The sequence below is a fragment of the Turicibacter sp. genome (genome assembly GCF_017941855.1).
Lineage (GTDB): Bacteria > Bacillota_I > Bacilli_A > MOL361 > Turicibacteraceae > Turicibacter > Turicibacter sanguinis.
Genome location: NZ_JAGAVR010000030.1, coordinates 1 through 57671 on the forward strand (window position 1 = coordinate 1; position 57671 = coordinate 57671).

The following is a 57671-nucleotide window of genomic DNA, read 5'->3' on the forward strand; positions in this document are numbered from 1 at the left end:
AAGAATTCTTATGATTCAAAATCTAACTAAACCCAAAAGAAAAATCCTAGCAGCATAGCTACTAGGATTTCAATTCGGTCGTTCATTATAATAGGTTACAAATTAATCAGCAACACTATTTGACAAAGAACCAAAATAAAAAAGACTTGAGAATAACTCTCAAGTCTTTTTTATTTTTGTGCGACAAAGATAATTCGTTCTGACTCGTCTGTTGGCGCCTGATCTAAGAAATCAGCTGAAATTTCTAAAATTTTAAATCCAACATCTTCAAGCATTTGAATATACTCTTCAATCGCAAACGTACGTTGGTAATGTGTTTCTTCAAAACGCTCATAAGTCTCACCTTGACGTTTAAAGAACGTTAATTCATGTTCAATCGAATACGGATATTTTCCCTCACACACGTGCCAAATATACGTTAAATCAGGATTCGTGTCTGCAAATAAGTAATCATTGAAAATCTCAGTCATTTTGTATAATGAATGCACATCAAAAATTAACACGCCACCTTCTTTTAAACTCTCGTATAGATGTCTAAATGTTTGGAAAACTTCTGTATCTTTTTTCAAGTAGTTTAATGAATCCACATAAATCACAGCTCCATCAAAACCACTAAATCCTTCTAGACGACACATGTCTTGTTGAACGTAATGAATGCCAAGACCTTCTGCTAACGTTTTTTCATAGGCAATCGCCAACATATCTTCTGATAAATCAATACCTGTGACATCATATCCTTCTTTTGCTAAAAGAATTGAAATGGTTCCCGTTCCACACCCAACATCTAAAATACTTGAGCCTTGTGGAAGGTACTGCTTCGTTTTGGCCATCCATTTACTATACGGAACATCTTGCATTAAGATATCATAATAATAAGAAAAAGCCTCGTAAGCCATTATGCTAACATCCCTTCAACGTCAAGGCGAGGAACATCTCTCCATAATTTTTCTAAGTTATATTCAAGACGCGTTTCAGGTGTAAACACATGAACAATAACACGTCCAAAATCGGCTAAAATCCATTGTGCAGCATGGGCACCTTCAATACGTTTTAATTCAAGTCCAGTTTCTGCTTCTAAATCTTTTAATTCGCGTAAAATTCCCGCTGCTAAACGATCATTTTTAGCTGTTGTAATCACCATGTAATCATAAATGGGTGAAAATTGTTGCATATCTAATACAACGATATCTTCTGCGTGTTTTGCGTCTAAAGCTTTAACGATTGTTGTTAAGTTTTCCAAATAAATCAACTCCATTATAAAAAATTACGATAATAATCATAAGCAGCCAAAGTATCAGGATGAATCGCTCCTTGATTTTTTGAACTTAAGTAGGCGACTGTATCCGATAAAGTCTTAGCGACTGCCTGATCTAAATTTTTAGTGGCAAGGTCTCGAATGACCTCAACCCCCGGTTGCGTACGCCCCGGTTCAATATAATCTGCTAAAAAGACAATTTTCTCAAGATCCGTCATTGCTGCTTTTCCTGTTGTATGATACTTGATTGCATTTAAAATCTCTTCATCTTCAATTTGACACGCTTCTTTAGCGACAATAGCTCCTACCGGTGCATGCCACACGAGCGGAGAATAGGCTAAATAATCTGTTTCATGTGCCTGAATTAACTTTTGCTCCAAGATTTCATTTGATAAATACTTTGCAATATCATGCAATAAAGCGGCCGTTTGTGCCTTTTGCACATCCGCATTAAAACGCTTTGCCAACTCGACACTACTCTCACATACACCAAGTGTATGTTGATAACGTTTAGCTGGCATTTGCTGTTTAACGAAAGACTTCAATTGTTCCATAGCATCTCCTTATTTAGGTAATACGATTTGTTTTTTCTTGCGAGATTGTTTGTATAAAATAATCGTGCGTCCAATCACTTGAACGACTTCTGCCTCTAAAACATCGGCAATATCGATTGCCATTGTCTTAGGTTCTTCTAAACAGTTTTGTAACACTGAAATCTTAATTAATTCACGCGCCTCTAGTGCATCTTCAATCGTTTTAACTAACATTTCATTGACACCATTTTTTCCGATTTGAATAATCGGCTGCATGTTGTGTGATAATCCTTTTAAATAACTTTTTTGTTTACCTGTTAACATATAGTTCCACCTCTAATTGCTGCTTCATCATCGTGCGATTGGCTTCTTGATTAAACCAAATCTCAAAGGCTTTTGCGCCTTGAATCAATAACATGTCTAACCCAAATTCATAGCGACAATTTAATTCTTTTGCACGCTTTAGTAAGGTTGTCAACTTTGGTTTATATATTAAATCCATCACGACATGATTCGAATTTAAATTCTTTAAATCAATCGGGCATTCACCTTCGATTAATCCAACAGATGTCGTATTGATGATACATTGGTACGATTCTAACTGCTCACCTGCTTGTACTAAAGAAATTGAATTGTCACATATATCCTTTGCTTTGTCAAGTGTTCGATTCGCAATGGTAATATTTTGATAACCATTTTTGATTAATGCAAAATACACGGCGCGGGCCGCCCCACCTGCTCCAAGAATTAAAATAGACGCGTCAAGTTTAACGTTTAAACCTTGAAAAGATTCAAAAAATCCATCCACGTCCGTATTATATCCCATTAACTTCCCATTCACATTTTTAACCGTATTAACGGCTCCAATCGCTTTGGCAATGGGATCAACATCATCTAAAAATGGAATAATCATCTGTTTATATGGAAGGGTCACATTAAAGCCGTCTAACTGCTTTAAATCCTTCATTTCTTTTTCTAAATTAAGCACTTGCTTCAACTCATAGCTTGCCTCAATGCCCAATGCTAAAAAATTAGCTCGGTGCATACAAGGTGACAAACTATGCACAATGGGATTTCCAATCACAGCGAATCTTTTCAACGAACGTCCACCTCCTTTAAATTAAAGAAGGGCGAATCATCACTCCAACACCTTTTGGCGCATAAATATTAATATCTTGCCCTGTTCCTGATAGTGTGAACCATCCCAGTCCTGAAATCACTAAATCCGTTTTTTCATGACCGATATGGAACGTATGTTTTTCCATCTCCATTAGTTGATCATTATCCATCGCGACAGGCTTTAACACGGCCCCTGCCTGAGTTGCCCAAAGGTGATCTGCTTTTTCAAGTTTGGTGCGGTGAATGTGTAATTGATTAGCAAAGTGAGTCACAAATGATGTGCGTTCTCCTTTCACAAAATCCATACGAGCCAATCCACCTACGAATAACGTTTGCTCTGCATTTAACTGATAAACACCGGCTTTAATTTCTTTTTTAGGTGTGATTTCTTTTAAAACTTTCGGTGTCACATAATGGGCTAACTGATGTTCATTAATAATCCCTGGTGTATCGACAATAGCTGAACAATCATCTAATGGAATTTCGATAATATCAAGCGTTGTTCCTGGGAAGTGAGACGTTGTAATAATATCTTCACGCTCCTCTGTGAAACGTTTGATGATACGATTGACTAACGTTGATTTTCCAACATTCGTACATCCTACAATATACACGTCACGTCCTTTACGATACTTTTCAATCATTTCCATTAATTCATCAATTCCAAACCCTTTACCGGCACTGACTAATGCCACATCTAAAGGTTTTAATCCATATTCTTTTAATGAACGACGCATCCAATGGTTTAATTTCGTTTTATTTACTGATTTAGGAAGTAAATCAACTTTATTACCAACTAATAAAATATCATTTCCATTAATATGACGGCTTAACCCTGCTACCATACTTCCTGAAAAATCAAAAATATCCACGATATTGATTACTAAAGCATCTGTCTCTCCAACACGTTGTAGGATTTTTAGGAAATCATCACTTGTTAAGGCGACATCTTGCACTTCATTATAGTGTTTTAATTTAAAACAACGTTGACAATAAATAATTTCATTTTCCATTTTTGAAATACTTGAGGCTGGCGTATATCCAATTTCTTTTGGATTTTCAGTTTGAATCGTTGCCCCACATCCAATACATTTTAATTCTTCCATGATGTTCCTCCTACTGCTTATCTAAATACGTTGGAATTGGTAAGTTACGCTTTTTTAATTGGCTCACAACATAGCGCTCTAGTTTTCGATTGAACTTTGTGCTGCTCTCATCGGCTGATAAGACAATGGGTTCTACTAATATCGTATAAAGACCTAATCGTTTAGAGACTAAGACATCCGTCATGAGTTGATCACCCATCATCACCACCTCAGATTTTTGATGATTTTTTAAAACACGACGTAATTTAATCGTTAAAGGTTTTAGTGATTTGTGATGTGCGACAATCGATAAATCTTTTGCAAATGTGGACACACGTTCTTGATTATTATTAGACACAATAATCACTTCAAACCCTAATTCCTTAGCCTGGTTTAAAAAGGTAATAATTTCTGGTGTCGGTAACGCCACATTGGTTCCGACTAATGTATTATCTAAATCTGTTAAAATGACTTTTTTTCCTTGTTGTTTTAATTTATGTAAATCAACTTCAAAAACACTTTTAACATATTCATCCGCTACGAAATGTTTTAACATCGATTACTCCCCTTTCTCATGATGATTAATTGAATCAGACATTCAAAATTTGACGTATTCATTTAATTTTATCATAAATTCACGATTGTTTTAAGTCTATCGACACGAACTTGTGCATATAATCTACTAAGATTACCTGATTAGGAGGATTATGCCTATGTTTTTACTTCAATTTATTGTCTCATTATTTTCCAACTTGATTCCACTTATGGGGTCAATTAGCAATCAAGCGTTTCCTAATCCTCTATCTCCTGAAGAAGAAGAACACTACTTAACCTTAATGGCTAACGGAGACAAGAATGCACGAGAAAAATTAATTGAACACAACTTAAGACTCGTGGCTCATATCGTAAAAAAATATCAAAACCAAACGGATGACAAAGAAGATTTAATTTCTATTGGAACCATCGGTCTAATCAAAGCAATTGACTCTTTTTCACCTGATAAAGGAACTAAACTGGCCACCTATGCTGCAAGATGTATCGATAATGAAATCTTAATGCTCTTTCGTTCTACCAAAAAGATGCGCAATGATGTCTCATTATACGATCCCATTGGATATGATAAAGAAGGAAATGAAATTTGTCTGATTGATGTCGTCAAAGATGAAAATAAAGACTTAAACGATATCATCATTCAGCAATTAGCGTTCGAAAAAATTGAAAAAAACTTAAAATCATTAACCCAACGTGAACGAGACATTATCGTGAGACGTTTCGGACTTGAAAATCATGAGGAAGAAACTCAACAAGAAATCGCGAAATCCTATGGAATTTCAAGAAGTTACGTCTCTCGAATTGAAAAACGAGCGTTAATGAAGCTCTATCGGGAATTTATCAAAAATTAATAAAAAGGAGGGATGATCCCCCCTTTTTTTATGATAAACGACGGCGATACTCCGCATCTGATGGCATACGCCAATCAGTACGTGGCGATAATGAAATATCTAAAACTTTTGGTCCATCTGGTAAGGCTGAACGTTTAAATTGTTGAGAGTAGAAACGACGATAGAAAATTTGTAGATATTCTAATAATTTTTCCTCATCAAAATCATCTTTAAACGCGATTTTCATTAAATCAAAAATACGATCCTCTGTATCTCCATTGTTTAACATATGGTATAAAATAAAATCGTGAATTTCATATTTTCCAATAATTTCTTCGGTATTTTGCTCCGTATTTAATAACTCTGGTGAAATGGGTGTATCTAAAATATCTGCTAATGTATATTGTAATAACTCTGCATCTTCAGCATTGTTTGTTAACGTAGCACTTTCAAGTAACATAAACTGTTTCACCATGAACTTGACTAATGTTTTTGGAACACCCGCATTAATAGCATACATCGACATGTGATCGCCATTATACGTGCACCAACCAAGTGCTAATTCAGACATATTACCCGTTCCTAATACTAATCCGTTCATTTTATTTGCTAAATTCATTAAAATATTCGTACGTTCCCTTGCTTGAGCATTTTCATACGTAATATCGACTTGATTTGGATCATGCCCAATCGTTTTAAAATGAGATAAGACAGATTCTCTTAAATCAATATCATGATGCGTCACTCCGAGCGTTTTCATCAAATTATTTGCATTTGTATTCGTACGATTTGAGGTTCCAAAACCACGAATTGTGTATGCAATAATATTTTTTCGAGGTAAGTTAATTAAATCAAACGTTTTAGCCGCTAATAGTAGCGCTAAGGTTGAATCAAGACCACCTGAAACCCCAATCAATAACGTTTGGGCTTTTGTATGAATCATACGTTTAGCGAGTCCTGCCACTTGAATATTCATAATTTCTTCAAACGATTCTTTTTCTTCCACTTTAGGAACAAATGGGGTCTCATCTAATGGCTTTTCAAACGTATATTCATCATTTACCACTAATGTAAAAGGAACACGTTGAACATAGGCCATATTATCTTCTCCACTTTGTCTAAATGGGGTTGAACGACGACGGTTAAATTGAATTCTTGAAACATCAATGTCTGCAATCGTCATATTAAGTTCATCACGTGAGAATAATTCAGATTCTGTCAAAATTTCTCCAATTTGAGAAATAATGCTATGTCCTGAAAACACGCCATCGGTTGTTGATTCATAAACACCTGATGAACAATACACATAACCAGACACAAGTTTAGAACTTTGGACTCTCACTAAGTCTCGACGATAACGACTTTTTTGGAATAATTCATTACTTGTTGAAAGATTTAAAATGATATCTGCTCCATTTAAAGCTAATCGAGAACTTGGAGAAGAAGCAACCCATAAATCCAAACAAATCTCAACGGCAAACGAAACATTGTGCAATTCATTTTCAAAAATTAAATCCCCAAATGGTACCGTACGATTTAGGTAGTTAATTTCATCAAAATGACGAACGATTTCATGGCCACGTGTAAACCAACGACCTTCATAAAATTCACTATCATTTGGTAAATAATACTTTGGAATAATTCCTAAAATTTCATTCTTCTGAATCACGACAGCACAGTTATATAAATTACGATGAATTGAAATTGGAGCTCCTACCACGACAATCCCATCAAATGGATTTTTTTCAAGCAAGAGTTCAATCGCACGATTAACATCTTGTAATAAGTAAGTCTGTAATAATAAGTCTCCACACGTATAACCAGAAACAGATAATTCCGGGAAAACTAAAATTCCTAATTGTTTTTGTTTTGCGACTTCTAAAGCTTTTAGCATCACTTCAACATTGGCTATTGGATTTCCAACTGATACACGTGGAGAAGAAGTTCCAACTTTTATAAATCCATTTTTAATCATTTTGATTCACCTCGTCCATATAAATGATGCGCATGTACATATGCATCAACCTCTTGTAAAACTAGTTTATCGTTCTTGACATCTTGACGATATTGTGTGGAAGAAACATCCATCTCACCAAATGAATCTAAAACAATAAAACGTTCGATTTGCTCCTTAAATAAGGTTTGAATCAAATCATCCACGTCAATATCGTCCCGACGAAAGACAATGATTTTAAAATAACGAATTAATTCGTCTGCTTGCACCCAATTGGGCAAATCTTTTAGGTTATCTGCTCCAATGACAAATCCAATGTCATCATTCGGATATTGTTGTCGAAAAAGGCTTAACGTTTCAAAACTTGTTAAGACATGATCCGCCTCTACTTCTAGTGTGCTAACAGAAGTTCGTTCTAACTTCGCACAAAGAAGCTTTAACATGTCGACACGAAACTTCGCCTCAATCAATTCTTTTTTAGGATATTGATCCCCTACGGGTAAAAAGAAAAAGTGTCGACAATCAAGATTTTTCAAAATATGTTTAGCAATATTATAATGAGCAATCGTAGGGGGATTAAATGAACCTCCAAAAACAACTAACATCATTCATCACTCCGTTTCCTAAACATTTGTATTATGAACCCAAATAAGTTTTCTAATCGAATTTTTATAAAATAAAACAATCGAACAGTCAAAGTGCGACGCTCGATTGTTTCCATACCTAATTAGATTAAAGAAACTAATTCAGTAACCATTTCTGATGACTCTTTTGCTGCAACTTCAATAAATTCATTAAATGAAATATGTGATTCTTTTCCTGCAATATCTGAAAGAGCACGTAAAATAATAAATGGTTTTTGGTATTGATGACAAACTTGAGCAACCGCAGTTGCCTCCATTTCAATTGCTACAACATTTGGACAATTTTTCTTAATTAATTCCATTTGATCTGGTCGATTAATGAATGAATCTCCTGTTCCAATTTGCCCCATCCAGTAAGTTTTATTCGACTTTTCTAACACTGTTTTCGCTTTTTCGACCAATGTCGCATCTGGCGTAAAAATGGCTGGCATCCCCGGAACTTGTCCATACGCATAATTAAATCCTGTCACATCAACATCATGATAAATAGCTCCATCAGAAATCACGACATCTCCAATATTAGCCTCAGGATGTAATCCTCCAGCTGATCCTGTATTAATAACAGCCCCAATATCAAAATGTTCAAATAATAAAGTAGTGGCAATCGCAACATTAACTTTCCCAATTCCACTTCTTAATAACACAACTGGTGTTCCATTTAATAAACCTTTTGTAAACTCAACATGTGCAATGGTTTTAACTTCTTCTACCTCCATTGCCTCACGTAAAATCGTTACTTCTTCTTCCATTGCGCCGATAATTGCAATTGTCATATTAATCCACCTTTTTTCAAAAAATATAAAAAAGAGCTGCTTAAAAGCAGCTTCAAATTACTGAACGTCAAGAATAACGACTGTGACGATTCCTTTTGGAGTTGAAACCATTGCAACGTCTCCAACACGTTTCCCCATTAATGCCTGTGCAATTGGTGATTCATTAGAAATTTTAGCTTCAAATGGGTTTGCCTCTGCACTACCAACGATTTTATATGTCATTTGCTCATCAGTTTCTTCTTCTTGATATGAAACTGTTGAACCAATCGTAATGACTTCACTATTTTCATCTGATTCAATGACAACCGCATTTTTTAAAATGTATTGTAATTCTTGAATACGCTCATAAACCATGGCTTGTTCTTCACGAGCTGCATCGTACTCAGCATTTTCCGAAAGGTCACCTTGTGCGCGTGCTTCTTGTAACTTAACTTTAATTTCTTCCATGCGCACTTGTTGTAAGTGATCTAATTCATCTTGAAACTTTTTAATCCCCTCAAGGGTTAAATGTTGTTGTTTTTCTTTCATGAAAAATTCCTCCGTATCAATAAGAACCTTGTTGATTGATAATATCAACTATTATTATACATGAACTTAGGCATTTAATATACTATTTATTTTAGTGATTAGTAAATCAATGGCAACGGTATTTGTTTTCCCATCTGGAACAATGATATCCGCATATTTTTTAGTCGGCTCAATGAATTGTTGATGCATTGGCTTTACTGACTCTGTATATTGTGAAATCACGGATTCAATGGTACGTCCACGTTCTGTTGTATCACGTAATAAACGACGAATAAAGCGAATATCATCATCTGCTTCAACAAACACTTTAATGTCTAATAAATCACGAATTTGAACATCTTCTAAAACAAATAAACCTTCCACAATAATAATTTTAGTTGGTTCAATTTTTTCAGTTAACTCACTACGTGTATGTTGAGTGTAATCATAAATTGGCTTTTCAATTGAATAACCTAACATTAATTTTTTTAAGTGTTTAACTAATAACTCATTGTCCATTGATAATGGATGATCATAGTTTGTTTTCACACGCTCTTCTAATGTCATATGACTTTGATCATTATAGTAATCGTCTTGTCTTAGTAAAGTAATGGTACGGTCTGCAAATGCATCATATAAAATCGTTGAAACACTTGTTTTTCCTGATGCCGTTCCACCAGCTACACCGATAATTAATGGTTTATTCATGATAGTCTCTTCCTCTTCTTGTCTTTATTATTAGCAATATTTTTATTTCTCATTCACCACATGCTTGCGCATCATATCATTTGGATATAGTTTAAATGGTACTTTAAATTTTAAAATTTGCTTTGGATGTCTAGCAACGTCTAAAGCCTCGCCTTTTTCATCAAATAATTCTGTAATCGTCATGATTTGAGTGTCAATTTTAGGACCAAAGAATTCGACGCGCTCTCCCACACGGAAATGATTTCGTTGTTGTAATGTCACTTCATTGGTTTCTTCATTATAATCTAAAACAAGTCCGATAAACTCTTGAGTTGGATGCTCATCACGATTATTAAACATTTGTTCTTCATGAGATGGAATCCCTTCAAAGAATGCTGGCGCTGTTTCACGGTTAGCACATTTTGATAATTCGACTAATAAGGCTTCATTGAAGACAAAGTTATCTGGATCTTCACAATATAAGTCAATTAATTTGCGATAGGTGCTCACAACGGTTGCAATGTAATGAATGGATTTCATGCGTCCTTCAATTTTCAAACTATCAATTCCTAATTCAATCATTTCAGGAATTGATTTCAATAAATTTAAATCCTTTGGACTCATCGCAAATTTAATGGCATCTTCTTTGAATAAGCGTGTGGTTTCGTTTTCTTGTTCTTTGACTAAATCATATTCCCAACGGCAAGATTGACAACATCCTCCACGATTTGAATCGCGTGCTGTCATATGATTTGATAAGGTACAACGTCCAGAATAAGCGATACACATCGCACCATGAACAAAAGCTTCAATCTCAACATCTGTTTTATCCATGATTTCTTTAATTTCTTCTTTTGTTGTTTCACGGGCTAATACAACACGATGTAAGCCCTCTTGTTCCCAAAACTTAATGGCCATGTAATTCATCGTGGATTGTTGTGTACTTAAATGAACCTCAACATTTGGTGCGACACGTTTACATGTCTCAATAATTAATGGATCCGCCACAATGATTCCCGCTACACCGATTTCACCTAAAGCAGTTAAATAGTCTTCAAGTCCCACCATATTCTCGTTATGAGCAATAATATTCGTGGTAATATAGATTTTTGAACCATATTGATTGGCAAATTCAACTCCCTCTTTGATTTCTTCAAGAGAGAAGTTTTGAGCATTTGAACGTAGTCCAAATTCGCGTCCACCAATAAAAACTGCATCTGCACCATACATCACAGCAATTTTTAATTTTTCAAGTGATCCGGCTGGAGCTAATAATTCTGGTTTTTTAACGATGACACGTTTTCCATCAACAATTGCTGATACTGGAGTTCTCGCCATAGTGTCCACCCCTTTTTAATATTATTTATGTTTATAAATTGAAGGTTTATAGAAGAAACCTCGATCTAACTGTCGATTATTCGGTTGAATTTCTTCTAATTTTTTGTATAAGGCACGCCCTATTTGATTGTATTTCTCACGATTTTCAATACACATGTCAATGGCTAAACGGTAAGCTTTTGTAACATTTAATAAATACTCACTTGATTTCAATACGCCATCGATACGGAAACTATCCACACCAACCTCAATAAATTCAGCTAAATCATCAATCATGCAAACATCGCTTCCATTGAAAATATGAGTTCCTTGTTGATCTTCAAAAATAGGATAATATAGCTTTCGCTCTGGATCAAATAATTGTAGCCCTTCTTCACGCGTCTGAACTTTTTCTACAACTTGTCCTTGGAATTTTAAATAATTCCCCACTAAATTGCGTCGAGAATGGAACATACAAATCGCACCATGAACTAAAATCTCAATCTCACCTTTAGCGAATGTTTTTGTCTCAATAACAGATTCTTTCATCATTTCAGGTGCTAAAACCGTACGTTCTACCCCACGATCATACCAATAATTTACTGTGAAGTAATTGGTTCCTAATGTTTCACTACTCCAATGAAGGCTCATCTGAGGCGCTACTTCTTTAGCAATCATGTAAGCCCCTGGATCTGAAAAGCGAAGCGCATCAATCGGTAATGATTTTATTTCTTGAATATATGTTTTCAAATCATCTAACAAGCTATTTGGCATTAAAGCATTGATAGCAACATATACTTTTTTATTATATTGCTTAATTAACTCAACGGCTTCACGTAAATCATTTAATTTGAATTCACCAGCTAAACGTAATCCAAATTTTTCTTCACCAATGATAAACGCGTCTGCACCTGCCTCAATTAAATCTTTAATCTCATGGATATCATGAGGTGTTACAATCAATTCTGGTTTTTTCATTTTATCAACTCACTTTATCATTTATGACAATATACGATTATAAACTACTTTAGCTTTCTTTTCAAACTAATTGCTACGCCATCACCAATTGGTAATAACAGGGTGTCATAATCTGGATGATTGGCTAACCAATCATTATAACGGTTAATTTTTCGAACTAACTGTTTTAAATTACGGCTTTGTTTTTGATTATTATCAAAAATATGCCCATGGAATAATAAATTATCGCTAATAATCATTCCATCTTCTTTTAATAAAGGTTCATATTTTTCAAAGAACTTCTGATATTGAGCTTTAGCTGCATCAATAAAAATAACATCAAATGGAGCATTAGGAATGTCTTCATTCAAAATTTCTAATGCATCTGCTTTAATTAATGTCACTCGATCTGAGATGGTACTACGTGCGTGATAATTAACAGCCTCTTTATAACGGGATTCATCACGTTCAATCGTCACAACATGACTCTGTGGTAAATGGCGCGCCATCATTAAAGAGGAATAACCGATAGCAGAACCTATTTCTAAAATAGTTTTAGGCTGCTTAACTCGTAGTAATTGTAACATTAATTCAAGACCCTGATCTTGAATGATCGGAACATCATGCTCCTGTGCATATTGTTTCATTTCTAATGATAAGTCATCATGTTGAATTGTTTTAAATCGACTCATTAGTTCTATTAATTGTTCATTCATTGCTCTACCACCTAGTTGAGATTACTGACATACATTTGTGCCCGCTTCATATGAAGGAAGTAAATAGTTTCGATAAAATTTCATATGTTCTTCATATGTTTCAAAGAAATGAGTTTTACCATCTACACATCCATACATGTCAGCTATAAAATAATAATAGTTATTTTCATCAGGATGTAACACGGCTTTAATAGCCTCAATTGACGGGCTACTAACAGGTCCAATTGGAATGCCTGGTGTCACATATGTATTATAAGGGGATTGTACTTTTGTCATCGCTTCCGTTACGCGCTCATTATGTTCATCTAAGGCATAAAGTACCGTCATATCACTTTGTAAATACATACCTGAGTTAATACGATTAAAGAAAACACCAGCTACTATTGGCATTTCTTCTACATTTTGAGTTTCTCCTTCAATGACTGACGCTAGCGAAAAGACTTGATGAATATTAAGCGATGCTTCATCAAACGAAGACTTCACCGGTTCTAATTTCTTTGCTGTCACATCTAGGATTAAGTGTGTGACTTCATCAAGCGTATACACTTGATCTAAAAATGAATAAGTAGCTGGATAAAAATAGCCTTCTAACGGATATCGAATCCCTTCTTTTAAAATATCATCGGTCAAAAACCAATATTCATTCACTAATTGTTTCAAATAATCAATATTTTTCCACTCATTTAAAATATCTTCAGCACTTAAATCAACAATTAAAGATAAGCTAGCTGCTATATATTCTAAATCATAACCTTCTGGAATCACCACTTTTGTGGTATTCGGTTCGACAACATCTCCACTTTCAAATTTTTGATACATTTGCTCTAGTGTCATTGAAGGGGATAACTCATACTCTCCTGCTTGAATATGAGACCAATCATTTAATTTAACAATCAAATTTGCCATCTCGGGATGCTCAATCAATCCAAGTTCTGCTAACTCGCGATTCACAGCCTTTGTTGATGTTCCAGGTTGAAGGGTATAATTCATCACTGTTTCATCACTCGGATTCACCGGCTCTTGGGTTTTGACATAAAGGATTCCTAAATACCCCAAAATCCCAGCTAATGCGACAATAAGTGTTATAACGATCCCTAGGATAACCTTCCTCATCTTATCTTCACCTCTACATTATATACACACAAAAACGGACTTAACGTCCGTTTTCGCATCTATTAGATTTTAATTATTCTGCATCCTCATCTTCTTCAGCTAAGAATGTATTAATCACTTCTTCAATCATATCCCACTCAGCATCTGTTTCAACTGGTAATAATTCTCCACCCTCGTTGTTTTCACCAGGGATGTAAGCTGAAACATGTAAATCTACATTTCCTTCTTCATCTTCATTTTCTGCTCCTGCTGGGTAGTAGACAACATATGATTTGTTATAATCATCTGAATCAAATGTAAATAAAATTTCACATAATAATTCATTTCCATTTTCATCGATTACTGTTAATTGATTTTCATCTAACATTTTGGTCACCTCTTATAAGATTTACACGAATGAACGTGCTTGATTTGAATCTAAATAACTCTGTAAAATAATGGTTGCTGCCATTTTATCAACCACTTTTTTTCGCTTATTGCGACTAACATCAGCTTGAATGAGGACACGTTCAACTTGCATAGTAGTCAATCGTTCGTCCCATAGAATAACCGTGACATTCGTTGCTTCTTCAAGTTTCTTAGCAAACTCTTGTGTCACTTGTCCTCGTTCTCCAATCGAACCATTCATATTTTTAGGTAACCCTAAAACGATTTTCGAAATTTTATGAGTTTTTACTAATTCTTGAACGTGTTGAATTGCTTTTTTATAATGATTTTCCTCAAATCGGAAAGTCTCAACACCATGGGCCATCATTCCAAGGGCATCACTAATGGCGATTCCACACGTGCGAGTTCCTAAATCTAATCCTAAAATTTTCACTTTTTCGTCTCTACAAACTTTTCAAGTAAAACTTCAATGATTTCATCACGTTCAATTTGCTGAATTTTGTTTCGAGCCCCTTGATAGCTCGAAATATAAGCTGGATCTCCTGAAATTAAGTATCCAACCACTTGGTTAATCGGATTATAACCTTTTTCTTTTAATGCATCGAATACATCTGTCAAAATAATTTCAACCGCTTGATTTTGGTTCAATTTATTTTGTAGTAAATCGTCTAGCATCATTGTTTGATTCGAGATCATGCAACTCACCACCCATAAATAGTTCTTAACTTTATTTTACAATAATGTTAATGGGATGAAAAGAATTATAAATTATTTTTTAACCATTCATCGACATTCTTTAATGCCTCTTCAATTTTTGTTGCATCTTTAGCGCCGGCTTGAGCCATATCTGGGCGTCCGCCTCCGCCTCCACCACAAATCGTTGCGACTTCTTTAACAATTTTCCCTGCATGTACCCCTTGTTTCACATAATCTGGCGTTACACCACAAGAGATTGCAACCTTACCATCTACTGCACTTGCTAACACAATAACTGCCGATGATAACTGTTGTTTAAATTCGTCAACCATTTGACGTAAATGGTTCATATCCACATCAACTAAGTTCGCAGTTAACACTGTAATTCCTGCTACCTCACGTGTATTATTAACAATTTCCTTCATTTTTAAATGAGATAATTTAGATTTTAATGAATCATTTTCACGATGCGCTTCTTTTAACTCATCTAAAATCCCTTCAACACGTTCTTCAAGTAATGCTGGTTTTGTTTTTAATGTCTCAGATACCGCTGCAAATCGTTCAATAAATGAATTCATGTATTGATAAGCTCCCTTACCCGTCACCGCTTCAATACGTCGAGTTCCAGCTCCAATTCCTGATTCTGAAATGATTTTAAATAAACCAATTTCAGAGGTGTTTGAAACATGACATCCACCACAAAGCTCAATGCTATAGTCTCCTGCTTTGACAACGCGTACCGTTTCACCATATTTTTCACTAAATAACGCCATTGCTCCCATTTGCTTTGCTTCTTCAATACTTTTTTCAAACACTTCAACTGGAATAGAAGCCCAAATCTTCTCGTTAACAATCGCTTCAATACGTTGTAATTCTTCTGACGTCAACCCTTGCATGTTGGTGAAGTCAAAACGTAAACGATCAGCAGATACTAATGATCCAGCTTGGTTTGCATGCGCACCAATAACATCTTTTAATGCTTGGTGTAATAAGTGAGTCGCTGTATGATTTTTTGTTAAATCTAAACGATTCTCAACTTGAACTTGGCAAACAACCTCATCATTTAATGATAATGTTCCGTCTACTTGTACACTGTGTAAATGCTGTCCATTTGGAGCTTTGATAACATCTGTTACCATCACATTTGCAGCAGAGGTTGTCATCATCCCTGTATCTGCTACTTGTCCTCCACTTTCAGCATAAAATGGAGTAGTATCTAAAATGACTTGTCCAGCTCCAGTTAATGAATCAACCACTTCCCCATTTTGTAGTAATAAAATAACGTTTGATGTTGTTGATAATTGATGATATCCTACAAATTTAGAAGGGGTTTTAAAGCTCATTAAAGCAGCATTTTGTGAATGCATACTTTCAACATCTTCACGAGCATTACGAGCACGTTCACGTTGTGCTTCCATTTGGGCATCGAACCCTTCTTTATCAACTGTAAATCCAGCTTCTTCTGCATATTCTAAAGTTAATTCATATGGGAATCCGTACGTATCATATAACATGAATGCGTCTTTGCCACTAATTGTTTTATCTTCACATTTAGCAATTAAATCCGTCAAGATTTTTTCTCCATCTGCTAATGTTTGACGGAAGCGATCTTCTTCAGATTTAATCACTTTTTGAACTAACTCAATTTTATCGCAAACATATGGGTAATAATCTTTCATAATATCTGCTACAACAGGAACTAATTCATACATGAAAGCACGATCAATTCCTAATTTTTTTCCATAACGAACAGCACGACGTAATAAACGGCGTAAGACGTATCCGCGTCCTTCATTAGAAAGAAGTGCTCCATCTGCTACTGCAAAAGTTACCGTACGAACATGGTCAGCGATCACTTTAAATGCCGTTGCTGTTTCTTGTGTATATTTTACACCAGACATTTCTTCCGTCGCACGAATGATTGGCATGAATAAGTCTGTGTCAAAGTTTGTTTCAACGCCTTGAATCACACAAGCCATACGCTCAAGACCCATTCCAGTATCTATATTTTTATTTGGTAACATAGGATATTCACTACGATCTAATCCTTCTTTTGAATTATATTGAGAAAATACAATGTTCCAAATTTCAATATAACGATCATTTTCAATATCTTCTTCTAATAAACGGATTCCAATATTTTCTGGATCATATTTTGTTCCACGATCATAGAAAATTTCAGTGTTTGGTCCACATGGTCCTTCTCCGATTTCCCAGAAGTTATATTCTAATTTCACAATGTGATCAGGCGAAACACCTAATTTGATCCATAAATCATATGTTTCTTGATCGGTTGGATAAACGGTTACATATAATAATTCTTTATCGAATCCAAACCATTCTTTTGATGTTAATAATTCCCATCCCCATGTCACTGCCTCTTCACGGAAATAGTCTCCAATCGAGAAGTTTCCTAACATCTCGAAGAACGTATGATGACGAGCCGTTTTCCCAACATTTTCAATATCGTTTGTACGAATTGATTTTTGAGCATTTGTAATACGTGGGTTATTTGGAATTTCACGTCCATCAAAGTATTTTTTTAAAGCTGCAACCCCACTATTAATCCATAATAATGAAGGGTCATTAATTGGAACTAATGGTGCTCCTGGTTCGATCATGTGTCCTTTTGATTTAAAGAAATTTAAGTACATTGAACGAATCTCTGATCCTGTCATGTATTTCATTTTGTTCACCTCTTTTAAAAATGAGTATAAAAAAAGCCCTTATTTGATATAAGGACGTATTGAACGCGGTACCACCTTAATTTTGTTTTTTAAGTAAACTAAAAAAACAACTCTTTGAAACAGATAACGGCGAAAACCGACAGACTTTAACTGTACTCCAGAAGTAGCTTTCGAGCATTGATTGTTAGGATTTATCTCAGCCAAGAAATCCCTCTCTGTGAAACGTTCAATTTTCTACTTTCTTCTATCAACATTTTGTTATTCGACTCTATTTTATCGATTTTATCAAGATGTTTCAAGCTTTTTTTATCCAATTTGATAAATTATTAAATTGGATAAAAAAAGCTTATACACAAAAAAGAACTCTCTCGATTGAGAGAGTTCTTTTTTAAAATGGCATTCTATCGTGTAGGTAGTGTTGCCAACAATCCATTTGCTTACGATATTTTCTAGATTGTTTTTTAAATTGTTTTTGATAGTAACGAGGATCTTCATAATACATAAGTGTTGCCACTAAAGCCATTAAAAACATAACAAGTACAAGAATTTTCTTCATCATTTCACCTCAGTTCAAAGATTACAATCTTTAGTTTGAGTGATTTATGATTTTTTATGTTATCTATCTGCACAAAATTTAATCAATTAATCCATTAAATCATACGGTGTGATCCCTTCTAATCCTTCTTCATCTAGGTAATCAAATGGAATATCATGTTCTTTAAAATAATCAGCAAAAGGATTTTCCTTTATCGGTTTTGTTTGATTTAGTTGAAAGCGAAGTTTCAACGTCGTTTGACGTTCTTCTCCCTCATTTTTAACCCCCTTCTCAAGTGCTAAATACTCTCCAATGATAATTAAAGATTTTTTAGCCCGTGTAATGGCGGTATAAATCAACTTTTTTTGTAACATGACGTGATAGGCATGCGTAATCGGTAAAATAACAATCGGATACTCAGACCCTTGTGACTTATGAACCGACACGCAATAGGCATGCGTTAAATTTTGAAGATCGCCCTTTTTGTACGTCACTTCCTTAGTTTCAAAACAAGCAATTAACTTCTCTTCTTTATCATCATTTTCATTTTTATAAGAAATTCCAATGACTTCTCCAACATCCCCATTCATAATTCCTGTTTCCGGATGATTGGCTAATTGGAGTACCTTATCGCCAATTCGAAAAACCTTGGATCCAAATGTCATTTCTCGCTTATCATCTGCTGGTGGATTGAAAATATCCTGTAACATCACATTCAGATTGTCAATCCCACAATCCCCACGGTACATGGGAACTAAAATTTGAATATCACTTGCTGTATATCCTTTTTGAATGGCATTTAGAACAATTTGTTTTAGATAACTTGCAATCACCTGATGCCCACATTCAACATATAGACGATCCGGCTTTTTATCTTTAAGATCCGTTGGGAGATGATTATTTTTCACTGCATGTGCGAATGAAATAATGGACGAATCCTGCGCCTGTCGATGAACCGTTTCAAGCCGTGTCAGAGGAATCACACCACTTTCAATTAAATCTTTTAACACCTGCCCTGGTCCCACAGAAGGCAATTGATTATCATCACCGACAATAATCACTTGCGCACCCGTTGGAATGCTTTGAAATAATTGAAAGGCTAATAAGGTATCAAGCATGGAGCTTTCATCGATAATAATTAATTTATATTCCAGTTGAGCATATTCATCATGTTGAAAAACGCCATCTACTCCATACCCAAGTAAACGATGAATGGTAGATGACTTTAAGCCCGTTGTTTCACTCATTCGTTTAGCAGCTCGACCAGTAGGCGCTGCCAAAGCAATGGGATACTTTTTCTCACTTGTTGCATATTTAGACGGATCTAAATCCACATCGTGTAACATCGAATACGCCTTTAAAATACCTTGAACAACTGTTGTTTTTCCTGTTCCCGGGCCACCCGTGATAATGCTAACTGGTTCCTTTAACGCCATCAAAATCGCTTCTTCTTGTTCTTTTGAATAGGTAATAGCTAATTCTTTTTTTAATTCGTTTAAACATTGTGGGGCTTTCTCTTGATTTTCAACTTTAGACGTTAAAAGTCGCTCTATAGAATCAACAATCCCTTTTTCACTATTGACAAGCAACGGAATAAATAAAAAGTCCCCTTCGATATAAATTTTTTTCTTTTTAATCAGTTCATTAATTTGAGATTCAATTTGCGCAAAATCCAGAAGCTGGGTTGATTTTTGATTTAAATACTGTAAAGCACTTTGAAGCAACTGCTTTTGGTACACATACGTATGACCTTTTTGGATGGCAATTTGATCAATGACATAAAGCAAAGCCGCACGAATTCGACGTGGATCATCTAATGAGATCCCTAGACGTCTTGCAAGCTCATCTGCTTTCAAAAACCCAATCCCCTCAATATCATCAATTAAACGATACGGATTTTCATTGATAATTTCAAGGGCCTGATATTGATATTTTTTGAAAATTTTCATGACTAACTTAGGACTTAAATCATAGCCGTAAAGAGGAGCTAATATCTGTTCTGTCCCCTGTTGATCAATCAGTGTCGAATAAAGTTTATCTGCTAATTTTTTGGATAATTTGGGCACCTCATCAAGCGCCTGTCGATTACGTAAAATGACATCGATAGCATTATCACCTAATACATCCACAATCTTTTCAGCTGTTTTTTGTCCAATTCCTTCAAAAATATCACTACTCAAATAATGAACAAGCGAAGACTTCCCTTGCACATTAACCGAATCATAAGACGTGGCTTGATATTGCCAACCATAACGAGGATGTTCAATTAACTTCCCCTTAAAGCGGTATGTTTTATGTGAAACGAGTTTTGGAAAATAACCCGAAATCGTAATTTTCTCATATTTTTTATGCTCACTTAACCCTAGTTGATTCACTATCTTATCATCAACGGGTTTTAAAGCTTTTTGCATTAAATCTAAATCTTCACCATGTTCTAAGACAAGTAGCGTTCCAATTGAGAAGCCATTATCTTCATTAAAAAATATATGATCTAAAAAAACACCTTTAATGTATCCGGCTTCTCCCATCCTCACAAACTCCTCTCTTAGTATTGGCGAGCCTCTTTATCTTTATATGCAACTTCAATACGCCCTCCACCTAAACAAACCTCATCTAAATAAAAGACAGCCGCTTGCCCTGGCGTCACCGCACGAACAGGTTCTAGCATTTTAACGTTTAAGGTTTCATCATCAATCCAAGTCAATTCAACCGGAATATCAGGTTGACGATATCTAAATTTAGCCGTACAACGATAAGTTCCAACAAATCGCTCACTTGGAATCCAGTTAACATTTGAAACTAATGCTTCATCCGCATAAACGTATTCATGATCAAATCCTTGTCCGACTAGTAAAACATTATCTTTTAAATTCTTCCCAATTACGAACCAAGCATCCCCTTTTCCGCCGATTCCAAGACCTTTACGTTGTCCAATCGTATAATACATTAAACCGATATGCTCCCCCACAACTTCTCCCTCTAAAGTACGCATCTGTCCAGGTTGAGCGGGTAAGTAGTTTTGTAAAAACTGTGTAAAGTTACGTTCCCCAATAAAACAAACTCCCGTTGAATCCTTTTTCTTTGCCGTTGCTAGATCTAATTTCTCTGCAATCGCACGAACTTCAGATTTTTGCAATTCACCAACTGGGAATAACGTTTTACTTAGCTGGGCTTGTGTTAATTGACTCAAGAAATACGTTTGATCTTTATTATTATCAAGCCCACGTAACATTTGAACTTCACCCTCATGTGAAACACGTGCATAATGTCCCATCGCAATGTAATCACATCCAAGATTCATTGCATAATCTAAAAATGCCTTAAATTTCACTTCTTTATTACACATAATATCTGGATTTGGTGTACGTCCAGCACGATATTCATCTAAAAAGTACATGAAAACACGATCCCAATATTCTTGAACGAAATCGACGCGGTGTAGCTTAATTCCTAATTGATCGGCCACTGCTTTTGCATCATTATAGTCAACTTCTTGTGGGCACACCTCATCATTTAGCGTTGGGTTTCCTAAAACGTCAGCATTAGCTGCACTATCCCAGTTACGCATAAATACACCTTCTACTTCGTAACCTTGCTCTTTTAATAAATACGCTGCGACTGATGAATCCACACCACCAGACATCCCAACGATGACTTTTTTACCTTTATTTGCACTCATGTCTGAGACCTCCATTACAACATAATCAAAACATAAATCTTTACTACATAATCTTAAACCTCAGGAAGATACTTTTATTATCGCCCCTCCTTGATAAGATATATTCTTATATTATAAGCAAAAATAGCAAGATAAGCAAATCTATGTCTTATCTTGCCCTAAAAATAAACAAAAAGACAGGAGCTCCTGTCTTTTTGTTTATTTTAACGTTTTCCTTTATCGTAAGGTTCCCCAGCTGCCTTTGGTCCGACAATATTACGACTAAATACAACTAAAGCGACTAATGTCATCACATATGGTAACGCGTTATAAAACTCCATCGGAATTTCAAATGATTTTAACGTATCATTAATTAAAGCTAATTGCCCTAATGTTTTCATAAATCCAAAGAAGAACGAAGCGAATAATACGGTCCATGGATTCCATTTACCAAAAATTAAAGCTGCTAATGCTAAGAATCCAAGCCCTGCAACCGATCCGTTAAATTCTCCAGATGTGGTAACAATAATTAAAGCGCCTCCGATTCCCGATAGGAATCCAGATGCTAACACACCAAAATAACGCATTTTATAAACATTAATCCCCATTGAATCAGCTGCTTGTGGATGTTCTCCACACGCGCGCAGACGTAATCCAAAAGATGTTTTAAAGACAATATACCAAGTTAAAACCACTAATCCTAATACAATAAAAGTGGTTAAATACATCTTGCTAAAGAATAAAGGTCCAATAATAGGAATATCCGATAAGATTGGGGCATCAAAACGTGAGACACCTTTGAGGATACTAATATTTTGAGATCCTGTTAAAGTACGTGCTAAGAAAATAGTTAGCGCGGGTGCTAATAAGTTAATAGCAGTTCCTGAAATAACTTGATCGGCCTTAAGATTAATACTCGCATACGCATGTAATAAAGAGAATAAACATCCCGCTACTCCACCAAGTAAAATTCCAATCCAAATCGTTGAATCACTACCCTGATAAGCTTGATTGATATAAAATGCAGTCGTGAAAGCCCCAATGACCATTAAACCTTCTAATCCAATATTAACGACTCCACTGCGTTCACTAAATAATCCACCTAATGCTGTGACTAACATCGGTGCTGTAAACGCAAGAGCATACGGCATCATTGCCACAATAAATTCCCACATTATTTAACACCTCCATCTTTTCTCTTCGGTGCTACTTTTTTAAAGAAACTTTGAATTAATAAAGCAATCGCTGAGAAGTAAATAATTGTTGAAATAATAATATCAATTAACTCTTTTGGGACAGCTGTCATTGCTTGCATGAATTCTCCTCCTACCTTCATAAATCCAAATAAGAAAGCAGATAAGAAGACACCAATTGGTGTATTTAATCCAAGTAACGCAACGGCAATTCCATCAAATCCTTGCGTTGGTAAAACACCAATTTTAACATGATTCGTATAACCAACATAATAGGTCGCTCCAGCAAGACCTGCTAAACATCCGGCAATAATCATTGAAAGAATGATATTACGTTTAACTTTCATCCCTGCGTAATGTGCCGCATCTGGATTAAATCCAACAGCCTTTAATTCATATCCAAACGTCGTTTTATCTAAAATTAACCAAACAACAAGGCAAGCCAAAATCGCTAAAATAAATCCAATATTGATCGATGAACCATCAAAAAGTGATGTCATCCAAGCCGTTTTTAATGATGCTGTCTCACTAATGGTTGCAGATTCTGTGCTATATTTTCCTGGAATAAATGTCGTTACGCCATATTGAACCATCCAAAGTGCAATATAATTCATCATAATTGATGTCACAACTTCGTGAATTTTAAATTTTGCTTTTAATAAACCTGGGATAATCGCCCAAACTCCACCTGCTAACATCGCGACTAACACCACCACTGGTAGATGAATAAAACGAGGTAAATCAAGGATAATCCCACAGTAAACCGCTGCAAAACCACCGACTAACATTTGACCTGAAACCCCAATATTAAATAATCCAGTTCTAAAGGCAAATGCCACTGATAATCCCGTTAAAACTAATGGTGTCATCTGCAATAAAGTATTTCCAAACTGTTTTAAGTTTCCACTCATGATGCCTTTAAATCCACCTTGGAATAAATACGAAAATCCTTCTGCTGGGTTATACCCTAAACATAATAAAACAATAAATCCAATGATGAAGCCAAGAATAACAGAAGCAAAAGGTGCCAATTTTTTTTGAACATTGTCATCCGCTAGACTAAAATTAATCTTTTTCATTATTCCTCACCTCTTTGTTTACCTGCACCGGCCATTAATAATCCAATTTCTTTTTCATTTGTGTTGGCTGTTTCTAAAATCGCAACAATTTCACCTTCATAAATAACAGCGACGCGATCTGAAACATTTAAAATTTCATCAAGTTCTAACGAGATAAGTAAAACGCCACGTCCTTTGTCACGTTCTGCAATTAATTCTCGATGAACATATTCAATAGCTCCTACATCGAGACCACGAGTCGGTTGTGCTGCGATTAACAACTTCGGTGAACGAACTACTTCACGTGCAATAATTGCCTTTTGTTGATTCCCACCTGACATACTACGTGTAATAGTGGTGCTACCCTGTCCACTGCGAACATCGAATCGTTCAATTAACTGCTCTGACTGTTCACGAATAGCTTGTCGGTTTAGGAAGCCACCTTTACTAAATGAGGGCTGATAATAGGTTTGTAAAATAAAGTTATCTTCTAATGAATAATCTAAAACTAATCCATGCTTATGACGATCCTCTGGGATGTGCCCAATTCCTGCCTCAGTACGTTTTCGAACTGGTAATTTACTAATATCATTTCCAGCTAATTTCACTATTCCTGAATCAGCAGGTTTTAATCCTGTAATAGCTTCGATTAATTCACTTTGACCATTTCCTTCAATTCCAGCAACACCTAAAATTTCACCTTCATGGACCGTCAAAGATAAATTTTTAAGTGCTGAAACGCCACGATTGTTTTTAACCGTTAGATTTTCAACTTGTAAAACAGGGGCTCCAACTTTAGCCGCGTCTTTATCTAGTTTAAACGTTACTTGACGCCCAACCATTAAATCAGCCAATTCTTGCTCTGAAGTATCAGCCACTACGACTGTTCCAATCCCTTTTCCTTTTCGGATAATGGTACAATGCTTCGCCACTGCTTTAATTTCTTTCAATTTATGTGTAATCACAATAATAGATTTACCTTCAGCGGTTAACTGACGCATAATTTCCATTAAATGTTCAATTTCTTGTGGTGTTAAAACAGCTGTTGGCTCATCAAAAATTAAAATTTCAGCATTTCGATATAACATTTTTAAAATTTCAACACGTTGTTGCATTCCAACTGAAATATCTTCAATTTTAGCATATGGGTCAACATGTAAGTTATAACGTTCTGATAATTCAGCTACACGTTTAGCTGCCTTTTTGATATTGATACGCCCACCAAATAGCTTCGGTTCATTACCTAGAACGATATTTTCGGTAACCGTAAAATTATGAACTAACTTAAAATGCTGATGGACCATCCCAATTCCTAACTCAGTTGCGACATTTGGGTCTGTAATCTTAACTTCTTTTCCGCGAACTTTAATACATCCTTCTTCTGGCTTATATAGTCCAAATAGAACACTCATCAGTGTTGATTTACCAGCGCCATTTTCTCCTAAAAGGGCATGAATTTCTCCTGGTTCAACTTGCAGTGTAATATTATCATTGGCTTTAATCCCTGGAAATTCTTTTGTGATGTTCAACATTTCAATCACGTATTCCATGATTTAACCCCTTTCTTTTTTATGATAACGTATCCAATGTCGGTGATAATGAACTCCATGGTATACTCTCTTACTTAGTATGTGTTAAATCCTATTCTTATTATTTACTTTAAAAAAAGTACGCCTGTGAACAGGCGTACTTCGTTTAACAAACAATCAATAGTATTTAAATGAATTATTTAAAGTTAATATTGCTTGCGTCATATCCTAATTCTGCTAACATTAATTCTAATTCTTCTGCAGAAGTTGGAGCAACTACTGTACCTGCTTTGATAGCTTCGAATACTTCATTTGTTTTGGTAGTTGTATCTTCTGTTAAGTTTGGATTCACTTCAGGTAATCCAATTCCATTTGTTTTAGCATCCATTGTGATGACTTGCCCACCTGGGAAGTTTCCATTTACAAATGCATCAATGTTTTCATAAGCTGCATTATCAATACGTTTGATGGCAGAAGTTAAGATAACAGATTTACCATTTGACATGACACCTTCTTCATATTGGTCTACGTCAACTCCAATCACATAAACTTCTTCACCAGCTTCTGCACGAGTTTTAGCTTCATTGATAACACCATTTCCAACTCCACCAGCTGCTACGAACACAATATCGATTCCTTTATCGTACATTCCACCAGCTTGCGCTTGTCCACCTTGAACATCAGTGAATGTTCCATTGTATAAATAATCAGCTACTTCAACTTCTAATCCATAAGTAGCATTCGCGTAAGCAACACCTGCTACATATCCGAATCCGAATTTTTCAACAGCAGGAATTTTCATTCCTCCAATGAATCCAACTTTTCCTGTTTGTGTTTGTAAAGCGGCTGCAACACCTGCTAAGAATCCAGCTTCTTGCTCAGCAAAGTAAATCGCAACTGTATTTTCAGCCATCTCAGCCGGTTGTCCATCTAAAATGATGAATTTTGTATCTGGGTTTGCAACTTGTAATTCGTTGATTGCTTCTTCAAATTTGAATCCAGGAGCAACAATAATTTGATTTCCTGACATGATTAAATTATCTGCTGCACTTAAGTAGTCTTCTTTCGCTTCCCCACCTGGTTGAACATATTTCACTTCAACACCTGTGTGATCAGCTGCATATTGTTGGATTCCAGCCCAAGTTCCTTGGTTAAATGATTTGTCATCAATGGTTCCTGAGTCTGTCATCATCCCAACTTTTACAGTCGTTTGATTTCCAGTTTGAGGTGTTTCAGTTTTTGCTTCTTCTGCTCCTCCACAAGCAGTTAGTCCAACTGTAGCACACATTGCAACAGCAAACATAGAAAGTAATTTTTTCATTTGTATGGCCTCCTCATATTTTATACATCTTAAGTTTAACAGAAAAGCTATTTAATGTAAATATTTTGTCGCTTTTTGTTAAGTATAAATTGTATTAAAAGACCAAATATTACTTTTCTTTTTTAAAACTACGATTAAGTTTTAAGTTGATTGCATTGAATATGTTTTTAAAATGATTCCTCCCAATCTAAAAATAGGCGCCTAACATAAAAGCTTTTAAAGAAGGAATAATCTTTCTTTAAAAGCTTTTATAAATGATCTAATTATAATTTATTAGGCTAGCATCATATTGATACTCAGCTAAAAAGGCTGTTAATTCTTCAGCTGTCTTAGGAACACTTAACTGATCATTTTTCATCAAGTTAAGTGCTGCTTCTATTTTTTCTAATGTCTCAGTTGTTAAATTAGGATTTTCTAAAGGAATCCCAACTCCATTTGCTTTTGCATCCATAATGATCACCTCTCCACCACGAAATTCACTTTGAGCAATATCATCCAATGCATCATAAGCCGCATTATCAATTCGCTTAATCGCAGAAGTTAGGATAACTGATTGGTCATCTCCTAATTTTCCCTCCTCATATTGATCAATATCAACCCCAATTACATACACCTCTTCCTGATTCTCAGTACGTGCTTTGGCCTCATTAATCACACCATTTCCAACGGCAGCTGCCGCTGAGAAGATAATATCCACCCCTTTATCGTACATGCCTCCGGCCATCATTTGCCCACCTTGTACATCATAAAAGGTCCCTTGAAATTGATAATCAGTCACTATCGTCTTCGTTCCATACAATTGATTAGCATAAGCAACACCCGCTACATAGCCTCTTCCAAATTTTTCAACAGCTGGTATTTTCATTCCACCTATAAAAGCGACTTTTTCTGTTTTAGATTGAAGAGCTGCCGCCATTCCAACTAAAAATCCAGCTTCATTTTCTGCAAAATAGATAGACATTGTATTAGGACTTTCTACAGATGGTTGCCCATCTAATAAAACAAATTTAACTTCTGGATTTTCTTGTTGTAATTTCGTAATCGCCTCTTCAAATTTAAATCCTGGTGCAATGACAATGTTACTACCTGCCATGATTAAATTATCACCTGATGTGACATAATCTTCCGTTGTTTCGCCTGACGGTTGAACAAACTGTGCCTTTACGCCTTCATGATCCTCAACGTAACGTTGGATTCCTTCCCACGTTCCTTGATTAAACGACTTATCATCGATGCTTCCCGAGTCAATCAACATTCCAATTTTTAACGCTTCTTCACTCTTTGATGAATTGTTACAAGCGACTAATACAAAGCTAAGTATTAAAAAAAATAGAATGCTTATACTATTTTTTTTCATAGTTGAACCTCCTTTTATGACATTTTTTTATCTTCTTTTATTATTCATCAAATTCACTGACTTATTACTTATTTTCCACAAACATCAAAAAAAGAGGGGATATCAATCTTCCTCTTTTTTTAAATTATTGAGTTAAATCAGTTGAAACGACAATTTCTCCCGAGATAATTTTTTCCTGATAGTCCTGAACGATACTAACAGTATTCCCTTCTAACTGCTCATTTTCTAAGGTCACCCTAACGCCCCCGTTTTCAAGCCCTAAAATGAGCTGATTTCCAAGCGTAAATTCTTGTGTTAACCACCCATTTAAAAGATTAGAAACTGCGACGTCAACATTTTTCAAAACGGATGTTAATACCACTGAGTTTCCATTTGAAAGACGACCTTCTTCTAATAAATCGATGACTGAATTTATCACCCATACAGGACGATGATTTTGTGTATACTGTTTCGCCACTTCAATGACATCATGTTGTAAAGAACCTACCCTCTCGAATACAATATCATGATGATCATCATACAAGCTTTTAACGACCTGCTTTAAATCAACTGTTGAAATTGATTTTAAAATATATTTTTCTGTTACTTCAATATCAGAACGAACGGCTTTAGCACCTGCTATAAATCCACAACCATATTTGTTCTCTACTGATGAATCATCTGCATAGCCTAAATAAGCAATCTTATTGGTATTCGTTTGTAAAGCAGCTATGACTCCTGCTAAAAAGGCTGCAGATTCTTCATGAAATTTAACTCCAAATACATTTGATGACTTCGTGTAATAGTCAAAGGTTAAAAAAACAATATCCGGATAATTATTGATGATGGTTTCAAGTTCTTTCTCATATGTTGAATTCGGTATTAAAATCAATTGCGCCCCACTTGCAATTAATTGATTCACCGTATTTAAATAACTATTTGCATTATTTTCTTTGGGTGTTTCCACTTCAAATTTAATTTCAGGATATTCCCTATTCAATTCCTTACTTATCTTTTGAAGTAATTCACGATTTAAATCTTGATGGGGATCATCTACTAAGCCAACTTTCAATTTCGTCGCCACTTCAACCACTTGGCGTGTCATAGGTTGTTGATCCTCTTGTTCTTCGCTAACCGTCTCAATTGAAATAGGCTGTAGTAATTTAATACTGCTCGTCTCCTCTTCACCTGTTTGAAATGTACCTAGACTCTGATTGAATGGTTGACATCCCGTACAAAGCAAAAGACTCATTGCAAAGGTTGCAATCGCCACTCGCTTTTGATTAAGCCCCATTTATAAAACCCCTTTCATCAGCACTCTTTTATTTTATCACATCTCTTATGTCTAATTAAATCATATTTTGTATCATATGCTTTCCCCTGACATAAAAATGTCAACTCGGCGCTTTTACGATGAAACTATTTCAAATTCGACATTAATTCTTGACACTGCCCCTCTGACATCAAGACCTCACGTGGCTTACTTCCTTCACTTGGACCAATTAATCCTGCCGATTCTAAATCATCCACAATTCTAGCTGCACGATTATATCCAATACGGAAACGTCTTTGTAAGAGCGAAGCTGAAACTTTTTTACTTTCAATAATATAAGATAACACTTCTCTCATCAGTGGATCTTCCATCGTATTGCTTTCACTTTGCCCTTGTTCTAAATTTTCTAAGAAATCTTGTTTAATCTCCTCATGTTGGACTTGATTCTTAATAAACTCTACAATTCGAACAACTTCTTCATCCGAAATAAACGCACCTTGCACACGCGTTGGATTTGAAGCTCCCATTGGTAAAAATAACATATCCCCTTTTCCGAGTAACTTCTCCGCTCCTGGCATATCAATAATCGTACGTGAATCGACAGCCGATGAAACACCGAACGCAATACGAGATGGGATATTCGCCTTAATAACTCCGGTAATGACATCTACTGATGGTCGTTGTGTTGCGATAATCAAATGAATTCCAGCAGCACGTGCCATTTGAGTTAATCGCATAATACACTCCTCTACTTCTTTTGACGCAACCATCATTAAATCCGCTAACTCGTCAATAATTACCACAACAAATGGTAAAACCGTCTTTTTAATTTCATTCGTCTCATTTTGATGACGAACATAATCATTATAACCTTCAATATTACGAGTTCCACTCTCACTGAACAATTCATAGCGATATTCCATTTCCGTCACCACTTTTTTTAACGCAAGAGACGCAAGGCGTGGATCCGTCACAACTGGTGCTAATAAATGTGGAACCCCATTGTAACCATTTAACTCTACCTTTTTCGGGTCAATCATTAACATCTTCACTTCATTCGGAGTCGCACGCATTAAGATACTACAAATAATTGTATTAATACAAACTGACTTTCCTGAACCTGTTGCGCCTGCTACAAGTAAGTGAGGCATTTTATTTAATGGTGAATACACTGTTTTTCCCGAGATATCTCGTCCGAGAACCATTAAAAGTTTTTCTGATTGCTGTTTTTGCGGAACTTCCTTTACAATCTCCTTAAATGTCACTAGCGTTTGTTTAGGATTTGGAACTTCAATCCCAATAGCAGACTTTCCTGGAATAGGAGCCTCGATTCGAATCCCTTTCGCCGCAAGTGCTAAGGCGATATCATCGGTTAAGCCAATAATTTTACTAACTTTTACACCGACATTTGGTAAAATTTCAAATCGTGTGACAGCAGGTCCGATATGAACTTCTTGAACTTTTGCCTTCACATCAAAATTCTTAAATGTGTCTTCAAGTTTTCTGGCTTGTGCTTTTGCACTAACCAGCATCCGTTGCGAATTATTAGTTTGTTGATAATCTACAAGCAAATCTAATGGAGGTAGGGTGTAATTCTCATCACTCATAAACGTTTCAATCGTTGAATGAGGTTCTACTTTTTCCTGTTTTATTTTTTCAGCAAAATCACTAATTTTAAACTCGAGTTCTTCCTCCCCTTCCTCTTGCAATTCAACCTCTTGATCAAACGTTGTAATGGTTACCTCATCATTCTCAAAATCAAAAATAGGAGTGGTTGTGTCGATCATCGCATTCAACTCTTCTGCCTCTTCTTCTATCTCTTCCTGATCGGATCTCTTTTTCACCTTAGGTTTAGTTGCTTTTTTTACTTTTTTCATTCTTTTTTCTCGATACTCAAGTCTAGATAGTTTGATTCCTTCATATACATCTTTAAATGTTAAATTAAAGACGAGTAATGTTCCATAACAAAGAATAACTAAAGATAAAATATATAATCCAATTGCTGTCATTAATGGAACGAAAATCCCATAAATTACAGATCCAATGAATCCGCCACCTACTGTAAAGGTCGTATTTAAGACATCATTATTCCAATAATAATTAACCATCCCGGAAAGCAACGGTGTATTGTGTGCATTAAATTCACGATAAACCGGGAGATGACTAAATGAAATAAAAGCAATAAACATTAAATAGTAACCAATTTGACGCGTCGTAAAAAACGTCGGAACTTTTCGACTAAAAATCATTTTACCACCATTGATAATCATCGCCAGAGCCACTACCCAAAAAAACTCACCAAAAACAAATAAGAAAATTCGCTTCAAAAAAGTTCCGATAATTCCAAGTTGACCTAGAGTTAAAATAGATAATAAGATTAAGCCAATTCCAATTAACTCAATATATAAATCCGTAACAAACGTTTGTTTTTTTTGTTTCACTTTCTTTTTTTGTGCCATAATAATCCCTCTATTACTTCATAATCGTACTTTACTTATTATCTCATAAAATCCCTAATTTTCCATTAATATCTGACGTTCTTTTTTTAGAAATCTTGAACTAAGTCAAAAACAGCTGCCGTTTGGCAGCTGTTCAATTGGATTATAAATTAAATTCTTCTACAATTGGAATAATAATGGGTTTACGTTTTGTCTTGTTAAACAATAACTTCCCAATTTTATCACGTAATTCTTGACGTAATCCTTGCCAGTTTACATATTGTTCTGTCACAAATTGACCAATAATATTTCGAACCAACTCATCAAGTGCCGCATATAACTCTTCATTACCTTTTTCGTAAACAAATCCTTTACTCACAATTTGTGGTCCTGCGACAATTTCTTTTGTATTTTTATTTAAATTAGCAATCACCACAATAATTCCATCATTGGCCATTAATTGACGATCACGTAAGACCACACTTCCGATATCACCCACGCCCAATCCATCAACTAATACTTGATCAATTTGAATATGTTCCGTATGATTAACTAATTCACCTTGTTGAAATTCAACCACATCACCATTATCTAACAAAATAACATTTTCTGTATTATATCCCATTTTCTCAGCAATTTTAGCATGAGCGACTAAATTACGATATTCTCCAATAACAGGCATAATGTATTGTGGTTTTAATAAGTTCATCATTAATTTCAAATCTTCACTACTTGCGTGAGAAGAAGGTAATAAATTTTTATTAATCGCAACCACACTTGCCCCTGTACGGTATAATAAATCTAGTGTGCGAGCTGCTTTAATTTCATTTCCTGGAATAGGAGCAGTTGCCACAATAACCGTATCACTTTTTTCAATATGAATTAAACGATCCTGATGTTTTGCCATGCGAATCAAGGCATTAAATGGTTCGTAGCGATTTCCAGTTGCTAAAACAACAAGATTAGACAGATTATTATCATTTTTTTCATCGATATACAGTAAATTCATGAGCGCAGATTTCGGAATTCGCAAATAACCAAGTTTAACCGAAATATCAACAATACGTTGCATCTTACGTCCAATAATGGCAATCTTACGTCCATTTTGAATCGCTAAATCAATCACTAATTGAATACGATGTAAATCCGATGAATAAAGCGAACAAATAATGCGCCCCTCAGCACGTGAAAAAGCTTCTTCTAATTCATAAGTTAAAGAACTGCCTGTACTTGTATGCCCTGATTTTTCGGCATTGATACTCTCCGATAATAAACAAAGAACACCTTCCTTTGAAATTTCAGAAATACGTGCATAATTAGTTTGATAACGCCCCTTAGCACTTTGATCGAATGTAAAATCAGACGTATATACAATCACTCCATCTGTTGTATGAATACAAATCGCAACAGAATCTGGAATGCTGTGAGTTGTTTTGAAGAATGTGACTTTTATATCTCCAAAAAATAGCTCGTTATTTTCTCGAATTTTATATAATTTATAGTTTTTAAAATCAAGTCCATTTTCACTAAGTGAATCTTCTACTAATGCCATCGTTAAGCGTGTCCCATAAATTGGAACATTAATCAAACTCAATAATTGAGGTAAGGCCCCGATGTGATCTTCATGCCCATGTGATAAGAAAATCCCTTGTACACGTGACACATTCTCTTTTAAATAAGTAAAATCTGGAATTACCGCATCAACACCCAGCAAATCTTCAGTTGGATATTTCAACCCTGCATCTAAAACAAATATTTTATCATTTACTTCTACCACATATAAATTTTTTCCGTTTTCATCTAATCCGCCTAATGCAAATACTTTGATTTTTTGTTCAACTACTGATGACACATTTTTATCGCTATCAAAACTGCTATCACTTGATAACAGGTTACATTTTTGACAACGATTCACCTCCTTTATATCTTGAATTAACGTTAAAGCATTTCGTTGTAACGGACGTTTTTTTGCTTTTAACTTTTAAATAAATGGTTTTAAATCACAATCCTGTCCTCTTCTCATGGGACTTCAAATGTACAATTCCTTCTAAAGTACGTTTACTTATTTTGAAGATGCTTAATGTTATTTTTGAATTACTTTCCTAAACGTCAATATCAATAGGTTTTGTTCTCAATCTTAAATTAGTTCTATTTCTTCGAACAATATCCTACCCTCAAAATTAAAATAAATAAAAATGATTCATAAAAATTAAAAAACATGGCATCCCATCAATAAACTTAAAATTTGAGAAAAAGACCTAATCCTTATTACTCTTTACATTCTTGTAAGATAATAAGTCTGTCAAATTCTCTCAATTATCATTTAAAAGAAACTGCGTAATCTCTATATTCATTATAGTACACAACGCAAGATAATGACAAGTATATCCTTCTTTTTTATTTAACATTCGCTTTTTTCCTCTTTAAAATACGAAAAAACGTCTGTCACACTTCAAACAGACGTTTTGATTCTTATTCATCTATCAAATCTTTGATTTCATTAAATAAATCTAATGCCTCAAACTGATCCATCTCTACAAGGGGTAAACGAAGTGATCCGACATCCATTCCCATTTGATTTAAAATCGCTTTGATTGGAATCGGATTCGTGGTACTAAACAATCCTTTATAAAGTGGCATTAATTTATTTTGTAAAGCTTCCGCCTCTTCTAATTTTCCTTCTTTAAATAATTTATAGATTTGATTCATTTGTAACCCTGCTACATGTGAAGCAACTGAAACAACCCCAGCTCCTCCAAGTTTTAATGCTTCTAAATAATTAGAATCGTCGCCACTATATAAGGCAAAATCGGAAGGCATTACTTCTTTAAGTTGTTTTAATAATGTTAAGTCACCGCTTGAATCTTTAATTCCGACAACATTTTTAAGTTGTGCTAACTCCAAAATGGTTTCTAAATCTAAACTAACCCCCGTACGCGATGGAATATTGTATAAAATAATAGGTAAATCTGTTGAATTTGCCACTTCTTTATAATGCGTTAATAAGCCAATTTTATTTGGTTTATTATAATATGGAGTAACCACCAAAACACCATCAGCACCAATTTCTTCTGCTAATTTAACATTATGAATCGTTGTTTTCGTATTATTAGTTCCAACACCACAAATAATAGGGACACTTCCGCCTGCAAAATCAACTGCTGTTTCCCAAATACGCAAACGTTCAATTGCTGTTAATGTTGGGGCTTCCCCTGTTGTCCCTGTAATGACTAGACTGGTTGATCCGTGTTTTAATAAATGAATAATCAGTTTTCTTAAGCTACCAACATTGAGCTGATTATATTCATCAAAAGGTGTAACCATTGCCGTAATAACCGGACCAAAACTATTCATTCTTCTCACATCCTTCTCATTAAGTTAAGTTACAGTGCAAGAAATTAAGAGTATCCTCAAGTTTCATTGCACTCACATAGTATGTTTCTTCTTTAGGCGAACGTTGTTGATTAATCAAACTGACTCGCACATAATTTTCCTCTTTTTGATAACTAATTTTATTTTCTGTTAAGTAGTCTTCTACGACTTTCTCATCTTGACTGGAAGCATACCAATAAAGTCCGTGTTTAGTAAGTGGCTGACAATTAATAGGAGTGGTCACCCCTACTAATTCATAGCGAGTATAACCCGTTTTATAAGCTAGACTAATACTACTAATTTCCTCTTCTACGACATAAGTTCCAATATGATCGGCTGTTGTTGATCGAAGTCGAAGTTTAACATGATTTTGTTTAGCAAGTTCAACTGCCTTTAAATGAATAACCTTAGCACCTCTAGCCGCTAATGCAATTAAGTTATCATAACTTATTTTCTCTAATACCCTTGCATTTTTAACTAATTTTGGATCAGCAGTCATAACACCTTCAACATCTGAATAAATATCAACATAAACGGCATGGAGGGCTGCTCCGAGTGCAACGGCTGACGTATCACTTCCACCTCGACCAAGCGTTGTGATTTCATTTTCTGATGTGGTTCCGACAAATCCTGGTACAACCACTACTTGATACTCTTTTAATTGACTTAACAAATAATCCGTTTCAACCTTTTCAATATTTGCATTACTAAAATTTCGGTCTGTTTTAATTCCAACCTCATTTGGTGCTAAGGCACAAGCCTTCAAGCCTTCTTGTTGTAAAAAATCAGACATCACAATACTTGAAATTACTTCACCACAAGAGATAAGACGATCACTTTCCTTTTTACTTAGATGATAAGCAACGAGTGATTTTAACGTATCTGTCGCGTAGGGGGCTCCAACTCGCCCCATAGCTGACACGACAACAACTACTCTATATCCAGCATTTACTTCCCGTCTAATATGTTTAAATGCCTCATATCTTGTTTTTTCATCACAAACTGAAGTTCCACCAAACTTTAAAACCACGATATCCATTTCAATCACCTAACAATCCATGACGATGCATATAATAAGCAATTTGAACACTATTTAGAGCTGCTCCTTTTAGAATGTTATCCGCAACAATCCAAAGATGAATCACATCGTCTTCAAATAAATCCTTCCGTATTCTTCCTACATAAACATCATCGTGATGCGCTAAATAATAAGCCATCGGATATTTTTGAGATTCAATCTCATCATAAAGGACGACATCCGATGAGTTTTTGAATAAATCCATAATTTCTTGGCGATTTTGAACGGGACCTTTTAGCTTCACAGTCGCACAAACACTATGTCCATATCGCACGGGAACCCTAGCACACGTTGCATTGACCTTAAGACTTGAATCGCTTAAAATTTTTCGTGTTTCATTAATCATCTTAATTTCTTCTTTGGTGTATCCATTCTCCATAAACACATCAATCTGGGGAATAACATTGTGTGCCATTTGATAATGAACTTTATCTGATCGGGTCGGTAAAATTTGTGGAACATAATCATCTTGTTCCAACTCTTGATTATATTCATATAACGCTTTGGCTCCCGCACCTGAAATCGCCTGATAAGTTGCTACATTGACCGATTCAATGCCGTAAACATCCATTAAAGGTTTTAAAGCAACCACTAATTGAATCGTTGAACAATTTGGATTAGCAATTAACTTCATTTCATGAGTTAAAACGTCTGCATTTACCTCGGGAACCACGAGTGGAATATCTTGATGCATTCTAAATGCACTTGTATTATCAATGACGACAGCACCTTTAGAAACCGCAATCGGTGCAAATTTTTCTGACACACTTCCTCCAGCACTAAAAAAAGCAAGATCGATTCCATCGAAAGAATTTTCCGTCAATTCTTCAATGATGAGGGGTTGCCCTTTAAATACCATGCTTTTCCCAGCCGAACGGCTTGATGCCAATAACTTTAATGAAGTCACCGGAATAGGATAACGTTCTAATGTTTCAACCATACTTTTTCCAACTTCACCACTTGCCCCTACAATCGCAACCGAATATCCGTATCGGTTCATTCTTTATCTCCCCTTTTTATCAGCAGTCGCAATATAATTGGTTAAAAAGCGGAAAAGATAATAAGCTGCTGTTTTAGGAGCAACAATACTTGGAAGCGATCCAGCCAATTCTGCCTGTATTCCGATTTGTTTTGCATAATCAAAGTCGACTCCACCTGGTTTACTACTTACATCAATAATATAGCAATCTTTTGGAACATAATTTAAAGCTTCTTCATCTAACACCATAGCTGGAACAGTATTTACAATCACATCATAATGTTGCAAATCTTCAACCATTAAATCAATATGAATAGGCGTTAATCCCATTTCAAACAATCTCGCCTCGTCTTTTTTCTTTCTAAAGGTCACGGTGACATGCGCACCTAACGCTTTCAAATCTCTGGCAATGGTTTGACCTGTTCTACCTGCCACACTAATATTTCAGCTTGATGAATCGTTATTTCTGTGTTTTTAATAATATTAAAAATAACGCCTTCTGCTGTTGGAATAGAATTATAAATAGCCACTTCATCATAGTCAAAAATTACTTCACATTTTCTAGGGACAACTTGAAGCAATTCAACTAATTTCGGGTATTTAATTGGGGTTAAAATGGTACAATCTTCGGGTAAACTCAAGAGCACTTCTTCACTTAATCGCAAATTGGTATTTGCAATTTTCCCACTTGCACTAATTCCTCCAAACGGCAAAATAAAATAACGAGTTTGCTTTAAAATATTAAAATCAAAACTCAATGATTCCGGATGATACTCAACTAAATCAAGTCCACTTTCTCGAATAAAACCAGTTAAGTAATTCATTCGCTTATCATTATTAATAATTAAAATCATTATCTATCACCTACCTCAAGTTTTCTTACGTTGTATTTTATGACTTTTAACCCCTAGTGGTGACAGTAATCGAGGTTCTTCTCTACTTATTGCTTTCAAAGAAAAAGAGCCTAATTTTAAAAATTAGACTCTTTTTTTCACCTTTTATTTTGTACATTCTGGACGAGTTCCCGCTACCATTTCATCAACTGTTTTAAATTGATACCCTTTTTCTTTTAACTGATTAATCATTGGCTCTAAAGCAATGACCGTTTCAGGTTTAGGATGCATTAAGATTAAGGTCCCAGGTTCAACCTTACTCATCACACGATTAATCATTTGATCAGCACTTCCTCCCATCCAATCAATGGTATCTGCTGTCCAAAGAATAGTATACATCGATTGATCCGCTGCAGCCTTTAGGGTTCGATCATTAAACTCACCACCAGGAGGGGCAAAATAAACAATTGGTTCATTGATAATTGATGATAACACGTCATTCGTTTTCGTGATTTCTTCTACATATTGCTCATATGTATATCCTCCCCATTTTGAGGGATGAGAATACGAATGATTTCCAATTAAATGTCCATCTGTATATAATTTAGAAACCTGATTTTTATGTTTTTCAGCATAACGACCTTCAACAAAGAAGTTTGCTTTTACCCCTAGTCGATCCAAAATCGTAATCATTTTATCTAGTTCCTCTTCACCCCAAGCTACATTTATTAATAAAGAAACATAATTTCCTTCTTCATTTCCTTTGTAAATGGGTTCATTTCTAAAATCTTCTGGACTATTTTGATAAGGGATACTTTTACACATTAGTAAAGATTCATCAAAACTTCCATTTAATAACATATTATTATAAGATAATTCATAATCTATCTCTGCTCCCATCAATCCCGGAACAAATTTAAACACAGAATCTTTTCGTGGTTCAACCGGATCTTGACGGTGATTTTGCATGTAATCCATCAATTGAATGGAAATTTCATCATTCATATTGGCAACGGGGGATGATTTTTGAAAAAAATTCAAACTAATCACAATGCTAACATACCCTACGATGGCGAGTAAGGTTACGATATTTTGTTTCATTTTCTGACACCTCTAATTTTATGACAAGTATTTAACATAAATCTTTTACATTTTACCCAAAATAAAGTTAACCTATACTCAAATTATTTTTTCACATTCTTAAAAATACCTTAAAAAATAAAAAAAGTCCTATTGTATCCCCTACAATAGGACTTTTTGATTAAGCTTGCTCTGCCGCTTGTTCTTTCATTGCTTCTTTACGTGATAAGTTAACACGACCACGCTCATCCACTTCTGTTACTTTAACTAAGATTTCATCACCAATAGCTACAACATCTTCTGTTTTAGCAACACGTTCTTCAGCCAATTGAGAGATATGAACTAATCCATCTTGTCCTGGGAAAATTTCAACAAAGGCACCGAATTTTTCGATTCGTACCACCTTACCTAAATAAATTTTACCGACTTCAACTTCACGAACAATATCTTCAATCATTGCAACGGCTTGATTAATGTTTTGTGAGTTGTCATGTAAGATGTAAACTGTTCCATCTTGCTCAATATCAATTTTAACACCTGTTTTATCAATAATTTCATTGATTTGTTTTCCACCAGGGCCGATGACATCGCGGATTTTATCAACTTTAATTGTAATGACTTTAATTTTTGGTGCAAATGCAGATAGTTCTTCACGCGTTTCAGAAATAGTCCCTAACATATGGTTAAGAATTTGCATACGTCCAACTTTTGCCTGTTGTAAGGCTTCTTCTAAAATTTGACGATTTAACCCTTCAATTTTAATATCCATTTGAAGAGCTGTTACCCCTTTAGCTGTTCCAGCCACTTTAAAGTCCATATCTCCTAAATGATCTTCCATTCCTTGAATATCAGTTAAAACGGTGTAATTTTCACCTTTTTTAACTAATCCCATCGCAATCCCAGCAACTGGTGCTTTAATCGGAACTCCAGCTGCCATTAAGGCCATTGTGGAAGCACAAATTGAAGCTTGTGATGTCGATCCATTTGATTCTAAGACTTCTGATACTAAACGAACTGTATATGGGAAGTCTTTTTCAGAAGGCATGACTTGTTTTAATGCGCGCTCTCCTAATGCACCATGTCCAATCTCTCGACGACCTGGTGCCCCGTAACGCCCTGTCTCTCCTACAGAGAATGGAGGGAAATTATAATGGTGCATAAAACGTTTTGTTTCTTCTACTTCTAATCCATCTAACATTTGATGCTCATTTAAGGCACCTAATGTACAAACTGATAAAGCTTGCGTTTGTCCACGTGTAAACAACGCTGATCCATGTGTACGTGGTAATAAATCAACACGTGAAGATAATGGACGAATTTCATCAATCTTACGACCATCTGGACGTACTTTTTCATCAGTAATTAAGCGACGGACTTCTTCTTTTACAATTTTATTTAAAACTTCTTTTACTTGCTTTAATTCTTTGTCACTTGCTTCTTCTGATTCGAATACGTCTAAAACACGTGCATTAACGGCGTCAATTGCTTCTTGGCGCGCATGTTTTTCAACGACTTGAATCGCGGCTAGCATGTCTGCTTCTGCCATTTCACGAACACGTGCATTAATCGTCGCATCCACTTCATATAGGTTTAAATCCATTTTCGGTTGTCCAATTTCAGCCACAATTTGCTCTTGGAAAGCAACAATTTGTTTAATCATCTCATGACCAAACATAATCGCCTCTAACATATCTTCTTCTGGAACTTCTTTTGCTCCAGCTTCAACCATGTTGATCGCATCTTTTGTTCCAGCAACCGTTAAATCAATATCTGACTTCTCTAATTCCTCTACGGTTGGATTAATAATAAATTTTCCATCTACGCGACCTACAACAACTCCCGCAATCGGTCCTTCAAATGGAATATCTGAAATTGATAAAGACAATGATGATCCAATCATCGCTGCAATGGCAGGCGAATTATCGTGATCAACACTCATTACATAGTTAATCACTTGGACATCGTTACGGAATCCATCTGGGAATAAAGGACGAATTGGACGGTCAATTAAACGTCCTGATAAAACAGCATGCTCACTTGGGCGTCCTTCACGTTTAATAAATCCACCTGGTACTTTTCCAACAGCATAAAGGCGCTCTTCATATCCAATTGTTAATGGGAAAAAATCTATATCTTTAGGTTCTTTTGAAGCAACACAAGTTGATAAGACAACTGTGTCACCATAGCGTACTAAAACCGAAGCATTCGCTTGCTTTGCCAATTCCCCAATTTCAAATGAAAGGGGACGACCAGCCAGTTCAAACGAATAAACGTGTTTCTCTGACATATTATATTACTCCTTCATATTCTACATTTATATTTATTCTTTTCTATCATACCATAAGCAAATAATTTTACGAAATAATTTTTTTCATAATCATCCCTAATTTGCCAAGTTCGTCTTTTTTTTGTTTTAAAAGTGTTTTATTCTGCCTTTTTACTTCAATCTAGACAATTTTATTATTCTCAACTGCTTATTAAATTATCACGAGTTATGACATACGGTGATCATAAAAAAAAGAACCTTCTACCGAAGGTTCCTCTTTTATTATCGACGTAATCCTAAACGCTCGATTAATGAAGCGTAACGGTTGATGTCTTTGTTACGTAAGTAAGTTAATAAGTTACGACGTTTACCAACCATACGTAATAATCCACGACGTGAATGGTGGTCATGTTTGTGCTCTTTTAAGTGTCCGTTTAAACGGTTGATTTCAGCCGTTAAAACTGCGATTTGTACTTCTGGAGAACCTGTATCTCCTTCGTGTACTGCATAAGCTTTGATGATTTCTTGTTTTTCTGTTTTAGAAATAGCCATTACTATTACCTCCTAATATTTTTTCATACGCCTTATACCAAGCAAATCGCTGGAGGAGCTAAAAGCATAGAATAAGGACTTTTTTATTGTATCATAATTTTAAATTAATTCAAGTCCTATTTGAAATATCCTCTGACCGTTTTACGATCATGATTTAACTGTGTCATCAAGGCTTCAATGGAAGAAAAACGTTCTTCATCACGAAGACGATGATAAAATTCAACCTTCATTTCTTGACCATAAATATCTTGATTAAAATCTAAAATATGAACTTCAACCGACACATTATCGATAAAATTAAACGTTGGATTATGGCCGATATTACACATTCCAGCATAAGATTGCCCCTTCACCCAAACTCTAACGGCATAAACTCCATTTTTAGGAATAATATAGGCTTCAGTCGTTGCGACATTTGCAGTTGGGAAACCAATTTGTCTTCCCTTTTGTTGTCCACTAATCACTGTTCCACAAAGCGTATACGGTCTTCCAAGCATTTCATTTGCTTTTTCAATATTTCCAACAGCTAAGTAAGACTTGATTTCAGTTGCTCCGATTTTTTCTCCTTCAATTTCTTTTTTATCCGTTACATTTAAGCTGAATTTTTCTGGGTATTGTCGAAGTAACTCCACTGAACCTTCTCCCTTCTTTCCAAATCGAAAATCAAAGCCGGTCGAAACGTGCTCTACCTTCGTCTTAACTAAATAACGTTCAATAAAATCTATCGCTCTAAGTGATGCCAACTCTTCATTAAAAGTTAAAATCATTAAATAATCAACTCCAAGTTCCGTTAATAAACGAACTTTTTCAGTTGGTGGGGTTATCAAGTGTTCAGAACTTAATTTTTTCAAGATCACATTTGGATTAGGTGAAAAGGTCATCACAGCACTTTTTAATCCATTTTTTTTAGCATATTCAATCGCTTCTTTAATCACTAGTTGATGCCCAATATGTAAACCATCAAAATACCCTAAGGCTACACTTAATCCCTCTTCTGAATTAAAGGATGTTTGATTTAAATTCAAAACTTTCATTTTACTCACTTCCTAAAAGAATCCCCTTACGGATTTCATGACTGGTTTCGACTCGTGCTTCTCATACACGGCTAAACATTGCCCAGATTGACTAAAAATTGCAAATTGAGGAGTTTCTATATTTCCAACTTGTTCAGGATGTAATTGAACTCCATTTCGAACTAACTTTTCAACCCAGTGATCAACCGTTACCTTTGGAAAATCTTCAAAAGCTTGTTCAATCGTTAATAAACTTAAGGACTGATGCTCAACCTTTTCTTTTAATTGATCGATCGATAAACAATCTGAAATTTTAAAAACACCAGATGCAATACGTCGAAGGTGTGACATATGAGCTGGATATCCTAGCTTTTCACCAATCGTTACGGCTACTGTTCGAACGAATAACCCTTTACTTCCTTTGACACGGAAACTAAATTTCACACAACCCGTTTGCTCATCTTGAATAACCTCTCCAAGTAATTCTAATTCATAAATCGTCACTTCACGACGAGGTCGTTCAACCGTTTGCCCTGCTCTTGCATATTCATATAGTTTTTTTCCATTGACCTTAACCGCTGAATACATAGGAGGAACTTGAATACTCGTTCCTAACATTGATTTTAATACCGCTTTAACTTCTTCTTTTGTAATCTGACGATGAATGGGTTTCGACTCAACGACTTCCCCATCTGCATCTTCGGTCGTCGTTGAAAAACCAATCGTCACCTCACCCAAATATTCTTTTTCATTTGCCGTTAAAAATTGCGAAATTTTAGTTGCACGACCGATGCAAAGTGGTAAAACCCCGGTTACACTTGGGTCAAGTGTTCCTGTATGCCCTACTTTTTTTGTCTTTAGCACTTTACGGACAATATTAACACAATCATGTGATGTCATTCCTGCTGGTTTATCTAATAACAATACGCCATCCATGCCTTCACCTCATTATTTCCTTTAAATCGATAATAAAAACTGCTCAAAAACTTCATTTGCCATCAATAAGCCACTTGGAGTTAGCCGGACATTTAATTCTTTTTGTTCTAAATATCCCTTTTGAATTAATTCTTCAAACGCTTTTCCATAAATCTCATCGATATTCACATCGTATTTATCACTAATCGCCTTTAAATTAACACCCTTTAATAATCTTAAACCGAGAAACATTTCTTCTTCAATCATTTCCTCTTTCGTTAACGCATGTGATTCTATCATTGGGAGCTTCCCATCTTTTAATAGCTCAATATACGTATTGATAGAACGAGTATTTTGATAACGCTGCCCCTTAACATAACCATGCGCGCCAAGTCCTACACCAATATACGTCTCATTTTTCCAGTACCACTGATTATGTAAACTTGGTTTAGATTTTGCAAAATTGCTAATTTCATAATGCTCATATCCCGCTTCTGTTAACGTCTCAATCGTCACTTCATACATCTTGGCTTCTATTTCATTATCTGTTAGCTCAATTTGATCTCTCATATAAGCTAAGTATAATTGAGTATGTTCTTCTACGATTAAGGAATAAGCTGAGATATGCTCCACCTCTAGTGAAATAACCTGTCTTAAATCATCTCTTAACTCATCAAGTGTTTGTCCTGGAATGGCATAAATCAAATCTAAATTAATATTTTTAATTCCACATTGTTTTAAGTTAGCAACCGCTTGAATAACCTCTTGAGCCTGATGTTTTCTTCCAATTCGCTTTAATAAAGATTCATGAAAAGTTTGAACGCCCAAACTAAATCGATTCACACCTTGAGCTTTTAAATATTGAATTTTATCACGTGTTAAATTTTCAGGATTTGCTTCAATACTAAACTCTTGAATCTGATTCATCTGGATCTGTTCCGTTAAAAAATCAAAAACTGGTTGAATTTGCTCCACACTTAAAGCCGTCGGTGTTCCTCCCCCAATATAAATACTTTGGAGGTTTGAAAACCCAACGTTCTGTTGATACAGTTTCAATTCTTGAATCAATGCTTCGATATATTCAGCATGTCGTTGTCCTTTTGTTAAAAGCTTTGGAAAATCACAATATGTACAGATATGATCACAAAATGGGATATGTATATATAATCCTTTTGGCATACCGTTCACCATTATAAACGGTCTAACACGTTTAAATGAAGACGTTTAGCCATCTCACGTGCCATGATCATATATTCATCATTTAAAAATTTAGGATTATGACAATCAGAGTTAACGATCACCTTTGTCTCTTTAAATTCTGTTGCAATTAACGACCAGAACTTTTCAGATGGATAAGGATAACGAACCCCATCTTCATATCGTTTTTTCCCGCGTCTAAAACCATTTGCATTTAATTCTAAAATGACATCATATTGATTGGCAGCTTTTGCAATTTGACGAGTTGCTCTAATGCACGCCTCATCCCATTTAGGGTAAAGTGTCATAAAAACATCTGGGTGAGCTAGAATTTTAAATAAGCCAGTTGACATCGCTTCAACAATTTTAGCCGCATATAATTCAAGTTGCTCTGGTCTTGTAAAATGAAACGCATCTTGATATTTTCCATCTAAATAAATATAATGTTGAGCTAATACTAGATAATCCGTCTTTGCAGCTAAACTCGCAATATAATCATGAGTATGAGGGAAATATTCACATTCGAATGCCTTCAGCAAATGAATTTGTGGATATTTCTTCTGAGCCTCTTCAATATCATTTAAATAAATGTCTAAATCTTCAAACTCCATACGACGTCCCATTTCAGGGAAGTTTTCATAAGGAACATGACAACTCATTCCAAGTTCTGTATAGTTTTGATTTACCGCTTCTAAAACATAGTCTTCAACTGTTCCTTTAGCATGTTTACAACGGTCATGATGTGTATGATAATTAGTTAACATCTTCTCACCTTCTTATGTAGTCTCTATTAAACAGTTTATCCTAAGTTTGTCATAGTATAAACTAAGTTGCTTTTTATTATGGAAAAAGAGAGGTTTCCCCCTCTCTTAATCTTCATCCATTGATAAAACAGCCATGAATGCCTCTTGTGGAACCTCAACTGATCCAACTGACTTCATACGTTTTTTACCTTCTTTTTGTTTTTCAAGTAATTTACGTTTACGTGAAATATCTCCACCATAACATTTAGCTAAGACATTTTTACGTAAGGCTTTAATCGTTGAACGTGCAATGATTTTCCCACCAATTGCGGCTTGAATTGGAACCTCAAACTGTTGTCTTGGAATAATTTCTTTTAATTTTTCAGTGATGACTTTACCACGACTATAAGCAAAATCTTTATGAACAATTAAACTTAAGGCATCGACGATTTCACCATTTAATAAAATATCCATTTTCACCAGTTTTGACGCTTGGTAACCAATTAATTCATAATCAAATGATGCGTATCCTTTTGTCGATGATTTTAATTGATCAAAGAAATCATAAACGATTTCTCCTAATGGAATCTCATAGTTAACATGAACACGAGTTTCATCTAAATACTGCATATCGATAAAGTTACCACGTTTTTTCTGACATAACTCCATGATGGCTCCCACATAATCATTTGGTGTCATAATGGAAGCTTTAACGTAAGGTTCTTCAATTGACTTAATCGTTTGTGGTTCTGGCATTTGCGATGGGTTATCGACAATTAACTTTGTTCCATCTGTTAAATAAACATGATAAATTACCGATGGTGCTGTGGCAATTAAATCAATATTAAACTCGCGTTCAATACGTTCTTGAATAACGTCCATATGTAATAATCCTAAGAATCCTGTACGGAATCCAAATCCTAAGGCTTGTGATGTTTCAGGCTCAAACTGTAAAGATGAGTCATTTAACACTAATTTTTCTAATGCATCACGTAAATCATTGTAACGTGCTGCATCAATTGGATAAAGCCCACAGAATACCATTGGATTTAATTTACGATATCCTGGTAATGGTTCTTCAGCTGGATTGTCAACACATGTAATCGTATCCCCGACGCGAACATTTTTAACATCCTTAATCGAAGCTGTTACAAATCCTACATCTCCAACAGTCAAACAATCTACGATTTTCTCATGTGGCGTGTGTACTCCAACTTCAACGACTTCGTACTCAGCACCTGTTGCCATCATACGAATCACTTGCCCTTTTTTCATCGTTCCATTTACAACACGAATAGAAGCAATAATTCCACGATATTGATCATACACTGAGTCAAAGATTAACGCTTGTAATGGCGCTTCAGGGTCTCCCGTTGGGGCTGGGACTTTTTCAACCACTTGCTCTAAAATCTCTTCAATTCCAATTCCTGCTTTAGCTGATGCTAAAACCGCATCATCTGCCGGTAATCCAATGATATCTTCAACCTCTTGCTTCACGCGATCTGGATCAGCACTTGGTAAATCAATTTTGTTAATTAACGGTAAAATTTCTAAATCATTATCTAAGGCTAAATAAACATTCGCAAGTGTTTGAGCCTCAATTCCCTGTGCAGCATCAACGACTAATACTGCCCCTTCACATGCTGCTAACGAGCGTGATACCTCATAAGTGAAGTCAACATGACCTGGGGTATCGATTAAATGTAAAATGTACTCTTCTCCATCTTTAGCTTTATATGTCAACTGCACGGCATTTAATTTAATGGTAATTCCGCGCTCACGTTCTAAATCCATTGAGTCTAACAGCTGATTTTTCATCTCACGTTTTTCCAACGCATTCGTTCGCTCCAAAATACGATCCGAAAGGGTTGTTTTTCCATGATCGATGTGGGCTATAATTGAAAAGTTGCGAATTCTTTTTTGGCGTTCTTTGATTTGTTCAATGTTCATCGCACTCACCAAGCTCACTCCATTCCGAAATAATTAAATATCCACTTTATTTTACTGTAAAAAAACCTAACTCACAAGCAAAAAATAATCATTCACTTCTTTTTCGGCTATTTTCGCATCTTTTACGACATCACTTTCTTTCATTCATCACTTAATATCCTTTACATTATGACAACTCCTATGCCTAAAAAATTAAAAACCATGGCTTTTTTCTCCTTGAGAATGAAGTCATGGTTTTCATCTATTATTCAGTGATTAATTGATCACAGGCTTTTACAATCATTCGTAAAACTTCCCTGACTGTGGTTTTTAATAAATCCGCAGCATCTTGTCCAAATTGCGACACATTATTATGTGCTACACCTCCGCTTGAAACTGGTGTTGACTTTGGAACCACGCCTTCAGAAATCATCTCACTATAAGAAGTGATGATTTCCTCACCTTGTGATAATTTCTGCTCATACTCTTTGATTTGTTGCGTGAGATTAGAGCTTGCCGCGACATGAGGTGTCGTTTCTGAATGGGAGCTAGAACCATAAATAGTTCCTAATAAAAAGCAAACGACGAAAAAAATAAGAGCTATTCCTTTTTTCATCCCCATCTCTCCTTCAATTAATGAGTTGTAATATACTGTGTCATCACCTTCGCGATGGCTTCGGCAGTATTACATAATTCTTCGTACGTATTATCAACTCCACCGACTTCCATTAAGAGGAGTGTCGTGGCAAAGTCTTGATTATAAATCCCATTCGTATATTCTCCACCTTTTTCAATAATTCCTTTTGAAAGACCGGGATAATACATATTAAACAAATTATTAATTTCATTGGCAAAGGCTAAATTTTCTTTATAACGTTGATGATCTTGTCCTACAACCAATAACAACTTAGCATAGGATTTTCCGTCAATTGTGGTGGTCGTTCGATTATAGTTTAACGAATCACGATGGATATCAATAAAATATTTGAGAGTGTTATACTCTGTTGCCGTCGACTCTAAATACATGCGGGAAGCTTTATAGGATTGCCAATATTCCCAATCATTCGCAACTAATACTTCAGAGATATCTCTTGTTTCAACAAGTGTTTTAACTCCTAAATTAGAAAATTCATTCGCTACAAGGTTTGACATGTCGCCAACAAAAACTTTACGCCCAAGCATGGCATTGACTTGATCAGATTCATACGTTTCAGAATCATGCGTATTAAAAAGATAAACCAATGGTTCTGTTGAATTCACCGCTTCTGGCCGTGGTTCTAATTTTAACTCTTCACTGACATAGGTATATTTATAATCATTGGATGTATTCGGTGTAGCAGCGGCCACACTACTTTGTTTTGAATCCATTTGAATAAAGGCAAACCCATCATTTAAAAAGGAATACAACTGATTCAAATCAAGGTTTGTCATGACTTCTGCAAAATACTTTTGTAAATTAGTCATCAGTTCGATAAAATCCGCTGGATTAGCAAAATCAAAAATACTCGATAAAACAACCTCTTGATTGACATGCTTTTCATAGGCTTCTTTTTGATTGACATAAAATAATTGAAAAAATTGCGTTGAGTATAGCGTCACAACAAAGAATCCTACCACTAAATAGGGAACTCCCTTTGTTAGTTGTTTACTTAATTTATTTCTTTTAGAGCGCAAACGACGTTTTCGTTTCAAAATTCTCCCCCCCAGACCGTTTCCTCTAAGTTAAATTCCTTTTTTCATTTATACTTTATTATACCGAATGAGGGTTGTTATTAATTGTTGTTTTATGGTAATCACTTAACTAAATTGTACATTTTGATGTAAAGCACGGTTAATCCCATTTGAAATCAAGGTTGCCAAATCTTCCATTGCCGTGTCTATTTCTTTTGGTGTGACAATTAAGTTAAATCCATTTGGAGTTAAGACTTCACTAATGAGTTGGCGTTTATCTTCCTCAGCAAGGAGTCCCACCTGCCCCATGAATTGTTGACGTAACTCATCCGACGGTAGATCATCCTCACTATATTGTTGACGAACCATTGAAAAAGGCACTAATTTTTTATACGAACGCTTTTCTTCTTTTAATGATTTTCCAATATGTTTTAATAACAAGTCAATGGTGTCCGACGTAATTGAGACGGCATCTACAACCGTTGGAACACCGATGGAAAAAACAGGAATACCAAGCGATTCCTCATCAACGGCTTTACGTTTATTTCCAACCCCACTTCCTGGCGCAATTCCAGTGTCAGTCATTTGAATCATTTTGTTAACACGAGTTATCGAACGCGAAGCAAGCGCATCAACCATGACTAAAAAATCAGGTTTAATTTTTTTGACCAACGACTCAATCACATCAAATGTTTCAATCCCTGTCATCCCCATTACACCGGGTGCTAAAGCACTCACTTCACGATAACTACGATCGACTTCGTCTGGTCTTAGTTCATAAAGATGACGTGTCACAATCACTTCGTCAACCACCATCGGACCTAAAGCATCTGGCGTCACGTGGTCATTTCCAAGTCCGATGACTAAACAAGTATGTTCATCCGTAATATTTCGATGATCTAATAATTTTTTAAATTGTTGCGCAAAGACTTCCATAGCAACGGTCAGCTGATCGTGATCATGAGATAAAATAGATGACGTATCGAGTGTCATATAGCGCCCCGCCTTTTTCCCCACGCTTTCTTCAGCTTCTTTTTCAACATCAATGCAAGTCACTTTTAAGCCTTTAATATTATCCTCTTGATAATGGACACCTTTTTGTTGATCTTCATCGACTTGTCCCACCATTTGTTCAACAGCTTCAAGTGCTAAGTCAGATCGGCATTGCCATTTTTTTTGTTCTTGTTCATTCATTTTTATCACCTCACCTTATAGTGTGACCGAATCGTCTCAGTTCATGAAACGACTTCACTATTTTTAGCAAAAAAAAAGAAAATCAATGATGATTTTCTCTTATTCCTTTTGAGCAACGATTTTTGATTTTAATTTGGATGATTTTAAGTGACAAAAATCAAATTCAATCATCAATATAGCAATCAAACAAATCAAACCGCCAAAAACTAATCGATTTGTAATGGGGTCATGTAAAATCATGACGGATAAAATAGCTCCAAACAACGCTTCTGTTGATAAAATCAATCCAGCTTTAGCCTCGGATGTATAGCGTTGAGCGATGGTTTGTAACAAATAAGCTAACAGTGTACTAAAGATTCCGAGATACATAATCGCTAGCCCACTTGAGAAACTAAGCGCAACCCATGGTTCGCTAATTAAAGACCAGATTAGTGAAACCATCGCCACCGTGACCATTTGAATAATCGTGAAACAATAACTATTGCATCGATTAATATATAATCCTGTGATGATAATTTGTAAAGCAAAACCAATGGCACAAATGAGCGTCAGCAAGTCACCAATACTCACCGAAAAATCACGCTCTAATGACAGAATACTAATTCCTAAGATCATCACTAGCATTCCAATCCATTGCGAACCTTTCATTTTGTTTTTGAAAAACAAGACGCCAAATAAAGGTACTAGTAACACATACGATGATGTAATAAAGGCATTTTTAGATGCCGTTGTGTATTGCATTCCAATGGTTTGAAAAGTAAATCCTATAAACAAACAAATTCCAGCCAACACACCGGCTACCACGTCTATCCGCTTTAGATCCAAGAGCTGCTTTCTAAATACAATCGCCAATACTCCCCCTGCAATCAAAAAACGCAACGTGATTAATTGGCCGGCCCCCACCCCCTCTTGCACCGCTAACCCTACTGCTGGAAATCCGCCTCCCCAAATAATCGCAACTAATAACAATAATCCGTCTGCTATTTTCGAATTCATCCCAATCCCCCTAATCCCTTTTATACCATTCTATGTTTTTAGTAAAAAAAGCATGTCCACAAGAACATGCTTTTGATCATTATTTAATTTCTTTTAATACTTGACATAAGAAGTCATAAACGCGTTCAGTAGATGAAATAGATAACGATTCTTTTGGCGTATGCGCTCCTGTAATATCAGGTCCAATTGAAATCATATCTATTTTCCCTAATTTTTGTGATAAGAAGCCACACTCAAGACCTGCATGAATCGCTGAAACTTCTAATTCTTTTCCTGCCGTACGCTCATAAACCTCTTTCATAATATCACGAATTTTTGAATCTGTTTCAAATTCCCACTCTGGATAATCTGCAATTAACTCCATCTTAGCTCCAGTTAAATCAGCAATCGCTTGAATACGATGATTGATTTCACGTTTTAATGATCCAACTGAGCTACGAACCGCACTATTAAACTCAATTTCTGATTCAGTCATTTCAACGACACCAATGTTACTTGAACTTTCAACAAGTCCTGCTACATTTGCACTCATCGTTTGAGGTCCATAAGGGATTAATTGTAAAATATGAGTGACTTTTTGTAACGTTTCTGCTGTCCAAACCTTAAGTTCAGTTGCAACTGGTGCTAATTTTAAAGTAATGTCTTGATCCGCCGTTTCAAATTCAGCACGAATCATGATTTCAAAATCTTTTACTTTTTCTTCAAGTGTTGATACTTTGTCTTTTGATAATGTTAAGACCATTTTGGCACGTTTTGAAATGGCATTCATTTTTTCTCCACCTGCAACATGTGCAACTGAAACTTGAAGATCTTGCACATAATGGAAAAAGCGTCCCATTAATTTATTGGCATTGGCACGACACTTATTAATTTCAATTCCTGAGTGCCCACCTTTTAAGCCACTAATCACAACTTCATATGAAACAAGTGAATTATCACTTAACGTCATCCATTCAAGCGGTAGCTTTAATGAGTTACGTACACCTCCAGCACATGAAGCTAACGCTACTCCTTCTTCTTCTGAATCAATATTAATTAAGATATCACCTTGTACATGAGCAGGATCCAATGCCATGACTCCATCCATTCCTGTCTCTTCTTCCGTTGTCACTAACACAGTTAAGGCAGGATGAGCCATCGTCTTATCTGCTAAAATAGCAAGCGACATCGCAACCGCAATTCCATTATCAGCTCCAAGAGTTGTTCCTTTTGATTTAATCCAATCGCCTTCAACATAAATCGGTAAAGCTTGTGTTTCAAAATCAAACTCTAATTCATCATCTTTGACACAGACCATGTCCATATGACCTTGTAAAATGACACGTGGAGCATTTTCATAACCCGCAGTAGCTGGTTTTTTGATGATTACATTTTTACAGGGTTCTTGAATCACTTCTAACCCATGCTCATTAGCAAAATCAACTAAATACTGACTAATGGCAGCCTCATTTCCTGATTCACGTGGAATCTTCGTCATTTCTTCAAAATAATGAAACACCGCACGTGGGTTTAAGTTTCCTAAAATATCCGACATAATTTGCGCCTCCTTTTTTTATATATTCTACCATAACTTCACTTAAAATGATAACCATTGGACATACTTTTATTCATAATCTATCCAACTTCCCCGAAGGGGGAGATTATAATTTTCAAAAAAAAAGAGGTAACTTTCACCTCTTTAATCTTTAATAGATTGTATAATCTTTATCTTTTTTATTCTCTTGATCCTTTACTTTATAATCATTTGTTTCAAATACGGCATCCTTTGTAGTTTGGCGTTTCTCACGTTCAATCGTTGCTTTATCTGGAAAAATAAACACACACGCAATATATAAAATAATTCCGACTGAAGTAAAGGAAATCAAGACCCATACTAAGCGAATTAAGGTGACGTCAATATTTAAATACTCAGAAATCCCTTTACATACTCCACCAAGCATTGCTCCTTGTGAGGTTTTATATAAACGTTTATTTGACATAGTTTTCCATCCTTTCCATCATATCTTCCTCTTATTATATATCACCACTCATCTCATGCCAATCTTTTTGAAATATATTTCAATCTTAAGCTATTTAAGACTTTGTGATTAAGAATTAAATATACTATAATAGTTCTATAACTTTCCTCACACAGGAAAATTTTTGAGTATCGGAGGTGTAAAAGATGAGTTATGAATTACTAAATTTAATAAAATCGAGTGAAACATCCTTAACAAAAATGGTTAATCTATTAAATGAATCTCCTTCTGTTTGTCTTTCATCATTAGACCCAAATCAAACGGCCTTAATCATTGTTGACATGGTGAATGGATTCGTCAAGATGGGCCCGATGTCATCTCCTCGAATCCAAACGATTATCGATCCGATTTGCGACTTATTAAAACGAGCAAATGATTCTCAAATTGATGTTGTGGCTTTCGCCGACTGTCACCAAACGGATTCAATTGAGTTTAATTCTTATCCTGCACACTGTATCAAAGGAGAAGTAGAAAGTGAAATTATCGATGAAATCAAACAGGCTGGACCTTATCACTTAATTGAAAAAAGTTCTACAAATGGCTTCTTAGAGCCTGCATTTCATCAGTGGTTAGAAAACCATCCATTGATTAACCAATTTATTATTGTGGGTGATTGCACCGATATTTGTGTAGAACAATTTGCGATTACCTTAAAGACTTATTTTATCACGCAAAATAAAATAAGTCGTATCATCGTTCCAATGAATAGTGTTGAAACTTATGACTATGATGTTCATGCTGCTGACTTCATGAATGTCATTGCCTTATATAAAATGATGATGAATGGGATTGAAATTGTGACACGCATCGAAGAATAGAAAGAGGAATTTATTATGAACTTAAAATCATCAAATTTAACAATGCTAGTTGACTTTTACGAGTTAACGATGGCTCATGGTTACTTCGAAAACGGCATGAAAGATCAAATCGCCTATTTTGATATGTTCTTCCGTCGCGTTCCTGAACGTGGTGGTTTTGCCATTATGGCAGGCCTTGAACAGCTCATTGATTATTTAAAGAACTTACACTTTACAGATGAGGATATCGAGTTTTTACGACGTAAAAACATGTTTTCTGATGCCTTTTTAGATTATTTAAAAAACTTTGAATTCGCTTGTGACATTTATGCCATTCCAGAAGGAACACCTATTTTTCCAAATGAGCCAATCCTTACAGTTCGAGGACCGATTATTCAAGCTCAGTTCATTGAAACGATGGTATTACTGTCAATCAACCATCAATCTTTAATCGCAACGAAAGCAAATCGAATTGTTCGTGCAGCTGAGGGACGTCCTGTCATGGAATTCGGATCTCGTCGTGCGCAAGGAGCACAAGGCGCTATTTTAGGGGCTCGTGCTTCTTATATTGGGGGATGTATTGGGACGGCTTGTACCATTACTGATCGTGATTACCAAGTTCCATCCCTTGGAACAATGGCCCACAGTTGGGTTCAAACGTTTGATACTGAATACGATGCCTTCAAAAAATACGCAGAACTTTATCCAGAAAATTGTGTTCTTTTAGTTGATACTTATAACACGTTAAAGCAAGGTGTTCCTAATGCTATTAAAGTCTTTAAAGAAGTGTTAATTCCAAAAGGCCATCGACCTGGAGGCATTCGCATTGATAGTGGGGATGCCGCTTATTTATCAAAAAAAGCTCGTAAATTATTAGATGAAGCGGGACTTGAAGATTGTAAAATTGTCATTTCTAACTCACTCGATGAGTATATTATTCGCGATTTAATCATTCAAAAAGCCCCAATCGATTCATTCGGTGTGGGAGAACGCCTTATTACATCAAAAGCTGAGCCAGTTTTCGGTGGCGTTTATAAAATTGTGGCAGTTGAAAAAGAAGGAGCTATGATTCCAAAAATCAAAATTAGTAATAACATTGAAAAAATTACAAATCCAGGATATAAACAAGTGTATCGTTTATTTGAACGCGAAACTAATAAAGCCATTGCTGATGTCATCACCCTAGCTGATGAAATCATTGATGATAATCATCCATATACCATTTTTGATCCAGAACACACTTGGAAACGCAAAACAATCGAAAACTTCTATGCCAAACCGCTACTTATCCCTATTTTCTTAAATGGAAAACAAGTTTATAACTCACCAAGCCTCGAGGAGATTGTCGCCTATTCAAAAGAGCAAATTAATACGTTATGGGAAGAAGTTCTACGTTTTGAACATCCTCATCAATATTATGTCGATTTATCTAAAAACCTTTGGACATTAAAAACGGACTTACTTGAAAAGTACTCAAAATAATCTTTTTACTACAAAAAATACGTCTCAAAGCTCGTAAACAATTGGAAATTTTACTATTTCATTAAATATTGTATTTTCTTCTTGCAATTTAGACATGGGTTTGATAGAATATTTTTGTTGTATTAATGGAGGTGAATTGAATGCCAAATATTAAATCACAAATTAAACGTGTTAAAACAAACGATAAACGTCGTCAATTTAATGCTTCTTTCAAAGCATCTATGCGTACTGCTATCAAAGCTGTTGAGGTTGCTGTTGAGAACAAAAACATCGAAGCTGCAAAAGAAGCTTACAATACAGCTAACAAAAAATTAGACAAAGCTGTTGCAAAAGGAATTTGCCATAAAAACTACGCAGCTCGTCAAAAATCACGTTTAAGCAAAAAAATTAACGCTTTAGGATAAAAAAATACCGACTTTTGGGTCGGTATTTTTTTTATTATCTTTTATTTAGTTAATCGGTTGAAATTGAATGGTTACATCAGGATTATTTGTAAATTCTGTTTTAGCCATCATGTAAAGTTCATTCACTTCTTCCACTCCTGGAAAGGCACTTTCATCTGCCACTTGTACAATAACTTGAACCGTTTCTTCATTAACACGAACTAATACATCATTATAACCTTTTGATTTAATCATTGTTTCAAGCGCGCTTTGATGTTCACGATCTCTATTTAATTTATCTAAATCATCTTTTGCTTCACTTTTAGCTGTTGCATCGTAATCTTTACTAGCAATTACTTCTTTTAATTCTGATACTTTTTGACTTTGTTGTTTTTCAAGTTCAACACGTAACACTTGGATTGAATTCGATTCCGTTGCAACTGTTGTAACATTTTCTTCTGTCGTTGTTTCACTTGCTAACTCACTACCTGTTTGCGCATCAGTTTCGCTAACTTCCATTTGAACATTTGGTAAGGTTTGAGTTGATCCTGCTCCAGTTGTTAAATCTTTTGGATCTTCCATTCCCATATAAAAAACTGTTAATAAGACAAAGACAACAAATAATGCGGCTGTAACATAAGAATTTTTGTTCATTTTAATTTCCTCCTAATTCAGATGCATTTAATAATGATATTTGATGGATTGGTACATCAAGTAACAAACTGATTGCGTTCGTGACATCATAAGGTGCTTTGAGCACTCCGCGATACACAATAACAACTCCATTTGAAACAGTATTTGTTTGATTTGAAGCGAAGATTGTTGCAGATGAAGAATCCGATACAGTTTTATAAGACAAATTAACACTTTCAAGCGTAACCCCTTCTATTGAGGCAAATAACGTATTAATTTGTTCTTGATGTTTCGTCTCAAGTACGTTTGTCGTTGTTTTACCACTGTTGTTTTCAAAACTTCCATTAAACAATGTGGTAAAAATAAAGACGGCTGCAATAACTGATA

Annotated in this window: 56 protein-coding genes and 1 other annotated feature (1 of these 57 running past the window's edge); of the genes, 4 read left to right on the forward strand and 52 right to left on the reverse strand. The window is 35.4% G+C overall.

Annotated features, from left to right (window positions below; genetic code table 11):
• Positions 1–170: 170 nt before the first annotated feature.
• From J6D32_RS04415 to J6D32_RS04445, 7 genes are read right to left on the reverse strand one after another with little or no spacing between them, the layout of a single operon-like run.
• The gene (locus J6D32_RS04415; RefSeq protein ID WP_006783362.1) at positions 171–896 is read right to left on the reverse strand and encodes a class I SAM-dependent DNA methyltransferase; all 726 of its coding nucleotides are present in this window, start codon (positions 894–896) and stop codon (positions 171–173) included.
• The gene (gene rsfS, locus J6D32_RS04420; protein ID WP_006783361.1) at positions 896–1240 is read right to left on the reverse strand and encodes a ribosome silencing factor; all 345 of its coding nucleotides are present in this window, start codon (positions 1238–1240) and stop codon (positions 896–898) included. Before rsfS ends, J6D32_RS04415 begins: the two co-directional genes overlap by 1 nt.
• A gap of 14 nt (positions 1241–1254) precedes the next feature.
• The gene (gene yqeK, locus J6D32_RS04425; protein ID WP_006783360.1) at positions 1255–1809 is read right to left on the reverse strand and encodes a bis(5'-nucleosyl)-tetraphosphatase (symmetrical) YqeK; all 555 of its coding nucleotides are present in this window, start codon (positions 1807–1809) and stop codon (positions 1255–1257) included.
• Between the two features lie 9 nt (positions 1810–1818).
• On the reverse strand, positions 1819–2112 hold the full coding sequence (gene yhbY / locus J6D32_RS04430; RefSeq protein ID WP_006783359.1) for a ribosome assembly RNA-binding protein YhbY: 294 nt from the start codon (positions 2110–2112) through the stop codon (positions 1819–1821).
• The gene (gene aroE / locus J6D32_RS04435; RefSeq protein ID WP_006783358.1) at positions 2099–2887 is read right to left on the reverse strand and encodes a shikimate dehydrogenase; all 789 of its coding nucleotides are present in this window, start codon (positions 2885–2887) and stop codon (positions 2099–2101) included. The genes yhbY and aroE overlap by 14 nt, the downstream gene beginning before the upstream one ends.
• A gap of 16 nt (positions 2888–2903) precedes the next feature.
• Positions 2904–4013, reverse strand: coding sequence for a ribosome biogenesis GTPase YqeH (gene yqeH, locus J6D32_RS04440; protein WP_006783357.1), 1110 nt, complete (start codon positions 4011–4013; stop codon positions 2904–2906).
• 10 nt (positions 4014–4023) lie between these two features.
• Positions 4024–4548 (reverse strand): YqeG family HAD IIIA-type phosphatase, encoded by a 525-nt coding sequence (locus J6D32_RS04445; RefSeq protein ID WP_006783356.1) that lies wholly within the window; start codon positions 4546–4548, stop codon positions 4024–4026.
• Between the two features lie 157 nt (positions 4549–4705).
• Between J6D32_RS04445 and sigK the strand changes: the two genes are divergently transcribed.
• Positions 4706–5395, forward strand: coding sequence for an RNA polymerase sporulation sigma factor SigK (gene sigK / locus J6D32_RS04450; protein ID WP_009607297.1), 690 nt, complete (start codon positions 4706–4708; stop codon positions 5393–5395).
• 28 nt (positions 5396–5423) lie between these two features.
• Here the strand turns inward: sigK and J6D32_RS04455 are convergent, their stop codons facing one another.
• From J6D32_RS04455 to J6D32_RS04665, 43 genes are all read right to left on the reverse strand, one after another.
• Positions 5424–7349, reverse strand: a complete 1926-nt coding sequence (locus J6D32_RS04455; protein WP_006783354.1) for an NAD(+) synthase — start codon at positions 7347–7349, stop codon at positions 5424–5426.
• A complete protein-coding gene (nadD, locus tag J6D32_RS04460) occupies positions 7346–7933 on the reverse strand; it encodes a nicotinate (nicotinamide) nucleotide adenylyltransferase (RefSeq protein ID WP_229040201.1) in 588 nt (195 codons plus the stop codon). Before nadD ends, J6D32_RS04455 begins: the two co-directional genes overlap by 4 nt.
• A gap of 122 nt (positions 7934–8055) precedes the next feature.
• A complete protein-coding gene (mtnN, locus tag J6D32_RS04465; protein WP_147633542.1) occupies positions 8056–8745 on the reverse strand; it encodes a 5'-methylthioadenosine/S-adenosylhomocysteine nucleosidase in 690 nt (229 codons plus the stop codon).
• Between the two features lie 57 nt (positions 8746–8802).
• Positions 8803–9273 carry a transcription elongation factor GreA gene (gene greA / locus J6D32_RS04470; protein WP_006783351.1) on the reverse strand — a complete coding sequence of 157 codons (471 nt, stop codon included), beginning with the start codon at positions 9271–9273 and terminating at the stop codon, positions 8803–8805.
• A 66-nt stretch (positions 9274–9339) separates the two neighbouring features.
• On the reverse strand, positions 9340–9960 hold the full coding sequence (gene udk / locus J6D32_RS04475) for a uridine kinase (protein ID WP_006783350.1): 621 nt from the start codon (positions 9958–9960) through the stop codon (positions 9340–9342).
• Between the two features lie 42 nt (positions 9961–10002).
• Complete coding sequence (locus J6D32_RS04480; RefSeq protein WP_287467353.1) at positions 10003–11277, reverse strand: peptidase U32 family protein; 1275 nt, start codon at positions 11275–11277, stop codon at positions 10003–10005.
• Between the two features lie 21 nt (positions 11278–11298).
• Positions 11299–12234 (reverse strand): peptidase U32 family protein, encoded by a 936-nt coding sequence (locus J6D32_RS04485; RefSeq protein ID WP_006783348.1) that lies wholly within the window; start codon positions 12232–12234, stop codon positions 11299–11301.
• A gap of 44 nt (positions 12235–12278) precedes the next feature.
• A complete protein-coding gene (locus J6D32_RS04490; protein ID WP_006783347.1) occupies positions 12279–12929 on the reverse strand; it encodes an O-methyltransferase in 651 nt (216 codons plus the stop codon).
• A gap of 21 nt (positions 12930–12950) precedes the next feature.
• Positions 12951–14042, reverse strand: coding sequence for an endolytic transglycosylase MltG (mltG, locus tag J6D32_RS04495; RefSeq protein WP_287467354.1), 1092 nt, complete (start codon positions 14040–14042; stop codon positions 12951–12953).
• Between the two features lie 73 nt (positions 14043–14115).
• A complete protein-coding gene (locus tag J6D32_RS04500; protein WP_006783345.1) occupies positions 14116–14409 on the reverse strand; it encodes a DUF1292 domain-containing protein in 294 nt (97 codons plus the stop codon).
• A gap of 21 nt (positions 14410–14430) precedes the next feature.
• The gene (gene ruvX / locus J6D32_RS04505; protein WP_006783344.1) at positions 14431–14862 is read right to left on the reverse strand and encodes a Holliday junction resolvase RuvX; all 432 of its coding nucleotides are present in this window, start codon (positions 14860–14862) and stop codon (positions 14431–14433) included.
• The gene (locus J6D32_RS04510) at positions 14859–15125 is read right to left on the reverse strand and encodes an IreB family regulatory phosphoprotein (protein ID WP_006783343.1); all 267 of its coding nucleotides are present in this window, start codon (positions 15123–15125) and stop codon (positions 14859–14861) included. Before J6D32_RS04510 ends, ruvX begins: the two co-directional genes overlap by 4 nt.
• Positions 15126–15190: 65 nt before the next feature.
• Positions 15191–17812 (reverse strand): alanine--tRNA ligase, encoded by a 2622-nt coding sequence (gene alaS, locus J6D32_RS04515; RefSeq protein WP_055164854.1) that lies wholly within the window; start codon positions 17810–17812, stop codon positions 15191–15193.
• A 47-nt stretch (positions 17813–17859) separates the two neighbouring features.
• Positions 17860–18072 (reverse strand) — a binding site (T-box leader).
• A gap of 128 nt (positions 18073–18200) precedes the next feature.
• A complete protein-coding gene (locus J6D32_RS04520) occupies positions 18201–18368 on the reverse strand; it encodes a hypothetical protein (protein ID WP_006783341.1) in 168 nt (55 codons plus the stop codon).
• An 86-nt stretch (positions 18369–18454) separates the two neighbouring features.
• Positions 18455–20875: an SF1B family DNA helicase RecD2 gene (gene recD2 / locus J6D32_RS04525; RefSeq protein ID WP_006783340.1), complete on the reverse strand. Its 2421-nt coding sequence runs from the start codon at positions 20873–20875 to the stop codon at positions 18455–18457.
• A 17-nt stretch (positions 20876–20892) separates the two neighbouring features.
• Complete coding sequence (gene mnmA / locus J6D32_RS04530; protein WP_009607292.1) at positions 20893–22026, reverse strand: tRNA 2-thiouridine(34) synthase MnmA; 1134 nt, start codon at positions 22024–22026, stop codon at positions 20893–20895.
• 203 nt (positions 22027–22229) lie between these two features.
• Entirely contained in the window at positions 22230–23180 is a 951-nt protein-coding gene (locus tag J6D32_RS04535) for an ABC transporter permease (protein WP_006783338.1), read from the reverse strand.
• Positions 23180–24277, reverse strand: a complete 1098-nt coding sequence (locus tag J6D32_RS04540) for an ABC transporter permease (protein WP_006783337.1) — start codon at positions 24275–24277, stop codon at positions 23180–23182. Before J6D32_RS04540 ends, J6D32_RS04535 begins: the two co-directional genes overlap by 1 nt.
• On the reverse strand, positions 24277–25806 hold the full coding sequence (locus tag J6D32_RS04545; RefSeq protein WP_006783336.1) for an ABC transporter ATP-binding protein: 1530 nt from the start codon (positions 25804–25806) through the stop codon (positions 24277–24279). Before J6D32_RS04545 ends, J6D32_RS04540 begins: the two co-directional genes overlap by 1 nt.
• 175 nt (positions 25807–25981) lie before the next feature.
• Positions 25982–27106, reverse strand: a complete 1125-nt coding sequence (locus J6D32_RS04550) for a BMP family lipoprotein (RefSeq protein WP_006783335.1) — start codon at positions 27104–27106, stop codon at positions 25982–25984.
• A 259-nt stretch (positions 27107–27365) separates the two neighbouring features.
• Positions 27366–28463 carry a BMP family lipoprotein gene (locus tag J6D32_RS04555; protein WP_006783334.1) on the reverse strand — a complete coding sequence of 366 codons (1098 nt, stop codon included), beginning with the start codon at positions 28461–28463 and terminating at the stop codon, positions 27366–27368.
• Between the two features lie 124 nt (positions 28464–28587).
• Positions 28588–29736 (reverse strand): BMP family lipoprotein, encoded by a 1149-nt coding sequence (locus J6D32_RS04560; RefSeq protein ID WP_006783333.1) that lies wholly within the window; start codon positions 29734–29736, stop codon positions 28588–28590.
• 125 nt (positions 29737–29861) lie between these two features.
• Complete coding sequence (locus tag J6D32_RS04565) at positions 29862–32174, reverse strand: FtsK/SpoIIIE family DNA translocase (protein WP_006783332.1); 2313 nt, start codon at positions 32172–32174, stop codon at positions 29862–29864.
• A gap of 142 nt (positions 32175–32316) precedes the next feature.
• On the reverse strand, positions 32317–34068 hold the full coding sequence (locus J6D32_RS04570) for a ribonuclease J (RefSeq protein ID WP_006783331.1): 1752 nt from the start codon (positions 34066–34068) through the stop codon (positions 32317–32319).
• 557 nt (positions 34069–34625) lie between these two features.
• Complete coding sequence (gene dapA, locus J6D32_RS04575; RefSeq protein ID WP_055164859.1) at positions 34626–35507, reverse strand: 4-hydroxy-tetrahydrodipicolinate synthase; 882 nt, start codon at positions 35505–35507, stop codon at positions 34626–34628.
• A 19-nt stretch (positions 35508–35526) separates the two neighbouring features.
• The gene (locus tag J6D32_RS04580; RefSeq protein ID WP_009607676.1) at positions 35527–36564 is read right to left on the reverse strand and encodes an aspartate kinase; all 1038 of its coding nucleotides are present in this window, start codon (positions 36562–36564) and stop codon (positions 35527–35529) included.
• A 1-nt stretch (position 36565) separates the two neighbouring features.
• The gene (locus J6D32_RS04585; protein WP_006783328.1) at positions 36566–37603 is read right to left on the reverse strand and encodes an aspartate-semialdehyde dehydrogenase; all 1038 of its coding nucleotides are present in this window, start codon (positions 37601–37603) and stop codon (positions 36566–36568) included.
• 3 nt (positions 37604–37606) lie between these two features.
• Entirely contained in the window at positions 37607–38017 is a 411-nt protein-coding gene (locus J6D32_RS04590; RefSeq protein ID WP_287467356.1) for a hypothetical protein, read from the reverse strand.
• Positions 37978–38436 (reverse strand): hypothetical protein, encoded by a 459-nt coding sequence (locus J6D32_RS04595; RefSeq protein ID WP_287467357.1) that lies wholly within the window; start codon positions 38434–38436, stop codon positions 37978–37980. The genes J6D32_RS04590 and J6D32_RS04595 overlap by 40 nt, the downstream gene beginning before the upstream one ends.
• 144 nt (positions 38437–38580) lie before the next feature.
• Positions 38581–39516, reverse strand: a complete 936-nt coding sequence (locus tag J6D32_RS04600) for a polysaccharide deacetylase family protein (protein WP_006783326.1) — start codon at positions 39514–39516, stop codon at positions 38581–38583.
• Between the two features lie 160 nt (positions 39517–39676).
• Positions 39677–41782 (reverse strand): polyribonucleotide nucleotidyltransferase, encoded by a 2106-nt coding sequence (gene pnp, locus J6D32_RS04605; protein ID WP_006783325.1) that lies wholly within the window; start codon positions 41780–41782, stop codon positions 39677–39679.
• 261 nt (positions 41783–42043) lie between these two features.
• On the reverse strand, positions 42044–42313 hold the full coding sequence (rpsO, locus tag J6D32_RS04610) for a 30S ribosomal protein S15 (RefSeq protein ID WP_006783324.1): 270 nt from the start codon (positions 42311–42313) through the stop codon (positions 42044–42046).
• A gap of 116 nt (positions 42314–42429) precedes the next feature.
• Positions 42430–43347, reverse strand: coding sequence for a bifunctional riboflavin kinase/FAD synthetase (locus J6D32_RS04615; RefSeq protein WP_009607661.1), 918 nt, complete (start codon positions 43345–43347; stop codon positions 42430–42432).
• A gap of 12 nt (positions 43348–43359) precedes the next feature.
• Positions 43360–44262, reverse strand: coding sequence for a tRNA pseudouridine(55) synthase TruB (truB, locus tag J6D32_RS04620; RefSeq protein WP_006783322.1), 903 nt, complete (start codon positions 44260–44262; stop codon positions 43360–43362).
• 21 nt (positions 44263–44283) lie between these two features.
• Positions 44284–45420: a radical SAM family heme chaperone HemW gene (gene hemW, locus J6D32_RS04625; RefSeq protein WP_009607670.1), complete on the reverse strand. Its 1137-nt coding sequence runs from the start codon at positions 45418–45420 to the stop codon at positions 44284–44286.
• 11 nt (positions 45421–45431) lie between these two features.
• Positions 45432–46202: a histidinol-phosphatase gene (locus tag J6D32_RS04630; protein WP_006783320.1), complete on the reverse strand. Its 771-nt coding sequence runs from the start codon at positions 46200–46202 to the stop codon at positions 45432–45434.
• 105 nt (positions 46203–46307) lie between these two features.
• A complete protein-coding gene (gene lepA / locus J6D32_RS04635; RefSeq protein WP_039931112.1) occupies positions 46308–48131 on the reverse strand; it encodes a translation elongation factor 4 in 1824 nt (607 codons plus the stop codon).
• Between the two features lie 244 nt (positions 48132–48375).
• On the reverse strand, positions 48376–48726 hold the full coding sequence (locus J6D32_RS04640) for a hypothetical protein (protein WP_006783318.1): 351 nt from the start codon (positions 48724–48726) through the stop codon (positions 48376–48378).
• A gap of 17 nt (positions 48727–48743) precedes the next feature.
• Positions 48744–49802: a stage II sporulation protein P gene (gene spoIIP, locus J6D32_RS04645; protein ID WP_006783317.1), complete on the reverse strand. Its 1059-nt coding sequence runs from the start codon at positions 49800–49802 to the stop codon at positions 48744–48746.
• A gap of 105 nt (positions 49803–49907) precedes the next feature.
• The gene (gene gpr / locus J6D32_RS04650; protein WP_006783316.1) at positions 49908–50975 is read right to left on the reverse strand and encodes a GPR endopeptidase; all 1068 of its coding nucleotides are present in this window, start codon (positions 50973–50975) and stop codon (positions 49908–49910) included.
• Positions 50976–51074: 99 nt separating this feature from the next.
• A complete protein-coding gene (locus J6D32_RS04655; RefSeq protein ID WP_009607677.1) occupies positions 51075–51971 on the reverse strand; it encodes a DMT family transporter in 897 nt (298 codons plus the stop codon).
• 79 nt (positions 51972–52050) lie between these two features.
• Positions 52051–53505 carry an aminoacyl-histidine dipeptidase gene (locus J6D32_RS04660; protein ID WP_006783314.1) on the reverse strand — a complete coding sequence of 485 codons (1455 nt, stop codon included), beginning with the start codon at positions 53503–53505 and terminating at the stop codon, positions 52051–52053.
• A 151-nt stretch (positions 53506–53656) separates the two neighbouring features.
• Positions 53657–53950 carry a PspC domain-containing protein gene (locus J6D32_RS04665; RefSeq protein ID WP_006783313.1) on the reverse strand — a complete coding sequence of 98 codons (294 nt, stop codon included), beginning with the start codon at positions 53948–53950 and terminating at the stop codon, positions 53657–53659.
• A gap of 185 nt (positions 53951–54135) precedes the next feature.
• Here J6D32_RS04665 and J6D32_RS04670 point away from each other — a divergent pair, with 185 nt between their 5' ends.
• From J6D32_RS04670 to rpsT, 3 genes are all read left to right on the forward strand, one after another.
• Positions 54136–54807, forward strand: a complete 672-nt coding sequence (locus tag J6D32_RS04670; protein WP_006783312.1) for a cysteine hydrolase family protein — start codon at positions 54136–54138, stop codon at positions 54805–54807.
• Positions 54808–54822: 15 nt separating this feature from the next.
• Positions 54823–56268, forward strand: a complete 1446-nt coding sequence (locus J6D32_RS04675) for a nicotinate phosphoribosyltransferase (protein WP_009607679.1) — start codon at positions 54823–54825, stop codon at positions 56266–56268.
• A 140-nt stretch (positions 56269–56408) separates the two neighbouring features.
• Positions 56409–56672 carry a 30S ribosomal protein S20 gene (gene rpsT, locus J6D32_RS04680; RefSeq protein WP_006783310.1) on the forward strand — a complete coding sequence of 88 codons (264 nt, stop codon included), beginning with the start codon at positions 56409–56411 and terminating at the stop codon, positions 56670–56672.
• A gap of 45 nt (positions 56673–56717) precedes the next feature.
• Here the strand turns inward: rpsT and J6D32_RS04685 are convergent, their stop codons facing one another.
• On the reverse strand, positions 56718–57305 hold the full coding sequence (locus J6D32_RS04685; protein WP_006783309.1) for a SpoIIIAH-like family protein: 588 nt from the start codon (positions 57303–57305) through the stop codon (positions 56718–56720).
• A 1-nt stretch (position 57306) separates the two neighbouring features.
• Positions 57307–57671 carry the 3' portion of a hypothetical protein gene (locus tag J6D32_RS04690; protein ID WP_006783308.1) on the reverse strand. Its footprint extends 154 nt past the window's final position, so 365 of the gene's 519 nt are visible here — the last part of the coding sequence; its start codon lies off the right edge, out of view — the gene reads right to left on this strand; the stop codon is at positions 57307–57309.

Coding starts and splice junctions, on each gene's coding strand:
- J6D32_RS04415 (WP_006783362.1), bottom strand. CDS start 896: ATGGCTTACGAGGCTTTTTCTTATTATTATGATATCTTAATGCAAGAT.
- yqeK (WP_006783360.1), bottom strand. CDS start 1,809: ATGGAACAATTGAAGTCTTTCGTTAAACAGCAAATGCCAGCTAAACGT.
- yhbY (WP_006783359.1), bottom strand. CDS start 2,112: ATGTTAACAGGTAAACAAAAAAGTTATTTAAAAGGATTATCACACAAC.
- yqeH (WP_006783357.1), bottom strand. CDS start 4,013: ATGGAAGAATTAAAATGTATTGGATGTGGGGCAACGATTCAAACTGAA.
- J6D32_RS04445 (WP_006783356.1), bottom strand. CDS start 4,548: ATGTTAAAACATTTCGTAGCGGATGAATATGTTAAAAGTGTTTTTGAA.
- sigK (WP_009607297.1), top strand. CDS start 4,706: ATGTTTTTACTTCAATTTATTGTCTCATTATTTTCCAACTTGATTCCA.
- J6D32_RS04455 (WP_006783354.1), bottom strand. CDS start 7,349: ATGATTAAAAATGGATTTATAAAAGTTGGAACTTCTTCTCCACGTGTA.
- nadD (WP_229040201.1), bottom strand. CDS start 7,933: ATGTTAGTTGTTTTTGGAGGTTCATTTAATCCCCCTACGATTGCTCAT.
- mtnN (WP_147633542.1), bottom strand. CDS start 8,745: ATGACAATTGCAATTATCGGCGCAATGGAAGAAGAAGTAACGATTTTA.
- greA (WP_006783351.1), bottom strand. CDS start 9,273: ATGAAAGAAAAACAACAACATTTAACCCTTGAGGGGATTAAAAAGTTT.
- udk (WP_006783350.1), bottom strand. CDS start 9,960: ATGAATAAACCATTAATTATCGGTGTAGCTGGTGGAACGGCATCAGGA.
- J6D32_RS04480 (WP_287467353.1), bottom strand. CDS start 11,277: ATGGCGAGAACTCCAGTATCAGCAATTGTTGATGGAAAACGTGTCATC.
- J6D32_RS04485 (WP_006783348.1), bottom strand. CDS start 12,234: ATGAAAAAACCAGAATTGATTGTAACACCTCATGATATCCATGAGATT.
- J6D32_RS04490 (WP_006783347.1), bottom strand. CDS start 12,929: ATGAATGAACAATTAATAGAACTAATGAGTCGATTTAAAACAATTCAA.
- mltG (WP_287467354.1), bottom strand. CDS start 14,042: ATGAGGAAGGTTATCCTAGGGATCGTTATAACACTTATTGTCGCATTA.
- J6D32_RS04500 (WP_006783345.1), bottom strand. CDS start 14,409: ATGTTAGATGAAAATCAATTAACAGTAATCGATGAAAATGGAAATGAA.
- J6D32_RS04510 (WP_006783343.1), bottom strand. CDS start 15,125: ATGATCTCGAATCAAACAATGATGCTAGACGATTTACTACAAAATAAA.
- alaS (WP_055164854.1), bottom strand. CDS start 17,812: ATGAAATACATGACAGGATCAGAGATTCGTTCAATGTACTTAAATTTC.
- J6D32_RS04520 (WP_006783341.1), bottom strand. CDS start 18,368: ATGAAGAAAATTCTTGTACTTGTTATGTTTTTAATGGCTTTAGTGGCA.
- recD2 (WP_006783340.1), bottom strand. CDS start 20,875: ATGGGAGAAGCCGGATACATTAAAGGTGTTTTTTTAGATCATATATTT.
- mnmA (WP_009607292.1), bottom strand. CDS start 22,026: ATGAGTGCAAATAAAGGTAAAAAAGTCATCGTTGGGATGTCTGGTGGT.
- J6D32_RS04535 (WP_006783338.1), bottom strand. CDS start 23,180: ATGTGGGAATTTATTGTGGCAATGATGCCGTATGCTCTTGCGTTTACA.
- J6D32_RS04540 (WP_006783337.1), bottom strand. CDS start 24,277: ATGAAAAAGATTAATTTTAGTCTAGCGGATGACAATGTTCAAAAAAAA.
- J6D32_RS04545 (WP_006783336.1), bottom strand. CDS start 25,806: ATGGAATACGTGATTGAAATGTTGAACATCACAAAAGAATTTCCAGGG.
- J6D32_RS04550 (WP_006783335.1), bottom strand. CDS start 27,106: ATGAAAAAATTACTTTCTATGTTTGCTGTTGCAATGTGTGCTACAGTT.
- J6D32_RS04555 (WP_006783334.1), bottom strand. CDS start 28,463: ATGAAAAAAAATAGTATAAGCATTCTATTTTTTTTAATACTTAGCTTT.
- J6D32_RS04560 (WP_006783333.1), bottom strand. CDS start 29,736: ATGGGGCTTAATCAAAAGCGAGTGGCGATTGCAACCTTTGCAATGAGT.
- J6D32_RS04565 (WP_006783332.1), bottom strand. CDS start 32,174: ATGGCACAAAAAAAGAAAGTGAAACAAAAAAAACAAACGTTTGTTACG.
- dapA (WP_055164859.1), bottom strand. CDS start 35,507: ATGAATAGTTTTGGTCCGGTTATTACGGCAATGGTTACACCTTTTGAT.
- J6D32_RS04580 (WP_009607676.1), bottom strand. CDS start 36,564: ATGGATATCGTGGTTTTAAAGTTTGGTGGAACTTCAGTTTGTGATGAA.
- J6D32_RS04585 (WP_006783328.1), bottom strand. CDS start 37,603: ATGAACCGATACGGATATTCGGTTGCGATTGTAGGGGCAAGTGGTGAA.
- J6D32_RS04595 (WP_287467357.1), bottom strand. CDS start 38,436: ATGATTTTAATTATTAATAATGATAAGCGAATGAATTACTTAACTGGT.
- J6D32_RS04600 (WP_006783326.1), bottom strand. CDS start 39,516: ATGAAACAAAATATCGTAACCTTACTCGCCATCGTAGGGTATGTTAGC.
- pnp (WP_006783325.1), bottom strand. CDS start 41,782: ATGTCAGAGAAACACGTTTATTCGTTTGAACTGGCTGGTCGTCCCCTT.
- rpsO (WP_006783324.1), bottom strand. CDS start 42,313: ATGGCTATTTCTAAAACAGAAAAACAAGAAATCATCAAAGCTTATGCA.
- J6D32_RS04615 (WP_009607661.1), bottom strand. CDS start 43,347: ATGAAAGTTTTGAATTTAAATCAAACATCCTTTAATTCAGAAGAGGGA.
- truB (WP_006783322.1), bottom strand. CDS start 44,262: ATGGATGGCGTATTGTTATTAGATAAACCAGCAGGAATGACATCACAT.
- hemW (WP_009607670.1), bottom strand. CDS start 45,420: ATGCCAAAAGGATTATATATACATATCCCATTTTGTGATCATATCTGT.
- J6D32_RS04630 (WP_006783320.1), bottom strand. CDS start 46,202: ATGTTAACTAATTATCATACACATCATGACCGTTGTAAACATGCTAAA.
- lepA (WP_039931112.1), bottom strand. CDS start 48,131: ATGAACATTGAACAAATCAAAGAACGCCAAAAAAGAATTCGCAACTTT.
- J6D32_RS04640 (WP_006783318.1), bottom strand. CDS start 48,726: ATGAAAAAAGGAATAGCTCTTATTTTTTTCGTCGTTTGCTTTTTATTA.
- gpr (WP_006783316.1), bottom strand. CDS start 50,975: ATGAATGAACAAGAACAAAAAAAATGGCAATGCCGATCTGACTTAGCA.
- J6D32_RS04655 (WP_009607677.1), bottom strand. CDS start 51,971: ATGAATTCGAAAATAGCAGACGGATTATTGTTATTAGTTGCGATTATT.
- J6D32_RS04660 (WP_006783314.1), bottom strand. CDS start 53,505: ATGTCGGATATTTTAGGAAACTTAAACCCACGTGCGGTGTTTCATTAT.
- J6D32_RS04665 (WP_006783313.1), bottom strand. CDS start 53,950: ATGTCAAATAAACGTTTATATAAAACCTCACAAGGAGCAATGCTTGGT.
- J6D32_RS04670 (WP_006783312.1), top strand. CDS start 54,136: ATGAGTTATGAATTACTAAATTTAATAAAATCGAGTGAAACATCCTTA.
- J6D32_RS04675 (WP_009607679.1), top strand. CDS start 54,823: ATGAACTTAAAATCATCAAATTTAACAATGCTAGTTGACTTTTACGAG.
- rpsT (WP_006783310.1), top strand. CDS start 56,409: ATGCCAAATATTAAATCACAAATTAAACGTGTTAAAACAAACGATAAA.
- J6D32_RS04685 (WP_006783309.1), bottom strand. CDS start 57,305: ATGAACAAAAATTCTTATGTTACAGCCGCATTATTTGTTGTCTTTGTC.